Below are 56472 nucleotides of genomic sequence, written 5' to 3' on the forward strand. Positions count from 1 at the left end.
GATGTGCACACCACCGTGGTGCTCGGTGCCGGCCTCGCGCTGGCCAGGCTCGCCGCTGAGGGCGAGCTGGCCACCGGGGTACGCCTGCTGTTCCAGCCGGCCGAGGAGCTCCAGCCCGGCGGGGCGCTGGACCTGCTGAAGGCCGGCGCGCTGGAGGGCGTGGACCGGATCTTCGCCATCCACTGCGATCCCAAGGTGGACGTGGGGCAGGTGGGCACCCGCATCGGCCCCATCACCTCGGCCTCCGACACCGTGACCGTGACGGTCACCTCCTCCGGTGGGCACACCTCCCGCCCGCACCTGACGGCGGACGTCGTCTACGCCCTCGGTCTGGTCGCCACGACGACGCCGGCCGTCCTCGGCCGCCGGCTCGACCCCCGCGCCGGGGTGAACCTCACCTGGGGTTCGGTGCGGGCCGGGACCGCCGCCAACGCCATCCCCACCACGGGCACGATCTCGGGCACCCTGCGCTGCCTGGACGTGCGGGCGTGGGACCGTGCCGAGCACCTGCTGCGCGAGATCGTCGAGCAGGTCGTCGCCCCGACGGGCGTGGAGGTGGACGTGCAGATCGTGCGCGGGGTCCCGCCGGTCGACAACGACGGCGAGAGCGTGCGCCTGATGGAGACGGCGGCGGCGTCGGTGCTCGGCGAGGACTCGGTCCACCTGACCGAGCAGTCCCTGGGCGGGGAGGACTTCGGCTGGTACCTGACCCACACGCGGGGGGCCATGGCGCGGCTCGGCACGAGGACACCGGGCGGGCGCAGCTACGACCTGCACCAGCCCGAACTCGTGGTCGACGAACGGGCGATCGGCGTCGGCGCACGATTCCTCGCCCAGGTCGCCCTCGACGCGGGCCGGCGACTGCAGGAGGACGAGTCCGGCGCCGGCGAAGTACCAGTTCGGTAACAACTCCCCGCCGGTGTCTCACTATGTAACACGGGCGCCGTCGGGCGGGTCTATCGTGCAGGCAGCCGCTCGGACGGACCGAGGCCGGGCCGTCTCTAGGAGTAGCACGTGAAGAAGTCCCTTCCGGCAGCCCTCGTCGCTGCCGTAGCACTGACCCTCGCCGCCTGCGGCGCCGCGCCCGAGGACGAGCCGGAGGCGACCGGCGAGGAGACCACCGCCGACGAAGGCACCGGCGCCGAGAACAGCGACTTCACCGCGTGCCTGATCTCCGACGAGGGCGGCTGGGACGACGCCTCCTTCAACGAGTCGGCCTTCAACGGCCTCACCCAGGCGCAGTCCGAGCTGGGTGTGGAGATCCGTGACGCCGAGTCCACCGACCCGGGTCAGTACGCCGCCAACGCCGACGCGATGGTCCAGGCCGGCTGCTCGCTGACCGTCGGCGTGGGTTTCGCCCTCGAGGACACGATCCAGGAGGTCGCCGAGGCGAACACCGACCTCAACTTCGCCCTCGTGGACTCGGCCTTCTCCGACGCCGAGTTCAACCCGGTCGAGCTGGACAACGCCAAGCCGCTGCTGTTCAACACCCACGAGGCCGCCTACCTGGCCGGCTACCTGGCGGCGGGCATGACCGAGACCGGCACGGTCGCCACCTACGGCGGTCAGCCCTTCCCGTCGGTGACGATCTTCATGGACGGCTTCGTCGACGGTGTGGCCGCCTACAACGAGGCGCACGGCAGCGACGTGCGGACCCTCGGGTGGGACAAGGAGGCCCAGAACGGGTCGATGACCGGTGACTTCACCAACACCGAGAACGGCTACAACACCACCCAGCAGTTCATCGCCGACGGCGCCGACATCATCCTGCCGGTGGCCGGCCCGGTCGGCTCCGGCTCGCTGCGTGCGGCGAGTGAGAGCGAGGGTGTCTCGGTGATCTGGGTCGACTCCGACGGCTACGAGCAGCCGGCGAACGAGGAGTACCAGAGCCTCATCCTGACCTCGGTGCTCAAGCAGATCGAGACCGCCGTCTTCGACACCATCGACACCTCCGTCAACGGTGAGTTCAGCGCCGAGCCCTATGTCGGCACGCTCGAGAACGGCGGCGTGGGCCTGGCCCCGTTCCACGACTTCGCCGACGCCGTCCCGGCCGAGCTGCAGACCGAGATCGAGGACCTGCAGGCGCAGATCATCGCCGGTGAGCTCGAGGTGACCTCGCCCAGCGCGAACTGATCGAACAGCCGTAGCACGGGCCCGGGCCCCGGGGAACTCCCGGAGCCCGGGCCGGTGCCGACGGCAGGCGCGGGACTGGAGTGCGGGCTGGACGCCCGCGCTCGCCGGTGAACACAGGAAGGGGCGAGATGACGCTCGAGCTTCGCGGAATCACGAAGCGGTTCGGGTCTCTCGTGGCGAACGACCGGATCGACCTGACTTTCGAGCCGGGCCGTATCCACGCGCTGCTGGGCGAGAACGGTGCCGGCAAGTCGACGATGATGAACGTCCTCTACGGGCTCTACACCCCGGACGAGGGACAGATCCTCATCGATGGCCAGCCGGTGACCTTCACCGGCCCCGGGGACGCGATGGCGGCCGGCATCGGAATGGTGCACCAGCACTTCATGCTGATCCCGGTCTTCACCGTGGCCGAGAACGTCGTGCTCGGTCACGAGCCCACCGGCCCGCTCGGCATCATCGGCCTGGAGCAGGCCCGCACCCTCGTGCGCGAGATCTCCGCCCGCTTCGGCTTCGACGTCGACCCGGACGCGAGGATCGAGGACCTGCCGGTGGGGGTCCAGCAGCGGGTGGAGATCATCAAGGCGCTCTCGCGCGATGCCAAGGTCCTCATCCTGGATGAGCCGACGGCAGTGCTGACCCCGCAGGAGACCGATGAGCTGATCGAGATCATGCGTCAGCTCCGCGACTCGGGCACGGCGATCGTCTTCATCACCCACAAGCTGCGCGAGGTGCGTGCCGTGGCCGACGAGATCACCGTCATCCGGCGCGGAAAGGTGGTGGGCAGCGCAGCCCCCACCGACACCCAGGCCGCCCTCGCCTCGCTCATGGTGGGACGTGACGTGAGCCTCGGCGTGCAGAAGGATCCGGCGCAGACCAACGAGCGCACGCTGGCCGTGACCGGCCTGAGCGTCATCGACGCCGTCGGGACCCCGGTCGTGCGCGAGGTGTCCTTCACCATCCACGGGGGTGAGGTGCTCGCCGTCGCCGGCGTGCAGGGCAACGGGCAGTCCGAGCTGGCCGAGGTGATCCTCGGGCTACGCCGCGCCACCGCCGGCTCGGTGAGCCTGGACGGGACCGAGCTGCTCGGCAGCAGTGTCGACGAGGTGCTGCGTGCGGGCGTGGGCTTCGTTCCCGAGGATCGCAGCAAGGACGGGCTGATCTCCTCCTTCTCCATCATCGAGAACTTCGTGCTCGACCAGTACGCGCAGGAGCCCTATGCCAAGGGCGCCTCGATGCAGCTGGACGTGGCACGCCGGCGCACGGCTGAAGCCGTCGATGCCTTCGACGTGCGCACCACCTCCATCGACGACCCGGTCAGCACGCTCTCGGGGGGCAATCAGCAGAAGGTCGTCCTCGCCCGCGAGATGTCGCGCCCGTTGCGGCTGCTGGTCGCCTCCCAGCCCACCCGCGGGCTGGACGTGGGCTCGATCGAGTTCGTCCACCAGCGCATCGTGGCCGAGCGAGACTCGGGCACCCCGGTCCTCATCGTCTCCACCGAGCTCGACGAGGTGCTCGCGCTGGCCGACCGGATCGCGGTGATGTACCGCGGTGAGATCGTCGGGATCGTCGACGCCGGCACCGACCGGGACGTGCTCGGTTTGATGATGGCCGGGGTCCCGGTGGACGAGGCGCAGCAGGAGGCGGACACGCATCCGACGGCGATGCACGACGTCGAGGGTGAGGACACCAGGTGAGTGAGAAGGACGGGCGCACCGGGCCCGAGGAGACCGGGCCCGAGGAGACTGCGGTCGCGCGCGAGAACGGCGGACCCGTCGTCCCCGACCCCTCCCCGCGCCCGCACCCGGTCGAGGACGATCCGACGACGAGCCAGGCCCGCTGGGCCACGTTCCGGCACGAGATGCTCACCGGCAGCTGGCTGCTGACCCTGCTGGCGATCGTGGCCGCCCTGGTGATCAGCTCGGTGCTGATCGCCGTCGCCGATGCCGACGTGCGTGCCTCCGCCGGATACTTCTTCGCCCGGCCCGCCGATCTGCTCTCCGCGATCTGGTCGAGCGTCGCGGGCACATATGTCGCACTGTTCCGCGGGTCGGTGCTGGACTACACCGCGCTGGCCGGCGGCGGGATGGGTGACCTGGGCCGCGCGATCGCGCCGCTGACGAAGACCATGGTGGAGGCGACACCGCTGATCCTCGCGGCGCTGGGGATCGGGATCGGCTTCCGCTCGGGCCTGTTCAACATCGGCGCCCAGGGCCAGGTCCTCATGGGGGCCGCAGCCGCCTCGCTGGTGGGCTTCACGTTCGTGCCGCCGGGTACGGGGTTCGGCTCCTCCCTGCTCCACCTCGTGCTCGCGATCGGGGCCGCACTGCTGGTGGGAGGCCTGTGGGCCGGGATCGCAGGCTTCCTCAAGGCACGTACCGGTGCCAACGAGGTGATCGTGACGATCATGCTGAACTGGACCGCGATCTACCTCGTGGCCTACCTCCTCACCACGGCCGTCTACCGGGTGCAGGGCAACCGGCCGATCGCGCCGCACGTGGCGCAGACCGCCGAGCTGCCGTCGCTGCTGGGGGCCTGGTCCCCGCTGCACTGGGGCTTCCCGCTCGCGCTGCTCGCCGCCGTCGGCGTCTGGTGGCTGATGGAACGCTCCACGATCGGCTTCCAGTTCCGGGCCGTGGGAGCCAACATGAACGCGGCGCGCACCGCCGGCATCTCGGTCAACCGGGTCTTCGTCATGGTGATGGTCACCGCCGGCATGCTCGCCGGCGCTGGGGGAGCGATGCAGATCCTCGGCGTCGAGGGCACCTTCCGGGGCTCCAGTGCGGGCACGATCGGCTTCGACGCGATCACCGTCGCGCTGCTGGGGCGTAACCGCCCCGGCGGGATCGTCGCCGCGGCGATGCTCTTCGGTGCGCTGCGTGCCGGGGCCGCGCTCATGCAGACCGAGGCGGACACCCCGGTCGACATCATCCTCGTCATCCAGGCGGTCATCGTGCTGTTCATCGCCGCGCCGCCGCTGGTGCGGACCCTGTTCCGGCTCCCGGACCCGGAACGCCCGGCCGTGGCCCGTGCGAAGGAGGCGACCCGATGAGTCTCACCCAGGCGACCCCCGCCACCCGGGAGCCGGGCACCCTGCTGGCTCCGATCTCCTGGCGCACGCCCATCATCATGGGAGTGCTGGCCATCCTGGCCCTGTTCGCCTTCGCGCTCTTCACCCCCGCGGAGCTGCAGTCCCGGATCCAGCTCACCGGCGGCGCCGCCGCCTGGCAGCTTCCCGACCTGGTGGTCGGATCCCGCGGGGCAGCACTCGCGCTGGTGCTGGTGGCCTTCGCGCTGGCCGGCCTCAGTTTCTGGACGGCGCAGAACCGGCGCCGCTCCCGGGCGGTGCCGGTGGTATTCGGCCTCTGCCTGGTGCTGGCCTTCCTCGTCTGGGCCGTGGCCGGCAATGCCTCCGGTCTGCCGCTGCCGTTCCTGCTGAGCACCGCGATGACGGCGGCCCTGCCCCTGATCTTCGGGGCGTTCGCCGGGCTGTTGTGCGAGCGCTCCGGGGTCATCAACATCGCCATCGAGGGCCAGCTGCTCGCGGGGGCCTTCCTCACCGCGGTGCTGGCCACGGTGGCCGGCAACCCGTACGTGGGCCTGCTCGCCGCCCCGGTCGGTGGCGCCCTGGTGGGATTGATCCTCGCGGTCTTCGCCATCAAGTACCGGGTGGACCAGATCATCGTCGGCGTCGTGGTGAACGTGCTGGTGCTGGGCCTGACCAGCTACCTGTTCTCCACGGTGCTCTCCGAGAACCCGCAGAGCCTCAACAACCCGCCGCAGCTGTCCGCCCTGCGCATCCCTCTGCTGGCCGACATCCCGGTGGTCGGGGAGGCGCTGTTCAGCCAGAACGTCATCGTCTACGCGATGTACGTGGCGGTGGTGCTCCTGCACATCGGTCTCTTCCGGAGCCGCTGGGGCCTGCGCGTGCGAGCCGTGGGCGAGCACCCGAAGGCGGCGGACACCGTCGGTATCGACGTCAACCGCACCCGCTACCGCAACGTGGTGTTCGGCTCGGCGGTCGCCGGATTCGGGGGCGCCTCGATGGTGGCCGCCGGGCTCGCCTTCACCAAGGAGGTCACCGAGGGGCGTGGCTACATCGCCCTCGCCGCGATGATCCTGGGCCGGTGGAGTCCCACCGGTGCGCTGGCGGCGGCGCTGCTCTTCGGTTTCGCCGACTCCCTGAACCGGGTGCTGAACAACATGGGCTCGCCGGTGCCCTACGAGATCCTCGCGATGCTGCCCTATCTGGCCACCATCTTCGCCGTGGCGGGTCTGGTCGGGCGCGTGCGCCCGCCGGCCGGTGCCGGGAAGGCCTACCCCTGATGACGGCGCAGCCACCCTCCGAGGCGACCGCACCCGGCCGTGGCGGGGACGCCGTCGACTGGGACGCGCTGCGGGAGGCGGCACGGCAGGTGATGACCCGCGCCTACGTGCCCTACTCCCGCTACCCGGTGGGTGCCGCGGCCCTGACCGAGGCGGGGGACGTCGTCGTGGGGTGCAATGTGGAGAACGCGGCCTACGGGGTGACCCTGTGCGCGGAGTGCTCCCTGGTCTCGGCGCTGATCACCGGCGGCGGCGGGCGGCTCGTCGCCTTCACGTGCACCGACGCGCGCGGGCAGACGATCATGCCGTGCGGACGCTGCCGGCAGCTGCTGTGGGAGCACGGCGGGCCCGAGCTGCTGGTGGACTCGGTCTCCGGGATCGTGCCGATGACGGCGGTACTGCCCGATGCTTTCGGACCCGAGGATCTCGACCGCGCATCCGACCCACCGCCGCCGCAGTGACACAGGCCCGGCCGTGGTTCCCACGGCCGCCGGTATGTCAGAGGAGCCAGTGGGCGGCACGGGTGCGGCCGTAAGGTGGTGCCATGAGTCATGACGCCGTCGACGTGATCCGGACCAAGCGCGACGGCGGGGAGCTCTCGACCGGTCAGATCGACTGGGTGATCGCCGCCTACACCCGCGGGGACGTGGCCGAGGAGCAGATGTCGGCGCTCGCGATGGCCATCGTGCTGCAGGGGATGACCCGCGCCGAGGTGGCCGCCTGGACCGCCGCGATGATCGCCTCGGGGGAGCGGATGGACTTCTCCTCCCTCTCCCGCCCGACCGTCGACAAGCACTCCACCGGCGGGGTGGGGGACAAGATCACCCTCCCGCTGGCGCCGCTGGTGGCCGTCTTCGGCGTGGCCGTGCCCCAGCTCTCCGGCCGCGGCCTGGGCCACACCGGTGGCACGCTGGACAAGCTCGAGGCGATCCCGGGCTGGCGCGCCGCCCTGACCAACGAGGAGATCCTCGCCCAGCTCTACGACGTCGGGGCCGTGGTCTGCCAGGCCGGCTCGGGGCTGGCGCCGGCCGACCGCAAGCTCTACGCGCTGCGGGACGTCACCGGCACGGTCGAGTCGATCCCGCTCATCGCCTCCTCGATCATGAGCAAGAAGATCGCCGAGGGCACCGGCGCGCTGGTCCTGGACGTCAAGGTCGGGTCCGGGGCGTTCATGAAGGACCTCGAGGACGCGCGCGAACTGGCCCGCACCATGGTCGACCTCGGCACCGACGCGGGCGTGCGCACCACCGCGCTGCTCACCGACATGTCCACCCCGCTGGGTCTGACGGCCGGGAACGCCCTGGAGGTGCGCGAGTCCCTGGAGGTGCTGGCCGGCGGCGGACCGCCCGACGTGGTCGAGCTGACGCTGGCACTGGCGCGGGAGATGCTGGACGCCGCCGGACGCCCCGACGCCGACCCCGCCGCCGCACTGGCCGACGGCCGCGCCATGGACTCCTGGCGGGCCATGATCAGCGCCCAGGGCGGCGACCCGCACGCCCCGCTGCCCACCGCCGCGCACACCGAACACCTGCTCGCGCCGGCCGACGGGGTCGTCGTGGAACTGGACGCCTACGCCGTCGGGGTGGCGGCCTGGCGCCTGGGCGCCGGGCGGGCCCGCAAGGAGGACGCGGTGCAGGCGGCGGCGGGGGTGGAGCTGCACGCCAAGCCCGGAGCGATGGTCCGCGCGGGCGAGCCGCTGCTGACCCTGCACACCGACACCCCCGAACGGATCCCCCGGGCACTGGCGGCCCTCGACAGCGCGGTCCAACTGGTGCCGGAGGGCTCACGTCCGGCGCGTGGCAGTATCGTGCTCGACCGGGTGGTAGCCGAGGAGAGGTAGGCGCTGGGCGTGGAGCCGGCCGAGTACGACGACGAACGAGACGACGCCGACCAGGGGCGGGACGGTGGTGAGGAGCGCATGCGACGCCCGGCCTCCGTGTACGGCGTGGGCACCGAGCCGGATGTGCGCTTCTCGCTCGCCAACGAACGGACTGCGCTGGCGTGGCTGCGCACCGGGCTGACGCTGGTCGCCGGTGGCGTCGCGCTGACCACCCTGGCCTCCTTCGGCGAGGGAAATGCCGTGCTCGACATCATCGCCGCCCTCGCCTGCCTGGCCGGCGGCGTGCTGGCGCTGGCCGCCATCTCGGGCTGGCGGCGCCGGGAGCGGGCGCTGCGCCTGGGCGAACCGTTGCCCGCGCCGCGCATCCTGCCGGCGCTGGTGGCCACGGTCGCGGTGTTCGCGCTCGCGATGGCCGGGTACGCGATCTACCAGACAGTGCTGTGAGACCTCCGGCAACCACGGCCGGGCTCGAGGGCGACTCCGGTGCCCAGCCCCAGCGGACCATGCTCTCCTGGCACCGCACCGTGCTCGCAGTCACGCTCGGCACGCTCGTGATCTCGCTGACCGCGCAGCGTCAGGAACACGCCGTGGTGGCCGCTGTCGCCGCCCTGGCGGCCTTCGTGCTGCTGGTGACGGTGCTGCGCAGCCTGCGCCGCTGGGAGCCCCACGCACCGGCCCGGTGGGACGTGCTCCGGCTGACCTGCGGTGCGGTGGTGGTGCTCGGCGGGATGGGCCTGATGCTGGCGCTGGTGAACCTGCTGGCGTGAGCCGTCACCGGTCCGTGCGCAGACTGTCACGAGCCCGGTGCACCGCATAGCCGAGCACCAGGGCGGCGGCGAGCGCCAGCAGCACCGGGATCGGCGCGAGCCCGTCATCCGCGAGCGTTCTCCAGGCCGAGGCGGCGATCACGACGCCCCACACCAGCCACAGCAGTGCGTGGACGAGGCCACGGCGGCGCTGCGGCCGGCGGGACTGGCGGGCGAGGAGCTGCGCGTACCGTTCCGGATGCCCGAACTGGGCGACGAGGCCACGCCCGCCGGAGTGCTCGGCGACCTCCTCGGCCGCGGCACGGGCCTGGGCGGGGGAGAAGAAGTATCGCCCCATCAGCACACCGCGCAGCCGCCGGAGCCACACCTGCGGATCGGTAGGTGCGGGCGGGAGGTGGGTCCGCCGGCGCACGAGGGCCAGGCCGCCCCCGCAGGCCACCACGCCGATACCCAGCATGAGGCCGGGAGGCATCACCGGCAGATCGTCGCTCCAGCTCGTCACGGCCCAGCCGCCGATGCCGCACACCACGGGGAACGTGAGAGCAGCGAGTGCCGCGAGGACCAGGTGACCGTTCTGGAGCAGCGTCCACGAGCCACACAGTGCTGCTGTCCCGGCGGCGAGGGCCAGCGTGAGCGGGAGCAGCGCAGGCGCCGAGAGGTCGGTGAGCAGCGTGAAGGCTGCGAATGCGGCGATCATGAAGCCGGCGGAGGTGAAGACCCACCCGGCCCAGGAGCGCGCGTCCGGGGCAGTGACATCGGCCTCGGCCAGCTCTGCGTCGTCGCCGTGCTCGAGCAACTGCTCGGCCGCGTACTCCTCGACGGGCCCGAGCGCCTCCTCGGCAGGCGCGCCGGCGAGGTCGACCGCGGCACGGGCTTCGCCGAGGATCCGCTCGACCGTCTCCGCTCGCGCACCCCGCACGGCCAGAGCGAGCTCGAGCGCACCCGCCCAGGTACGGTCGGCCGGTTCCCACTCCTGGGCTGGTGCGCCATGAGGTGAGGTGGTCATCGTCAGTTCTCCTGTCCTGCTCGAGGGATTCGCTCCTGGGGGCCGGCGGGGGGCTCAACGCCTGGCCCGATGGCGCGCGCCACGGCGCTGTCGAAGTCCTGCCATGCCTGCGCCTGCCGGCCCAGCTCTGCCCGGCCCGCCGCGGTCAGGTGCAGCATCTTGCGGCCCGGGCCCTGCTGCCCGGCCTCCCACTCCGCCTCGATGAACCCCTGGTCCACGAGCCGGTTGAGCGCGGGGTAGAGCACGGCGCCGCGCACGGTTCCGAAGCCGAGGTCCTCGAGCAGGCGAGCGATGGCGTAGCCGTGCCGGGGCCCTGCGCGCAGGACGCCGAGCATCACGAGCGGGAGCGCCGCCCGCTGCCATGCGCCATCCATGGTTCCTCCGTACTAGCCACTAGCCTAGATTCTGTACTAGTCGACTTTACGGACTTTCGATCCCTCGCGCCATCGCATCCTCGGGGCGCGGATAGGCTCGACTCATGACGCTCTCCCCGGACACGATCGCCGCCCTGCCGAAGGTGCTGCTGCACGACCACCTCGACGGCGGACTGCGCCCCGAGACGATGATCGAGCTCGCTGCCCAGGTCGGGCACGAGCTGCCCGCCACCGACCCCGACGCGCTCGCGAGGTGGTTCGTGGAGGCCGCCGACTCGGGGACATTGGTGCGTTACCTGGAGACCTTCGATCACACGATCGCCGTGATGCAGACCGAGGAGGCGCTGCACCGGGTGGCCAAGGAGGCGGTGCTGGACCTGGCCGCCGACGGCGTGGTCTACGCCGAGCAGCGCTACGCCCCCGAGCAACACCTGCGCCAGGGCCTGAGCCTGCTGCAGGTGGTCGACGCCGTGCACGCTGGGATCGCCGACGGCGTCGCCCGGGCCGCCGAGGACGGCCTGCGGATCGAGGTGGGCACCCTGCTCTCGGCCATGCGTCAGGCCGACAACGCCGACGAGATCGCCGCCCTGACGCTGGCCAACCGGGACTCGGGCACGGTCGGCTTCGACATCGCCGGACCGGAGGACGGCTTCCCGCCGTCCCGCCAGCTGAGCGCCTTCCGGATGCTGCGGGAGGCGAACATGCCCTACACCGCCCACGCCGGCGAAGCCGCAGGGGTGGACAGCATCTGGGAGGCGCTGCAGGTCTGCGGCGCGCTGCGCCTGGGCCATGGCGTGCGGATCATCGAAGACATCGAGATCGAGGCCGACGCCGAGGGGCTCGACGCCACCTTCGGTCAGGTGGCCGCCTGGGTGCTGGACCGGCAGATCCCGCTGGAGGCGTGCCCCTGCTCGAACCTGCAGACCGGCATCGCGCCCTCGATCGCCGCGCACCCGCTGAGCACGCTGCGGGACCTGGGCTTCGCCGTCACCATCAACACCGACAACCGGCTGATGTCGGCCACCTCGATGAGCCATGAGATGCAGATGCTGGTCGACGAGGCCGGCTGGGACCTGGACGACCTGGAGGAGGCCACGCTGCAGGCGGCGTGGAACGCCTTCGCGCCGTACCACGTGAAGCAGTCGATCGTGACCGATCAGATCATCCCGGGGTTCGAGGCGGCGCGGGGCTGACGCAGCCCGGTGCGCCGGCCGTGAGACGGCCCACCCCGTCGGTGAGCGAGCACCCGTCGATGACATACGCTCATCGCAGTTCTGCCGCGACCCGGCATCACCACACTCCCGAGGAGAATCCCGTGCGTGTCCGCGCCCTCGCCCCCGCCGCAGCCCTGGCCCTGGCCCTGACGGCCTGCTCCGACACCGGCAGTGATACCGGCGCCGACGCCGGTGACGGCGACCCCACGCCCGGCGACGCGCAGGCCTGCGAGACCGGTGCGCTGCCCACCCTCACCGACGGCACCCTGACCGTCGGCACCTCGGTGCCCTACGAGCCCTGGTACGTCGGCGAGGACCCGGCCACCGGCGAGGGCTTCGAGTCGGCGCTGGTCTACGCCCTGGCCGAGGAGCTGGGGTACGGCGTCGACGACGTGGTCTGGGAAGAGGTGACCTTCGAGCAGATCGTCGCCCCGAGCGTCAAGCCGTTCGATCTCGCGGCCTACCAGACCACCATCACCGACGAGCGCGCGGAGGTGGTCGACTTCTCCTCCCCGTACCTGACCACCGCACAGGGCGTGGTCGTGGACGAGACCGGTGAGTACGCGGACGCCGGCGCGCTCGCCGACTTCGACGGCGCCCGGATCGGCGTGACCGCCGGGCAGACCTCGTTGCCCATCGCCGAGGAGGCCTGGGGTGAAGCCGTCGAGCTCGTGCCCTTCGACGACGCCGGCCAGGCGATGCAAGCGATGACCAACACCCAGATCGACGCCGTGGTGATGGACGTCAACCAGGCCGTGGCCGCCTCCACCGTGTACTTCCCGGACTCCGACGTCGTGGGCACCCTGCCCGAGGAGGGCGAGCCCTCCCAGCTCGGCTTCGTCCTCGACCAGGACTCCGAGCTCACCCCGTGCGTCTCGGCTGCGGTGGAGGCGCTGGAGGCCGACGGCACCATCGGCGAGCTCAGCTCGGAGTGGCTGCGCACCGACGGGATCCCCGAGCTGGGGTGACCGCGAGCCCGATGAGCAGCTGGCAGCCCTCGGAGCGGGCGCTGCAGCGCACCGCCTACCGCGCGGGGCGCCGTCGGCGATCGTTCGGCGTCGCGCTGCTCAGCACCGCGGTCGTGGCGGCCCTGGCCTACGCGGTGCTGGTGACCTCCCCGGGCTGGGAGCGCGCCCGCGAGACGTTCTTCGACCCGGGCGAGTTCACCGACGTCCTGCCCGGGATCGCCGAGGGCCTGTGGCTGAACCTGCGGGTGTGGCTGATCGCCGGGGTGGTCTCCCTCGTGCTCGGGCTGCTGCTGGCGATCGCCCGGACCACATCAGCGCCCGCGCTGTTCCCCCTGCGGGCACTGGTCGTGGCCTATGTCGACGTCTTCCGCGGCGTGCCGGTTCTGCTGGTGCTGCTGCTGGTCGGCTTCGGGCTGCCGGCGCTGCGGCTGCCGTGGCTGCCGAACCAGGCCGCCTTCCTGGGGTCGCTGGCCCTCGTGCTGACCTTCTCCGCCTACCTGGCCGAGATCTTCCGCTCCGGGATCGAGTCGGTCCACCCCTCCCAGGTGGCGGCCGCGCGGGCACTGGGCCTCACGCGCGGGCAGACCACCCGGCGCGTGGTGGTGCCGCAGGCGGTGCGCAATGTGGTGCCGGCCCTGCTGAACATGGTGGTGGCGCTGCAGAAGGATTCGGGCCTGATCTCGGTGCTCGGCGCCGTCGACGCGATCCGGGTGGCCGAGATCGCGGTGACCGGCAGCTACAACTTCACCCCGTACGTGGCGGCCGGGTTCCTGTTCCTGCTGGTGTCGGTGCCCCTGACGCGGGCGGTGGACGCCTACAACGCCCGCCGGGGCTGGCAGGGCGCCCGCGGGGCCGCTGGGGGGATCCGATGAGCACGACGGCGTCCCCTCCGCCCGCACCCGGCTCGCCGCTGCTCCGGGTGAGTGGGCTGCGCAAGGCGTTCGGGGAGAACGTGGTGCTCGACGATCTCGATCTGGATGTGGCCGAGCACGGGTGCGTGGTGCTGATCGGCGCCTCCGGCTCGGGCAAGTCCACGCTGCTGCGGGCCATCGACCTGCTCGAGGAGGTCGACGACGGATCGATCGAGCTGCGCGGGGTGGACCTGGCGGACCCGTGGGTGGATGCCGACGCCGCCCGGGCGCGGATGGGCATGGTGTTCCAGGCCTACAACCTTTTCGGGCACATGAGCGTGCTCGACAACGTCACGCTTGCGCCCCGGCTCGTGCACCGCAGGGCCAAGCGGGAGGCCGAGACGGCGGGGATGGAGATGCTCGCCCGGGTGGGCCTGGCGGACAAGGCGCGGGCCTATCCCGACCACCTCTCCGGCGGTCAGCAGCAGCGGGCGGCCATCGCGCGCGCGCTGGTCAACGACCCGGAGCTGCTGCTGCTGGATGAGGTCACCTCCGCGCTCGACCCCGAGCTGGTGGGGGAGGTGCTGGAACTGCTCGCCGACCTGCGCGGGGAGGGGATGACGATGCTCATCGCCACCCACGAGATGGCCTTCGCCCGGGACGTGGCCGATCAGGTGTGCTTCCTGCACCAGGGGCGCGTGCACGAGGCGGGCACACCCGCCCAGGTGCTGGGTGACCCGCAGCAGGCCCGGACGCGGGAGTTCCTGGCGCGACTGCACGCCTGAGCCGGCGGGCCACCTCTGGCGGAGACCGGTCGCTTTTGTCCGAACCTCGCTGAGCGGACATCGCCTCTGGTTCCGTCGTCCATGGACCGGTCGGTGACGACCGGCCCATGGACCACTGACGTTCCGACTCGAGGAGAGACGATGAAGCGGATTCTTGCTGGTGCGCTGGGTGCGGTTGCCCTGGCGTCGACGACGATGCTGACGGCGATGCCGGCCAGTGCGGCGCTGACCACGCGGTGTGTGGGTGAAGGCGGTGCGGTGACCGTGCCGGGTGATCTGGTGGTCCCCTCGGGCCAGACCTGTCTGCTGTCGGGGACCACGGTCGCCGGTGATGTGCGGGTGGCCCAGGGTGCGGATCTGATCGCTTCCGAGGCGACCTTCGAGGGCCGGGTGGTGGGCGCGGCGGATGCCTATGTGGAGCTGACCGACTCCTCGGTGGCCGGTGAGGTGCGGCTGGTGGATGCCTTCGGCGGGTTGATCGAGCGCAGCGAGGTCAGCGAGCGGGTGCTGGTGCGGGAGAACTCCTCCGACTACACCTTCGCGCTGGTGCTCGAGAGTGACCTGGGCGCGGATCTGGTGGCCCGGGGTGGTGAGGTGTTCGTGGATCAGTCGCAGATCACCGGGTCGGTGAACTCGCGCGATTCGCGTTACACCGACGTCTACGCCAGCTTCGTCGATGGTGATGTGCGGGTGCAGACCGCCTCGGCCGGGTCGCTGCTGTGCCAGGCCAGCGTCCAGGGCGCGGCCGTCCTGCGCGACAACGCCGGCACGGTGCAGATCGGCGCCGACGGCCCGGGCTTCCCGTGCGAAGGCGGCTCCTACGTCGGCGGCAACGTCGTCGCCGAGGGCAACACCGGCGGGGTGTATGTGGACAACGTGATCATCAACGGCCGGTTGCGGGTGGCCGAGAACGACCCGGCCGCCGTGATCGGTGACGGGGTGATGGCCCGCGGGGGCATCGTGGGGGAGAGCACCGAGGAGGCGGCGGTGTCGCTGATGGAGCGCTCGGGCCGGTCGGCCGGGCCGGCGCAGTCGCGTGACCAGGCGCTGCAGGAGCGGGTCGCCGAACGCCAGGGCGAGGCGCGCGCCGAGGCTGAGCAGGCCGGCGCAGCCGACCTCGGCTGAGCTCAACCGGCCGGTGGCCCCATCCCCGTGGGGGTGGGGCCACCGTCACGACCGGGCGGCTCACATCCCCTTGGGGTGCCAGACCGTCTTGGTCTCGGTGAACGCGAGGATGGCCTCGAGGGACTGCACGCCGGCCCACGCCGGCTCGCTCTCACCCGCGGGCCGCCGCACGCGCTTGAGGTTCTCGGCGGCATCGGCCTCCAGGTCCCCCCACGAGAGGCCATCCGCCTCGACCGCACCCGCCAGCTCGAGGGCGTTCACGTCCAGGTGGCGGGCCAGGGGAGAGGCGAGCTCCGCCGTCGTGCCGGTGAGCACGTTGACCACACCGGCGGGTACGTCGGAGGTGGCGAGTACCTCGGACAGGGTGATCGCGGGCAGCGGCCGCTGCTGCGAGGCGACCAGCACCGCGGTGTTCCCGGTCACCAGGATCGGCGCGAGCACCGAGACCAGGCCCAGCAGGGAGGACTTCTGCGGCGCAAGGGCGGCCACCACCCCGGTGGGCTCGGGCACCGAGAGGTTGAAGTACGGGCCGGCCACCGGGTTGGCGCTCCCGGCCACCTGGGCGACCTTGTCGGTCCAGCCCGCGTACCAGACCCACCGGTCGATGGCGGCGGAGACGGCGTCCTCGGCCTTGCGGGTGCTCAGCCCCTCCCCGGCGGCGACGTCGGCCACGAACTGCGCCCGGCGGCCCTCCAGCAGCTCGGCCACCCGGTACAGCACCTGCCCGCGGTTGTAGGCCGTCGCACCGGCCCATCCGGGCTGGGCTGCCCGCGCGGCACGCACGGCGTCGCGGGCGTCCTTGCGGGAGGCCCGGGCGGCGTTCGCCGCGAAGTTCCCCTTGGCGTCGCTCACCTCGTAGGTGCGGCCGGACTCCGAGCGTGGGAACTTCCCCCCGAGGAACAGCTTGTAGGTCTTGCGCACATCCACGCGCTCGCTCATCGGGTGCTCCCCTCGATCAGGTACGGCACGAGTCCGTGCCGGCCACCCTCGCGGCCGTAGCCGGACTCCTGGTATCCGCCGAACGGGCTCGTCGGGTCGAACCGGTTGAAGGTGTTCGCCCACACCACCCCGGCGCGCAGCTTGTCGGCGATCGCGAGGATGCGCGAGCCCTTCTCGGTCCAGATCCCGGCGGAGAGCCCGTAGGGGGTGTTGTTCGCCTTGGCCACCGCCTCGGCCGGGGTGCGGAACGTCAGCACGCTCAGCACCGGCCCGAAGATCTCCTCCCGGGCGATGCGGTGCGCGGCGGAGACGTCGGTGAAGACCGTCGGGGCGAAGAACCACCCCTTGTCCGGCAACGGGCAGTCGCTGGTCCAGCGGGTGGCGCCCTCGTCCTCCCCGGCCTGGGTGAGCTCGCGGATCCGGTCGAGCTGGCGGGCGGAGTTGATCGCTCCGACGTCGGTGTTCTTGTCGAGCGGATCGCCCACCCGCAGGGTGCCCAGCCGGTCCTTGAGCCGGGCCACCAGCTCCTCGGCGATCGACTCCTGCACCAGCAGCCGCGATCCGGCGCAGCAGACCTGCCCCTGGTTGAAGAAGATGCCGTTGACGATGCCCTCGATGGCCTGGTCGATCGGGGCGTCGTCGAAGACGATGTTCGCGGCCTTGCCGCCCAGCTCCAGCGTGGCCGGCACCCGCGATCCCGCCAGGGCCCGCGCGATCTGGCGCCCGACGGCTGTACTCCCGGTGAAGGCGACCTTGTCGATGCCGGAGTGGGTCACCAGGGCCCGACCCGTCGGGCCGGCTCCGGTGACGATGTTCACCACCCCCGGGGGCAGGCCGGCCTGGCGCAGGAGGTCGGCGAACAGCAGCGCCGTCAACGGGGTGGTCTCGGCAGGCTTGAGCACGACGGTGTTCCCGGCGGCCAGGGCCGGGGCGATCTTCCACGCCAGCATCAGCAGCGGGAAGTTCCACGGGATCACCTGCGCGGCCACGCCGCGGGGCTGCGGGTCGGGCCCGAGGCCGGCGTGCTCGAGCTTGTCGGCCCAGCCGGCGTAGTAGAAGAAGTGCGCGGCCGCGGTCGGGACGTCGACGTCGCGCGCCTCGCGGATGGGCTTACCGTTGTCGAGGGTCTCGAGCACCGCGAACTCGCGGGAGCGCTCGGCCAGCAACCGGGCGATGCGGAACAGGTACTTCGCCCGCTCCGACCCCGGCATCGGGCCCCAGACCTTCTCCTGTGCCTTCCGGGCGGCCCGGACGGCTCGGTCGATATCGGCCTCATCGGCCACGGCGACCTCGGCGAGGACCTCCTCGGTGGCCGGGTTGACCGTCTTCATCGCCGCGCCGCCGGCGGCGGTGAACTCGCCGTCGATGAACAGCCCGTAGGAGGAGTCGATGTCGACGACGGCGCGTGACTCGGGCGCGGGTGCGTACTCAAAGGCGGGCATGATCGGTGCCAATCACTTCAGTCGATGGTGACGTAGTCGGGGCCGGAGTAGGCGCCGGTGGCGAGCTTCTGACGCTGCAGCAGCACGTCGTTGAGCAGGGAGGAGGCGCCGAACCGGAAGAACTCGGGATCCAGCCAGGCCTCGCCGGCCACCTCGTTCACCGCCACCAGGTACTTGATCGCATCCTTGGAGGTGCGGATCCCGCCGGCAGGCTTGACGCCCACCTGCACCCCGGTGGCGGCGAGGAAGTCGCGGACGGCCTCGAGCATCAGCACCGTGACCGGCAGGGTGGCGGCGGGGGAGACCTTTCCGGTGGAGGTCTTGATGAAGTCGGCACCGGCCAGCATCGACAGCCAGGAGGCGCGGCGGACGTTGTCGTGGGTGGCGAGCTCGCCGGTCTCGAGGATGACCTTCAGGTGCGCGGGGCCTCCGGTCCGCTGCCGGCAGATCTCCCGGACGGCGACGATGTCGTCGACGACCTTGCGGTAGTCACCTGAGAGGAACGCGCCGCGGTCGATCACCATGTCGATCTCCTCGGCACCCGCCTCGACGGCGTCGGTGGTGTCGGCCAGGCGGGCGGTGCGCCCCGCGCGGCCGGCGGGGAAGCCGGTGGCGACGGCGGCCACGTTGATATCACGGCCGGCCGGCGTGGCCGCGAGGGCGTCCTTGGCCACGGTCACCATGTCGCCGTAGACGCAGACGGCGGCCGGTCGCGGACAGCTCGGGTCGCCCGGTTCGGGGGTGAGTGCCTTCGCCACGAGCGAGCGCACCCGGCCCGGGGTGTCGGCGCCCTCCAGGGTGGTCAGGTCGGTCATGGCGATGATCGTGTCCAGCGCCCACGCCTTGGAGGTGGTTTTGATCGAGCGGCTGCCGATGACGGCGGCGCGCCCCTCCAGGCCCACCTGGTCCACGCCCGGCAGGCCGTGCAGGAAGGTGCGCAGAGCGCGGTTGGTCAGATCCGGCGATCCGACGACGGCGGTCGCGTCCGCAGCGACCTGGTCCGCCGTACGCGTGGCCGGGTGGGTGCCGCCGGTCCGGGACCGGCTGGGGAACGTCGCGCTCACCTGCTCGAGTCTACGTGCTGAGCGGGTGCCGTCCATGAGTCTCTGTGCGGTCGATCGCAGTCGCGTGGTGACAGCGGAGCACCGCACAGCCGCTCGGGCCCGGCTCGTCAGCGCCCGGAGGTGTTGGGCCCGAACGCCTGCAGATAGCGGGGGCCGCGGGTGGCGAGCTCGGTCCGGAACTGGCGCGCCCAGGCGGAGTACGGGCGAGCGGCGAGCTGCTCGTTGGCGAACCGGTCGTCGTCGGAGATCTCGGTGGTGCAGAACGCCGGGATGGTCAGGTCCGTCACGGGGCTCTCCCGCTCGCACTCGGCGATCACCAGCGGCGCATTGGTGCCCAGGAACTGGTCGAGCACCCAGCCGTCCTCGCCGAGCCAGACGGCGTGGCGCAGCTTGATCACCTTCGCCCCACCCCGGCGCACCATCTCCTCGGCCACGATCGGGTCCAGCTCGCGCTCGGCCTCGTAGCGGGTGCCGCCCGCCGCCGGGCCCTTGGCCGTGAGGGTGCACAGTTCCCACTGCCCGGTGAGGGTGTTGAGGATGGTCGCAGTGTTGGGGTCCGCCTGATCGGCGAGCAGTCCGGGGGTGGCCGGGGCCTGCAACCGCACCCGCAGGGCATATCCCTCGGAAGCGAGGAAGTAGGACTGCACGATGACATCCGGCGAGGGCTCGTCCCACAGATCGGTGGGCAGGAAGCGCACGAAGAACTTGCGCTCGAACTCGAAATCGCCGTACCCGGCCTCACTCATATGTCACACGCTACCCGCCGGCCCTGGAATCGCCCGTGATCCCGCGCCGGGAACGGATGGCCGCCCCCGGCCGTGCGCGGGATCCTCCTCGTGGGACTACACCCACTGCACCAGCTGGAAGATGACGCCGTTCGGGTCGCGCATCTGGAAGTAGCGCTCGCCCCACGGCTCGGTCTCGATCGCTGTGGCGATCTCGACCTCCTCGCCGCGCAGCCGGGCGTACTCGGCGTCGATGTCGTCGACCACGAACGCCACGTGCAGCCCGTCGGCATGGCCGGCAGCCGAACGCGGCCTGAAGGAGGCGAGGCCGGTGCGCAGGAAGATGAGGTTCAGCTCGCTCTCGGGGTGGGTCAGCGCGATGAAGCCGTCGGCCGACATCGCCTCGGTGAAGCCGAGGTGGCGGATCGCCCATCGCGCCGAGGCGACCTCGTCGGTGACGTTCAGGGACAGGGCGGTGGCGGTGATCGTCATGGGGTCTCCAATAGTTGTACGACGTACGAAGATACTCAACCGACGGGTGCCAGAATGTATTCCCATGACCGTGGCGCCCGAGCCGGACCGACTGCTCGCCCTGCTCTGGCGCGCTCACGCGCCCGCAGCGAGGCGGAGGGGTCCGATCCCGTCGCGGTCGGTGGACGAGCTCGTCCATGCCGGGACCGAGCTCTCCGATCGGGACGGCCTCCAGGCGCTCACGGTGCGTGCACTTGCCCACCGGGTGGGTATGGCGCCGATGTCGGTGTACACCCACGTCCCCGACAAGGACGCACTGGTGGTCCTCATGGTCGACGCCGTCCTGGCGGAGCTCCCGATCGGGCCGTGGGGGCGGCTGGACTGGCGCGCCCGCGTGCGCGCCGTGGCCGATGCGCACCGGCAACTCCTCGCCGTCCATCCGTGGCTGGCCGAGGCGGAGGCGCTGAACCGGCCCTCGCTGGGCCCCGGCGGACTGGCCGCGTACGAGTGGGAGCTGGGTGCGTTCCTGCCGGTCGGCCTCGATGACCTGGAGACCGACCACGCTCGCACGCTGGTGCTCTCGTTCGTCCGCGCGCACGCTCGCTCGGTGCGGGCCGGCGACCGCGCGGCCGCCGAGTCAGGTATGGACGACGCGCAGTGGTGGGCGGCGAACGGCCCGTTCCTGGCGCTGATGGCCGACCCGGAGCACTATCCGCTCGCCACCCGGATCGGCTCGGCAGCCGGGGCGGCCCAGGGCTCGGCCTACGACAGCCACCGAGCCTATGAGTTCGGCCTGACGCGGATCCTGGCCGGGTTGAGCGGCGACGACCGGTCCGGATGAGACCGTGGACCGGTCGTGGCGCTCAGGCCATCGCCCCGAGTGCTTCGGGCAGCACCTCGTGCGAGAGCGTCCCCGAGCGCGCGAACTGATCGATCTCCGCCACCGCACTGGCTCCGAGGCGCCGCAGCTCGTTGCCCAGCGCCCCGGCGACGTGCGGCGTGAGCACGACGCCCGGTGCCTCGAAGAGCGGGTGGTCCGGCGGCAACGGCTCGGGGTCGGTGACGTCGAGGACCGCCCGCAAGCGCCCCGAGCCGACCTCTGCGAGAAGGGCATCGGTATCGACGATCCGGCCTCGTGCGGTGTTGATCAGCGTCGCCCCGTCGGCCATGGCGGCGAGCTCGGCCGGGCCGATCAGGCGTTCGGTGGCAGGCAGCAGTGGCGCGTGGATCGAGACCACCGTCGAGCGCTCCATGAGCTCGGTCAGGCTGACGAGCTCGGCACCGAGCAGGGCCGCCTGGTCGGCGTCGATCGTGGGGTCGGCCAGCAGCGTCGTCATGCTGAACGGACGCAGGAGGCCGAGTACGCGCCGGCCGATCCGCGAGGCGCCCACCACCCCGACCGTCGTTCCCTCGTTGCCGAACGGCTGGCTCGGCGACCAGTCGAGGCGACGCTCCTGGCGGAAGTACGTCTCGGCGTCGAAAACGCGCTTTCCGGCCAGCAGGATCATCGAGAGCGTGTACTCGGCCACGGCCACGGCGTTGGCGTCCGCAGCTGAGGAGATCCGCACGCCCTGTGCCCAGGCGCAGGAGGTGGCGAACCGCTTGACGCTGCCGGCCGCATGGGAGACGAGCTGGAGCCGGGGCACCCTGGCGAGGAACTCGGCGTCGAGGCGGGGAGCGCCCCAGCTGGTCAGCAGGACGTCCACCTCCGCCAGTGCCCTCGCCTGCTCGCCGTCGGTCGGATCGGTCAGCACCGGTCCGACCACCTCCGCCACCGACTCCAGCCGGCGGCGCGTCGAGGGCGCGAGGAGGTCCTCGGCCAGGCCGCTGCTCCGCATCGCCAGCATCACCCGAAGTCGTCTCACCATGTCACCCCTGTCTCTGCCGGCACGACGGCGATGGAACCGTCGGGCCACTCCACCCTGATCGTCGATCGCTCCGGCGTGATCACCGGGACGGGTACGGCGGCTTCCCCGTGGGAGAGCACCACCAGGGCGGCGGCGAGCCGGCCGGCCTCCCGCGGGGTCTGCGTGCGGACCGACGGCGCCGCCGACCAGTGCCCGAAGGGGTCGGCTCCGGTGCCGGCACGCACGTCCGGATGTGAGGCCTCGTGCAGGCCGTACACGGCGGAGACGACTCCGTCCTCGCGTCGTACCCGGGCGATGGTGCCGACGGTGTCGGACTCGCTCGCCGGGAAGCCGGCGTCCAGGTCTGCCGCGGCCGGCGCTGCCAGCGCCCAGCCACCGAACCTGATCCGCCAGGGGCCGTGCTCGCGGGGCCAGGCGGCGTCGGAGTCGATCGCGGCCGGGGACGCTGCCCGGCCACTGGCGACAGGGCCCGGCTGCCACCACGCGAGCCGGAGCTCGACGATCCCGTGCACGACGGAGGCGACGGTGAGCTGCGGACCCCGCCGGAGGCCGGACCATCCCGGGGTGTGCTCGCCGCCGTCCCGATCGAGCCAGTGGACCGACGAGCGGGAGACCGCGACGGTCTCGTCCAGGCACACCTGCTCGATCCGGTCGCGATGCGCGGGGTTGCCGGACTCGTCCAGCACCGTGGTGTGGGACTCGTACGGTCTGGCCACACCCTCGGCGTCGAGCTGGGGCGAGGTGGCATTGGAGTAGCCGATGCGGCCGTAGAACGGATCGTCCGATCGCGGCGCGACCAGTGGCTCGAGCACGCGGTCCGAGCCGTGGTTGAGCACCCGCACCAGGCCGTCCGCCGGGGAGGAGACCACCAACCATCCCGGAGCCGGCATGGCCGTGGTGCGCACCGGCTCCGGATCCGGCGCCGGCTCGGACTCGGTGCGCCACTCGGCGTGGTCGGCGGGCAGCAGCAGCCCCAGGAGGCCCTTGCTCGCCCAGTAGGGGGAGGAGGAGCCGGTGTAGAGCTGTCGCACGCGGGGGTAGGGGTGGTGCCAGCCGATGGAGAGCAGCCCGTCCTCACCGATGGCGCCGTGGCGACCGAAGTGCGCGAGCATCTGCTCGCCGATGATCCGGGTCCGGCCCGCCGGCAGGGGCGTCGATGCGGCCAGCACACCGGCCCAGAACGGCCCCAGCACCGCGAAGCGGTAGGTGACCGAGCGGCCGATCAGTACCGGCGCGCCCTCGGAGCCGATGAGGTGCTGGGCCTGCTCCAGGTAGCGGTGCAGCCGGTCCTGATGCACCGCGCTGAGGGGGGTGCCCCGGATGCGGGACTCCAGCAGTGGGTAGAGGTGCCATGCCCACCCCGCGTACCAGTCGAAGTTCTGCCGCTGGCCCTCGCGTCCCCGGCCGTCGGAGTACCAGCCGTCGCCGACGTAGAGCGCCTCGGCGATCTCGTGGTTGCGGTCCAGGTCGGCGGTGCGGGACTCGGCTCCGACGGAGTCGAGGAAGGCCTCGATCACGTTCTGGAACCAGATCCAGTTGTTCGTGAAGTCCTGGCGGCCGAGGACGTGCGAGAGCCAGGTGATGGTCCGATCCTGGTCGCGCTCGTCCAGTCCGTCCCACAGCCACGGCCGTGTCTCCGAGAGCGCGACCGCGATCGAGGCGGCCTCGACGATGGCGCCGCGCCGCTCATCGAAGGTGGGCCAGCGCTCGGCGTGCCCGGGGTCGACACCTGCGCGCAGGCCGTCGGTGTATCGCTGCAGGAACCCGCGGGGATCCTCGCCGTCCTGGCCGCGCACGCGGAAGGCCGCCGCCAGGAACGTCCTCGCGTAGCCCTCGAGCCCGTCGTTCCAGGCCCCGGAAGCGCTCTGCACGCCCGGGAGCCGCAGGAGCGCACCGGCAGGGGAGGCATGCTCCCATGCGGCGTCAACGAGCCGGTCGGCGAGGCCGATCCATGGCGCCTTGGGGCCTCGCCCGGCCGTTCCGCTCGGGTGCCCCGCGCCGACGCTGGCGGGAAGCAGGGTCTCGCGTACCTCAGATGTCACATCTGCTAAGTTGCCCCACCAGCGGACACATCACGCGTGAACGTGCATTTTCGGACATCTGCCCGCGCGTGCAGATCCTCCGGCGCGATGGCGCGACGTCCGGATGAGAACGGAAGGACTCCGATGGCTTCCCCGGTGCCCCCTCGCCGGCTCCCCAGGGCCCGACACGAATATCTGCTGCGCGAGCTCGAACTGCGCGGAAGTGTCCGCGCCTCGGTGATCGCGGACGACCTCGGTGTGGCGGAGGTGACGATCCGCCGGGACATCATCACGCTGGAACGCTCCGGAGCACTCGCCCGGGTGCACGGTGGAGCGATCTCCGTGGGTACGACGACGAAACCGCGCCCTGCGCGTGCGCTCATCGGGTTGGTCCTGCCGGGATCGGGATCGCACTTCCCCGATGTGGTGCGCGGGGCCGAGATGGCCTCGCAGGGACTGCGTGCACGGGTCATCCTGGCCTCGTCGAACTACCGGGCCACCGTCGAGCAGCGGCAGGTCGAACGGCTGGTGTCGCTGGGGGCGGAGGGTCTCATCCTCACGCCCAGCCTGCGGGACCAGTCGATCGACGACGTGGCCGCCTACCTGGCTGAGCTCTCGGTGCCGCTCGTGCTGGTGGAACGACGCCTGGACGAGTCGAATCAGCTCGCGCCCTATGACTGGATCCGCACCGATCATGTGCGCGGGACGATCCTGGCGCTGGAGCATCTGACCGGCTTGGGGCACCGGCGTATCGGTCTCGCCCTGCTCGATCGCACACCCACGGCGCCGTCGATCCGGGAGGGGTACGCACGCGGCCGGACCGAGCTGGCCCTCGAGGACGCGCCCCAGCATTCGCTGCCCAAGGACGACGGCAGCGAGTCCGATCCGGTGGATCATGCCCTGGAGACGTTCCTGGAGGAGTGCCTCTCGCGCGGCGTGCGGGCTGCGCTCCTGCACACCGACTTCTATGCCGCCCGGCTGGTGGAGATCGCGCTCGACCACGGGGTGCGCGTGCCGGAGGACATCGCGATCGTGGCCTACGACGACGAGTTCGCCGAGCTCGGCATCGTCCCCCTGACTGCGGTCTCGCCTCCCGGGCGCGAGATCGGCCGTCTCGCGATGCAGACGATCTTCGAACGGATCCGTACCCAGGAGGAGGCCTCCGCCCCCCGTCACATCCATCTCGTGCCGCGGCTGACGATCCGCCGCTCGTGCGGCGCCCAGGCGTGAGCGGATGCGTGGTTGTTCGAAAAAGATCGTTTGTCCAGGGCGGGGGAGGGATCGTCCTAGCATCGGGTCCGTTCACCACGAAGGTACGACATCAGGGCAAGGAGGCTCGATATGACAAGCCTGAAGAAGGACCCACGCACCCCGTCACGCCGCAGATTCGGTGTGGCAGCGTTCGCTGCAGCGTCACTGGTCGCTCTCGCGGCATGTAGCGACGACGGCTCGGCGGAACCCGGTGGCGAGGACGCCGGCGGCGAGGAGCCCGGCACGGAGGAGATCACCCTGAACTTCGCGTTCTGGGGTGATACGGTCCGCGCCGAGCGCTACGAGGAGGCGATCGAGCTCTTCCGGGAGGACTACCCCAACGTCTCCATCGAGACGACCTACTCGGGTTTTGGCGACCACTTCACCGCGCGGAACACGGAGGCGGCCAGCCGCTCGCTGCCCGACATCATCCAGATGGACCTCGCCTACATGAACGAGTACGCCGACTTCGGGCACCTCGTCCCGCTCGACGACTACATCGGTGACGTCATCTCGGTGGACGCCATCGACCCCGGCCTCGTGTCGACGGGTGAGGTCGACGGATCGAACTACGGCATCGCCTCCGCGAGCAGTGGGCAGGCTGTCTACATCAACGAGCCGTTGCTGGACGAGCTCGGGGTCGAGGCCCCGGAGGCGCCCTTCACCTGGGACGAGTGGGATGCCTTCCTGGCCGAGGTGAGCGCGGCGGGTGAGTCGATGTCACCGCAGGTCTACGGCGGGATCGACTACGCCTCCTACTTCTGGCTGTTCCAGGTCTGGCTCAGCCAGCAGGGGCTCTCCCTCGTCGACGGCGAACAGTTGGGCTTCACCGAGGCCGATCTCGCCGAGTGGTGGTCACGCAGCGTCGCCCTGCAGGAGTCGGGAGCGACTCTCCCCCCGGACCGGCTCGCCCAGATCGAGGGCTCGGACGCCATCGGCATCGGAGAAGTCGCCACCGACATCAGCTTCGACAACTTCCTGACCCGCTTCAGTGAGGGGAGCGCCTCGCCGGAACTCACCATGATGCAGCCGCCGGTCAGCGAAGGCTCGGACACCACCGGGCTCTTCCTGAAGCCGGGTCTGATGATGTCGATCGCTGCCAACTCCGAGCACCCCGACGAAGCCGCGGCATTCATCGACTTCATCATCAACGACCCCGAGGTGGGCAACATCTTCGGGATGACCCGCGGCGTGCCGGCCTCCGCGACGGCGCAGGAAGGGATCGAGGCCTCCGGCCTCGACCAGGAGATGCTCGAGTACGCGAGCATGGTCTCCGACCAGCTGGACGGGACCCCGCCGCCGGCCATCCAGGGGCTGGGCACCCTCGAGCAGACGTTCAACTCGATCGCCCAGGAGGTCACCTATGGTGACGTCCCCGTCGATGAGGCCGCCGAGCGTTGGTTCGCGGAAGCGGAGAACGTCCTCGGATGAGCTCTGGTCACGAGCGGACGGGCGGCTCCGGCCGCCCGTCCGCGGGCAACGGTGCGGCGACGACCGTGGACGCCACCGTCCCCGGCCCGGCGCGCACGCGCGGGTCGATGGCTCCGGTGCCGGCGCTCAGGAAGAACCGGCGGAACTGGACCAACATCCGGGCCGGCTACGGCTTCCTCGCCCCCTGGCTGCTGGGGTTCACGCTGCTGACGGCAGGCCCGATGCTGGCGTCGCTGTACCTCGCGTTCACCGACTACAACCTCTTCTCGCCGCCGGAGTGGATCGGACTCGACAACTTCACCCGGTTGTTCTCCGATCCCAACTACATCAAGGCCTGGCAGGTGACGGCGGTCTACGTGCTCGTCGGGACGCCGGTCAAGCTGATCGCCGCGCTCGCGGTCGCGATGGTGCTGAACACGGCGTTCCGGGCGACCGGCTTCTACCGCTCGGCCTTCTACCTTCCCTCGTTGGTCGGTGCGTCGGTCTCCATCGCGGTGGTGTGGCGGGCGATGTTCATCGACGAGGGTCCGGTCGACAACGTCCAGGGCTTCTTCGGCCTCGAGGCGGGCGGCTGGGTCGGTGACCCCGATCGCACGATGCCGCTGCTGATCCTGCTCGCCGCGTGGCAGTTCGGCGCCCCGATGGTCATCTTCCTCGCGGGCCTGAAGCAGGTACCGCGGGAGCTGCTCGAGGCGGCGTCGGTGGACGGGGCGAAGCCGATCAGCCGGTTCATCCACATCACGATCCCGATGCTCTCCCCGGTGCTGTTCTTCAATCTGCTGCTCGAGACGATCAACGCCTTCCAGGTCTTCGGTTCGGCGTTCATCATCTCCGGCGGCACCGGCGGGCCGTCACGTTCGGCACTGTTCTACACGCTGTACCTCTACTTCCGCGGATTCCGCGACTTCCAGATGGGCTACGCCTCGGCCATGGCCTGGGTGCTGGTGCTCGTCATCGCGGTGGTCACGATCATCTTCTTCCGGAGCTCGCGGTTCTGGGTGCACTACGCAGGAGACGAGGGACGATGACGACAACCGAGCAGAGCACTCCCACAGCGGTCAGCCGTTCCCGTCCCTTCGCTTGGCGCGAGCTGGTCTTCCACCTCGTGGTCGCGGCGATCCTGATCGTGATCCTGTACCCGGTGGTGTGGATGGTCCTGTCCACGTTCAAGCCCTCGGAGCAGATCGTCGGCAACGCCCAGCTGCTGCCCAGCGAGATCACGCTGAGCAACTATCTCGAGGCGTTCGAGGGCATCGCGGGTGTGCCCTTCTGGAAGTTCTTCCAGAACTCGACCATCCTCGCCGTGCTGTCCGTGGTCGGGACCGTCGCCTCCGCCGCGGTGTCCGCCTACGCATTCGCACGGATCGAGTTCCCCGGGCGCCGGGTGTTCTTCGCGATCATGATCGCGACGTTGCTGCTGCCCTTCCACGTGGTGATCATTCCGCAGTACATCGTCTTCAACACCCTGGGGATGGTGAACACCTTCATCCCGCTGGTGGTCGGAAAGTTCCTGGCCACGGAGGCGTTCTTCGTCTTCCTCATGGTCCAGTTCCTGCGCGGACTTCCCCGCGAGCTGGATGAGGCGGCTCGTATCGACGGGGCCGGGCACATGCGGATCTTCGTCTCGATCATGATGCCGTTGCTCAAGCCGGCCGTCGTGACCAGCGCCATCTTCGCCTTCATCTGGTCGTGGAACGACTTCTTCGGGCCGTTGCTCTACCTCAAGGACCCGCAGCTGTTCACCCTGCCGGTCGCCCTGCGGCTGTTCGTCGATCAGCAGACCGGTCAGAACTACGGTGCGCAGATGGCCATGGCCGTGCTGGCCCTGATTCCGGTGTTCATCTTCTTCCTGATCTTCCAGCGCTACCTCGTCGACGGCGTCGCCACGCAGGGCCTGAAGGGATGAGTCCGCGCTCGTCGCGTCGATCCCGCCGGGCGGCCCAGCTTCTCACCTCCGAGAAGCTGGGCCTGTTCGGTGAGGTGCTCACGACGAGTCTGTGGGTCGCCGTCCTGGCGATCCCGCTGATCACGGCGCTGCCGGCCCTGGCGCTGGGATGCGCCCACCTCGGCCGGTTCATCCGCGGGGAGCGCGACGATCTCGCCACGCTCGCCCGCGACGGCCTGGACGCGCTGCGCCGGGGCCTGCTGTGGTCCGTGCTGCTGGTGATCGTGGCCGTGGGCGGGTACATCGGTGTCGCCAGCCCGGCGGCCGAGCTCGCGCCCGGAAGCGGACCGCTGCGCGGCCTCTCCGTGGTCCTGCTGGTGGGCATCGCGGTCGTCGTGCTGCGCGCATGCGCCATGTGGACCCGGGCCGACTCCTGGAAGCGGCTCCTCGAGCGCAGTGTGCGGCGTTGCCTCACGGACCTGCGGGGCTCGACCCTGCTGCTGCTCGCCGTGGTGCTGGCCGGCGTGGTGGCCTGGATGTTCGCTCCGCTCATCGTGGTGGTGCCGGGCCTGCTCGCCTTCGCCGCCGTGGCCGTCGAACTCGGATATCGCGAGGAAGGGCCGGCCGGACGTCCATGAGCGATCGGCTTTGTCCGTTTGCGGCGCTCGCGTCACCGGGGTCCATAGATTGCTGTTCTGTCAGATGATGCGGTGCTTTCCCTGGGCGAGGTGGCCCACGTGATCGTCTCCCCGGTGGCATCGCATCGCCACGACACGGCCGGCAGCGGGTGCGTTGCCGGACCGCACTCACCCGGGGCACCCCCCTAGCGCCACCGGGTGAGCACACCCCTCCCGCACGATCGAAGATGAAGGAGTCGTTCGATGACGAACGTTGAATCAACGCGTGGCGAGGCGATGAGCCGGCCCAGCAGGCGCGTCGTGCTGCAGTCCTCGCTGGTCGCCGGCGCCGCCGCCACGGCATCGTCGGTGGCCGGCCCGGCCGGTGCTGCGGCGGCCGTCCCGCGCCAGCCCCAGAACGCGCCGGAGGACGTTCCCATCACCTGGCTTGGCGGCGGGACGCCCGCGGTCACCACCGGCTCGCGCTTCGGTGTGCCGTGGGAGCGCGGCGCGCTCTCCTCGGTCGACCGCCTGGCGTTGAACACCGACGGCGGCGACCAGGTCCCTGTCCAGAACTGGCCGCTGGCGTTCTGGCCCGACGGATCGGTGAAGTGGAGCGGTCACGCGGTCCCGGCCAACAGCGGACTGGCCGAGAACCTCACGCTCTCGCGTGGCCGTCCGGCGGCGCCCTCGAGCCGTGCCCGAGCGCGGACCCGCCCGGGTAACCGCCTGCGCAACATCCCGGAGACGGTCGAGGTCAGCACCGGCGTCATCACCCTCTCGATCCCGACCAGCGGCACCACCGTGCTCTCCTCCCTCAAGCGTGGCAGCCGGGAGCAGGCGGCGAGCGGCAAGCTCGTGCTGCTGCTGGAGACCCCGGACGAGGGCGAGTACGCCGGCTCCTCGATCGACAGCTACACCGGCGAGGTGAGCGAGGTGACGATCGAGCAGAACGGTCCGGTGCTCGTCGTCGTCAAGGTGACGGGCAGCTACGTCAACTCCGACGGCCGCAAGACGCTCCCGTTCACCCTCCGGCTGGAACTCACCGCCGGCTCGGATGCCGTGCAGGCGACGCACTACTTCATCTTCGACGGCGACCAGCACACCGACTTCATCCGCGGCCTCGGACTGCGGTGGAACGTGCCGATGTCGGACGAGATGCACAACCGCCACATCCGCTTCGTCGGTGAGGACTCCGGGATCTGGGGCGAGGCCGTACGCCTGCTCTCGCCGCTGCGCCGCGATGTGGGTGGATCCATCAAGCGTCAGCAGTTCGAGGGCGTCGCCACCGCTCCGGTCTCGCAGTGGCCGAGCAACGTGCGCGGCGGCATTGGCGACATCCCGCTGTGGAGCGACTTCAAGCTGGTCCAGCTCTCCGCCGACGCCTTCCACATCGGCAAGCGGACCGACGCCGACAGCGCCTGGCTCGAGCACGCCGGTCATGGCCGTCGCGCCAAGGGCGTGGGCTGGATCGGTGGCGCCACCGGAGGCGGCATCGCCTTCGGGATGAAGGACTTCTGGCAGCGCCACCCCACCCAGCTCGATGTGCGTGGGGCAGCCACCGACACCGCCACGGTCACGGCCTGGTTCTGGTCACCGGAGTCACCGGCGATGGACCTGCGCAACTACTCCGACGAGCGGCACGGTCTGAGCCTGCTCTACGAGGAGCCCGGTCGTGGGTTCGAGGACGAGGTGGCTACGCCCGAGGGTGTGGCCCGCTCGAACGAGATCACTCTGTGGGCCCTGGCCGAGACCCCCAGCCGTGAGGCACTGGTCCGGCTGGGCGACATCGTCAGCGAGCCACCGCGGCTCCTGCCCACCCCGGAGTACCTGGCAGCGGTGCAGCCGTTCGGCCGCTGGTCCCTGCCCAACCGGGACACCCCGGAACGGGCAGCGGTGGAGGATGCGCTGGACGAGTTCATGGAGTTCTTCCACGGTCAGGTGGAGCAGCGACGCTGGTACGGCTTCTGGCACTACGGCGACATCATGCACACCTACGACGACACCCGGCACGAGTGGCGCTACGACGCGGGCGGCTTCGCGTGGGCGCAGGGCGAGCTGGGCCCCGACCAGGGCATGTGGTACCAGTTCATGCGCACCGGCCGCGAGGACTACTTCCGCTTCGCGGAGGCGATGACGCTGTGCGTCGCCGAGGGAGCGGTGCACCATGACGGGCTCTTCGCGGGGCTCGGATCACGCCACGCCGTGGTCAAGTGGGGCGACGGAGCCAAGGAGACGCGGATCAGCGCCTCCCAGATGAAGCGGTTCTACTACTACCTCACCGCCGACGAGCGCGTCGGTGACTACATGCGGTACACCCTGCGGGCCGACGAGACCCAGCTCACCGTCCCGCCGTTGCGCGAGGCGTTCCCGGACCCGTCCGGCGATCGCTACATCGTCCGCTTCGGTCCGGACTGGATCGCGATGGCGAGCAACTGGCTCACCGAGTGGGAGCGCACGGGCAACGAGACCTACCGCGACCGGATCCAGCGTGGTCTGGAGGACATGTCGGCGATGGATCTGGGGATGTTCACCGGCAACGGCGGCTCGGTCGCCTTCGACCCGGCCGACGGCTCCCTCGAGGACGTCGGGATCTCCCAGTCCCCGTCGAACATCTCGCTGCTCTTCGGCGGCCAGCAGATCCTCTACGAGCTCTACGACGTCATCGACAGCCCGGAGTTCAAGCAGGAGCTGCTCAACTTCTCCGTAGCTCGTACGGGGACGAGGGAGGAGCGGATCGAGTTCTACGGCCGCGACTTCAACGCCGGTGCGTTCGAGGGCTCGTACGCCTCGATGATGGCCTTCGCCGGCGCTGAGCTCGACAACGACTCCTACAAGGAGCGTGCCTGGCAGACCTTCGGGCGCGGCTGGGCGCTGCGCGACCCGATCGAGATCACCGGCCCGGACGTGCTGCGGCCGGTGGAGTACCGCTACTGGGCGAGCTCGAACGACTTCGGGCAACGCCTGATGGGGATCATCCAGCTGCTGGCCCTGGCACCCGATCAGGTGCGAGCACCGTAGGACCGCTGGATCGAGCGACGACGCCGGTGGGCAGCTCCGTCATGGAGCCGCCCACCGGCGACGTCGTGTCACGGGACCGGCCGCCCCAGGTGAAGAACCGGCCGCCTCAGGTGAAGAAGCGGAACAGCGGCGAGTCGGGAGCGATCCCCTCGTAGTGGAGCCCGGCGGCGTCCATCCGCTCGCGCAGCGGGTGGTAGCCCTGTGCGGAGCCGAGCGTCAGACCCACGAACGCCGGACCGGTCTCCCGGTTCGAGCGCTTGGTGTACTCGAACAAGGAGATGTCGTCCTCCGGGCCCAGCACATGATCCAGGAAGCGGCGCAGGGCACCCGGCTCCTGCGGGAAGTCGATCACGAAGTAGTGGCGCAACCCGGCGTGCACCAGCGCGCGCTCCTCGACCTCCGCATACCGGGAGATGTCGTTGTTGCCGCCGGAGAGCACGCACACCACGGTCTGGCCCGGCTGGATCTCGACCGGCGCCCCCGAGCCGGCCGGCCCCACCGCGGCCAGGGACAGCGCCCCCGCGGGCTCGGCGACGATCCCCTCGGTCTGGTAGAGCGCGAGCATCTCCGCGCACAGGCGCCCCTCGGGCACGCTGGTCATCGCCGGCGCGAGGGCGGAGACGATCTCGAAGGGGAGGTTCCCCACCTGACGCACGGCAGCGCCGTCGACGAAGGTGTCGATGTCGGCCAGCCGCACGGGCCGGCCGGCCGCGAGTGCGGCCGCCATGCTCGCGGCTCCGCCCGGTTCGACCCCGACCACCCGGGTCCGCGGAGTGGCCTCGGCCAGGTAGGTGCCCATCCCGGCGATCAGGCCGCCCCCGCCGACCGGGACGACCACCACGTCCGGCGAGCGACCCAGCTGATCGTGCAGCTCCTTGGCCACCGTGCCCTGCCCGGCGATCGTGCGGGCGTCGTCGAAGGGGTGCACCTGGACCGCGCCGTCCGCCTCGGCGAAGTCCCGGGCGGCCGCGGAGGCCTCGTCGAAGGTGGACCCCACCGGCACCAGCGTCACCTGCTCACCACCCAGCCCGGCGATGCGGTCCAGCTTCTGCCTCGGCGTGGTGCGAGGGACGAAGATCCGCCCGGTGATGGCCAGCTCGTGACAGGCCTTCGCCACCCCCTGGGCGTGGTTCCCGGCGCTCGCGCACACCACCCCGCGCGCCCGCTCGGCCCCGGTCAGGCGCAGCATCAGGTTGAACGCACCGCGCACCTTGTACGAGCGCACGCTCTGCTGGTCCTCCCGCTTGAGGAGCACGGTCGCGCCGGTGAGCTCGCTCATCCGCTCCCACCGGGGCATCGGCGTGCGCACCACGGCGTGCTGGATCCGCTGTGCCGCCTCCCGTACGGCAGCGGCGGTCACGGTGGCGGCCGGGTCGGACATGCCCCGAAGTCTAGGCGGCTGCCGCTCCCGTCCCGATCGCAGCGCGTCGCAGGTGTGTGTTAGAGAAGAGCCATGGATCCCTGGCTCTCCACTCTGATCGCGATCGTTGCCGCCGTCGCAGGCGTCGTCCTGCTGCTGCTCATCGCCAACGCGGTGCTGCTGCGGATCGGCCGGCGGGTGCGGCTGCTGCGCCTTGCCTGGCTGAAGGTGCGCAGGCCGTTGTCCCTGCTGCTGGTCTCGATCGCGCTCCGGATCGCGGTCGCCCAGAGCCTGCAGGATTCCTCGGTGCGCACCGTGGCCATGCACGTCCTGCTGATCGCCATCCTGCTCTCGGCGGTCTGGCTCGTCGAGCGATTCGTCCTCGCGTGGCTGACCCACCTCAAGGACCACATGATCAAGCGGATGCGCGATGACGACCGCGCCCGCCGCCGCGTCGAGACGCAGATGCTGCTGATCCGCCGCATCGTCGCCGTCGCGTTCACGATCATCGCGATCGCGCTGGTGCTGCTGACCTTCCCCGGGGTCGAGCAGGTGGGCGCCACCGTGCTGGCCTCGGCGGGTCTGCTGTCGGTGGTCATCGGTGTCGCCGCGCAGGCGACACTGGGCAATGTGTTCGCGGGTCTGCAGCTGGCGTTCACCGACGCGATCCGTATCGGGGACGTGGTGGAGGTGGATGGCACCTGGAGCACCATCGAGGACATCACGCTCTCCTACGTGGTGGTGAGCATCTGGGACGAGCGCCACAAGGTGCTGCCCTCGACGTACTTCACCACCACGCCCTTCATCAACTGGAGCCGTACCGGTGACACGGTGACGGGCGTCATCTACTTCACCCTGGACTGGCGGGTGAACCTCGAGGCGTTGCGTCGCGAGTTCGAGCGGGTCCTCGAGGCCTCGCAGCTGTGGGATCGCCGGGCGAGCTCGGTCGTGGTCACCGACTCCACCGGGGATCGCCTCACGGTGCGGGCCCTCGTCACCTCCAAGGACTCCGACTCCGACTGGGCGCTGCGATGCGAGGTGCGCGAGAAGCTCGCGACGTGGCTGCGCGAGCACAACCCGGAGGCTCTGCCCGTCCAGCGCGTGATCCTGCCCGAGCAGCCAGAACCCGGCGCCCCGGAGCCGGTGGCTCCCGGTCGCGACTGAGTCAGAGCCCGGCGGCCGCGGCCACGTCCTGGCGTAGCCGGACGAGTCTGGCCCCCGCACGCTCACGCGCCTGTGCCACGGGCTCGCCGCCGCTGACCGCTTCGATCACCTCGAGGTAGCACTTGAGCTTCGGCTCGGTCCCGCTCGGCCGGACGATCACCCGGTCGCGTGCCTCGGTGAGGTAGAGCAGACCGTCCGTGGCCGGCAGGTCCGGCTCGCCGGGGGCGCCGCCCTGGTTCAGATCCACGGCCGTCACGACGGCGGAGCCCGCGAGTGCCGTCGGAGGGTCCTTCCGTAGCCGCGCCATCGTCTGCCCGATCCGGTCGAGGTCGTCCACCCGGACCGTCAGCGGCGCGGTCGCGTGCACCCCGTGGGTGCGGGCCAGGTCGTCGAGGGCGTCCAGGAGGCTCCGCCCTCCGGCGTGCAGGCGGGCCGCGAGGTCGGCGATGCGCACCGCAGCACTGATCCCGTCCTTGTCCCTCACGAACTCAGGGTCCACGCAGTAGCCGAGCGCCTCCTCGTAGCCGTAGACCAGACCGGGCACGCGGCTGATCCACTTGAAGCCGGTCAGGGTCGAGCGATGCCCGAGCCCGTGCGCGGCCGCGATCGAGGCCAGCATCCGGGAGGAGACGATGGAGCTCGCGAGGACGGGAGCGTCGTCACCGTCGCCGGGCGCGGTCCCCGCGGCGAGGATTGCCGCCTGCTCCCCGAGCAGTGCACCGACCTCGTCACCGGTGAGCTGGCGCCAGCCGCCGTCGGCGGCGGCGTCGGGGACCGCGACCGAGCATCGGTCGGCGTCGGGGTCATTGGCCAGCACGAGCTGCGCCGCGCTGTCGCGGGCGCGGTCCAGCGCGAGATCGAGGGCACCGGGCTCCTCGGGATTGGGGAAGGCCACCGTCGGGAAGTCCGGGTCCGGCTCGGCCTGCTCCGCCACGAGCTCGACCTCGGTGAAGCCGGCCGCGGTCAGCACCTCGCGCGCGAGCCCGCCACCCACGCCATGCAGCGGCGTCAGCACGATCCGTAGCCGCCGGCGTGCCTCCGGCTCCACCGCGGCGTCGGTCAGGCCCGCCGCACGGATGCCGTAGGCCGTCACCACCTCGGCCCCGACGGTCTCGATCGATCCGCCGTGCTCGCCCGCGGCCGCCGCCCCCGTCACCTCGGCCACCGACCCGACGGCGGCGATGCACGCGGCGATCTGCTCGTCGGCGGGCGGGATGATCTGGGCGCCCTGACCGGCTCCCTGCACCACCCGGCCGCCGAGGTAGACCTTGTACCCGTTGTCCTCGGGCGGGTTGTGCGAGGCGGTGACCATCACCCCGGCATCGGCCGCCAGCTCCCGCACGGCGTAGGCGAGGACCGGCGTCGGCAGCGCCTGCGGCAGCAGCATCGCGTGACCGCCCGCGGCGGCCACCACCTCCGCGGTGTCCTCGGCGAATGCCTGCGAGCCGTAGCGGGCGTCGTAACCGATGACCACCCTCGGTGGTGCTCCCGCGAGCGCGTCGTCGAGATAGGCGGCCAGACCTGCGGCCGCCCGAATCACCACGGCACGGTTCATCCGGCGGGGCCCGGCGCCGAGGCGCCCCCGCAGCCCTGCCGTACCGAAGGTGAGCGGTCCCGAGAACCGGTCCGCGAGCGCGGCCATCGCGTGCTCGCGCTCGGACTCGTCCACGCCCCCGCCCTCGGCGTAGGCGAGCAACTCGCGTAGCTCGTCCACGGTGGCCGGGTCGGGATCGTCCTCGATCCAGGCACGGACCTGGGCCAGCAGTGCCTCTCGATCGCCGGCGCTCACGCGGCGGCCCGGCGCACGATCTGGGCGAGCAGCTCGGAGATCCGCGGCGCGGCGGCCTGGCCCGCCTCGATCACCTCGGCGTGCGAGAGCGGCTCGGGGGAGATCCCCGCCGCCAGGTTCGTCACGAGCGAGATCCCGAGCACCTCCAGGCCCGCGTGACGTGCCGCGATCGCCTCCAGCGCCGTCGACATCCCCACCAGATCACCGCCCAGCCGTCCGGCCATGCGCACCTCGGCCGGCGTCTCGTAGTGCGGGCCGCGGAACTGGCAGTAGACGCCCTCGGCCAGGCCGGGATCCACGGCGCGGGCGATCTCGCGCAGCCTCGGCGAGTACAGATCGGTGAGATCGACGAAGGTCGCTCCCTCCAGCGGCGATGCCGCCGTCAGATTGAGGTGGTCGCTGATGAGCACCGGCGTGCCGGGCGCCCACTCCGGGCGCAGGCCGCCGCATCCGTTGGTCAGCACCACCACCTGGGCCCCCGCGGCGGCGGCGGTGCGCACCCCGTGCGCCACCCGTCGCACCCCGCGGCCCTCGTAGAAGTGGGTGCGCGCTCCCAGGACCAGTGCGTGCCGGTCGTGGCCGCCGGCGTCGGTGTACTGGACCGACCGCAGCATCCCGGAGTGACCGGGCACGCCCGAGCGGGTGAACCCGGGCACCTCCTCGGCGGGGACCTCGGCGACCGTCCGCCCGAGCATGTCCGCCGCCGGCCCCCAGCCGGAGCCGAGTACGAGCGCGATGTCGTGCGTGGCGACGCCGGTGCGCTGGGCGATCACCACCGCGGCCTGCCGGGCCGCCTCCATCGGGTCGGTCGCGGGGTCGTCCAGGTCGATCGCTGCGCCGGAGTCGGCTCGTGTCTCGCTCACACGAGCGAAGATACCTGCGAAGACGGCACAATGGCTCGGGTGACGACGACACCTGATGCCCCCGCGACGTCCGAGCAGAGCAGCGGAGTCGGTCGATCCAGCACGCGGGCGGGCTCCCGCGTCGTGATCGTCGGCGGCGGGCCGGGCGGCTACGAGGCCGCGCTCGTCGCCCGCCAGCTCGGCGCCGACGTCACTCTCGTCGAGCGCCAGGGCCTGGGCGGCTCCGCCGTGCTGACCGATGTGGTCCCGTCCAAGACCCTCATCGCCACCGCCGAGTGGATGACCCTCACCGAGAGCGCCGGCGAGCTGGGGATCCGTCCGCGTGCCGACGGCGAGATCTCCTACGCCGCCGACTTCGGCACGGTCAACGCCCGGGTGGTGGCGCTCGCGAACAAGCAGAGCACCGACATCCGCACCCGCCTGGAGCGCGAGGGCGTCCGGGTCGTCGACGGCACCGGGCGCCTGAACGGCCCGCACGAGGTGGTCGCCACCACCCGGCACGGGCAGATGCAGCTGCCGGCCGATGTGGTCCTGCTCGCCTCCGGCGCGCGCCCCCGTGAACTCGCGACGGCGCAGCCCGACGGCGAACGCATCCTCACCTGGACCCAGCTGTACCACCTCACCGAGATTCCCGAGCGCCTCATCGTCGTCGGGTCCGGCGTCACCGGGGCGGAGTTCGCGGGCGCCTACAACGCCCTCGGCGCCGACGTCGTGCTGGTCTCCAGCCGTGACCGGGTGCTGCCCGGTGAGGACGCCGATGCGGCCGAGCTGATCGAGCAGGTCTTCAAGCGCCGCGGCATGGAGGTGCTCTCACGCTCGCGCGCCGCCTCGGCGCGGCGCACCGGGGACGGGGTGGAGGTCGAGCTCTCCGACGGACGAGTGGTCTCCGGCTCGCACTGCCTGATCGCCGTCGGCGGGGTGCCCAACACCGAGGAGCTCGGGCTGGCGGAGTCCGGGGTCGCGGTCAACGAGCGCGGGCACATCCAGGTCGACCGGGTCTCACGCACCACGGTGCGCGGCGTCTACGCCGCTGGGGACTGCACCGGCGTCCTCCCGCTGGCCTCGGTGGCCGCAATGCAGGGGCGGATCGCGATGTGGCACTCGCTCGGGGACGCCGTCGCCCCGCTCGAGCTCGGGCAGGTCTCGGCGAACATCTTCACCGCGCCCGAGATCGCGACCGTCGGCATCCCGCAGCACCGGATCGACTCCGGAGCCATCGACGGCGCCGTGACGACGCTCCCGCTGGCACGCAACCCGAGAGCGAAGATGCTCGGGATCTCCGAAGGATTCGTGAAGCTGTTCTCCCGCCGGTCCTCGGGCACGGTCATCGGCGGCGTGGTGGTGGCGCCCCGGGCCAGCGAGCTCATCTTCCCCATCACGCTGGCGATCTCCAACCGCCTGACGGTGGATCAGGTGGCGGGCGCCTTCACCGTCTACCCGTCCCTGTCGGGCTCGATCGCCGAGGCCGCACGCACCCTGCACGACGCGCGGGAGTGACCGGCCCGGCCCGGCCTCGCGCGCGATGGTTAGGCTCGGACCATGTCTGATGCGCCCGGCGTCCCCGCTGCCCTGCCCGACCCGCGTGAGGTTGACGCCGTCACCCTCACCCGGGCGATCTGCGACATCGCCAGCGTCAGCGGCGGGGAGGCGCCCCTGGCCAACGCCGTCGAGGATCTGCTGCTCTCGGCCGACCACCTCGAGGTGCTGCGCGAGGGTGACACGATCGTGGCCCGCACCCACCTGGGCCGCGACCGGAGGGTGGTGATCGCCGGGCACCTGGACACGGTGCCGATCCAGGACAACCTGCCCACCCGTCTGCTCGAACGGGACGGTGCCCAGGTGCTGTGGGGCCGGGGCGCCGTCGACATGAAGGGCGGGGTCGCCGTCGCCCTGCACCTGGCCGTGACCCTCACCGAGCCGACGGTCGACGTGACCTGGGTCTTCTACGACAACGAGGAGGTCGAGGCGTCCCGCAACGGTCTGGGCCGGGTGGTCCGTACCCACCCGGAGTGGCTCGCCGGCGACTTCGCCGTGCTCGGCGAGCCGACGGCGGGCGGGATCGAGGGTGGCTGCAACGGCACCCTGCGGGTCGAGGTCCGCACCCACGGCACCACCGCCCATTCCGCGCGCGCGTGGAAGGGGCACAACGCCGTCCACGACGCGCACGAGATCCTCGCCCGGCTCGCCGGCTACACCCCCGCCGAGGTGGAGGTGGACGGCCTGGTCTACCGGGAGGGACTGAACGCCGTCGGGATCCGTGGCGGGATCGCGACGAACATGATCCCCGACGAGTGCGTGGTCACGGTGAACTACCGGTTCGCCCCCTCGACCGGCCCGGACCAGGCCTACGCCCACGTGCGCGAGCTCTTCGAGGGCTTCGAGGTGGAGCTCACCGACTCGGCCGCCGGGGCACGCCCGGGCCTCGAGGCCCCGGCCGCAAGCGACTTCGTCACGGCCGTGACGGCGGTGACCGGGGGCCGCGCCGGTCCTAAGTACGGCTGGACCGACGTGGCCCGGTTCACCGAGCTGGGGGTGCCCGCGGTGAACTTCGGACCGGGTGACCCCTCGCTCGCCCACGCCGACGACGAGCACGTCCCCACCGACCAGATCCACACCTGTGCGGCTGCCCTGGCCGCCTGGCTGACGACACCCGCCCGCGAGAGCGCAGCGGTGAAGGAGCACCCATGACGGAATCGAACCGACCCAGGACCGGCCAGTACTGGAAGGGCCCGGTCCAGCTGCGCGGACGGCAGATCCCGGAGAAGACCACGGACGAGCGGTTGCTCGAGCCCAGCGAGGGCGCTGACTGGGTCCACTCCGACCCGTGGCGGGTGCTGCGCATCCAGGCGGAGTTCGTCGAGGGTTTCGGGGCGCTGGCCGAGCTCGGCCCCGCCGTGAGCGTGTTCGGGTCGGCCCGCACGGGTCCCACCGAGCCCGAGTACGAGCTCGCCGAGGGCATCGCCCGCCGCATCGTCGAGGCCGGCTACGCGGTCATCACCGGCGGCGGCCCCGGGGTGATGGAGGCGGCCAACAAGGGCGCCCACGAGGCGGACGGGATCTCCGTCGGACTGGGGATCGAGCTGCCCTTCGAGCAGGGGATGAATCGCTACGTCGACCTCGGCGTCAACTTCCGCTACTTCTTCGCCCGCAAGACGATGTTCGTCAAGTACTCCGAGGGCTTCATCGTGCTGCCCGGCGGCTTCGGCACCATGGACGAGCTCTTCGAGTCCCTCACCCTGGTCCAGACCAAGAAGGTCAAGCGGTTCCCGATCGTGCTGGTCGGCACCGAGTTCTGGGGTGGGCTGATGGACTGGATCCGCGGCACCCTCGCCGAGCGCGGCACCATCTCGGCGCATGATCTCGACCTCATCCACCTCACCGATGATCCCGCCGAGGCGGTGGACGTGGTGGTGCGGGCCAATCGCAGCCGGCGTCGTCAGGAGATGGCCGAGGCCGCCGAGGCGGCGGCACGAGCCGGCGCGTCCGGGCCGGAGTGACATGTGGGTCACCGGTGTGACGTGGCTGCTCGTGGCTGTCTGCGCGGGCGTGGTGGTGGTGGCCGCCGGTGTCTCCAGCGGCCGGTGGCCGACCCACCCGGAGCTGCCGTGCCGGCGGGCCGAGCCCGGGCGCGAGCCGGTCGCCGGCCCGATGATGGAGGGCCACGTCACACCTGACATAGAATGGGTACCGAAGAGCTCCACAGCGGGTCGCACGGGGGTCGATGAGCCCGCGGCCGGCGCGGGCGCATCACGCGAGGAAGATTAGGGAGAATCCCCATGGCTGCCATGAAGCCCAGGACCGGTGACGGACCTCTCGAGGTCACCAAGGAGGGCCGTGGGATCATCATGCGCGTGCCGCTCGAGGGCGGCGGACGGCTCGTCGTCGAGCTGAAGCCGGACGAGGCGGACGAGCTCAGCGCCGCACTGTCGGCCGTCGCCGGCTGAGGATGGTCTCGGCCCCGTCAGTCAACTCCGGACCGGCTGCCCTCACCCGGCAGCACCTGATCGACTGGGGCGACGAGGCCACCGTGGCCCTCGCCGTCGTCCCGGCAGCAGCGGGCGACTCCCCGGCGGAGGTGCGGCTCACCGGCCTGCCCGGCTATCCGTTCGACCTGACGGCCTGGGCGGTCGAGGCCGGCGCCACCGGCGCGGCGGGGGAGGCGCTCGCGCTCACCCTCCCGCCGATGCCTGGCTGGCCCGGGCTGCCGCGCCGGCTGGTGCTCGTCGGGCTCGGTGACGCCTCCCCACGCGCGGCCCGGCGTGCCGGTGCTGCGCTCGCGCGACGCACCCGCGGCCGCGAGCACGTCGTGCTGGCCGCCGAAGACCTGCTGACCGCCGAGGCGCTCACGGCCCTCGTCGAGGGTCTGCGTCTGGGCGCGTACGTGCCGCCCTATGCCGGCAGCCGCGAGCAGCCGCAACCGCTCGAGCGGGCCACGATCTGTGCCGCCGACGAGACCGCCACCGAGCAGGCGATCGACGACGGCCTGCTCGGTAGCGAGACCACGCTCGTCAGCCGCCGGCTGGCGGCGACGCCCGCGAGCGTCAAGACACCGCAATGGCTCGCCGGGCAGGTGGTCGAGCTCGGGCGAGCCCGCGGCCTGCGGGTGCGGGTGCGCGATGAGCGCTGGCTGGCCGAGCACGGATTGCGAGGCATCCTGGCGGTCGGTGGCGGCTCGGTCTCACCACCGCGCCTGGTGACCATCGAGCATGCCGGGACCGATCCCGCCCAGGCGCCGGTGGTGCTCGTGGGCAAGGGCATCACCTTCGACTCCGGGGGCCTGTCGCTGAAGCCGCGCGAGGCCATGATCCCGATGAAAACCGATATGGCGGGCGCCGCGTCGGTGATCGGCGCCGTGCTCGGTGCCGCCCAGGCGAAGGTCGGTGCGCGCGTGATCGGAGTGCTGCCGCTCGCCGAGAACGCGATCGGCGCCTCCTCCTACCGGCCCGGTGACGTGATCACCATGGTGGAGGGCACCACGGTCGAGATCGGCAACACCGATGCCGAGGGCCGGATGGTGCTGGCCGACGCGATGGCCTGGGCCCGGTCCGAGTACGGGCCCGCCACGCTGGTGGACGTGGCCACCCTCACGGGCGCAGCCAGTCTCGGTCTGGGGCGCCGGCACGCCGCCCTCTACGCCACCGACGACGCCCTGCGGGGCGCACTGGAGGTTGCCGCGCAGCGCTCCGGGGAGCAGGTGTGGGCGATGCCGCTCGTGCCGGAGTACCGGTACGCGCTGGAGTCCACGGTGGCCGACCTCTCCCACATCGCCACCGACGCGAAGGTCGGCGGCGGGTCGATCACCGCGGCCCTCTTCCTGCAGCACTTCGCCGGCGATCAGCCCTGGGCACACCTGGACATCGCCGGCCCGGCGCGGTCCGCCGCCGACGAGCACGAGGTCAGTCAGGGGGCCACCGGATTCGGGGCCCGGCTGCTGCTGCGCTGGTTGCAGGGCCTGGAGTAGGAGCCCGACCCGCCCGCCGACCCGCCCGGCGGTCAGTGTGCCGCCGGCGCCGGGGCGTCCGACTCCTCGGGCTTGATGACGAAGAAGGCCAGCACCACGGCCACCACCGCGATGCAGCCGGCGATGAAGAACGCCTGCTGGGCACCGGGTGCCCCGGCCTCGGCGACGGAGAGGCCCTCGGCCTGACCGGCGTGCAGCGAGGAGGAGTAGACCGAGATGAGCAGGGCCGTCCCGGCGGCCCCGGCGACCTGCTGCAACGTGTTGAGCGCGGCCGAGCCGTGGGAGTAGAGCGTGCGCTCGAGCGAGCCGAGCGAGGCGGAGAACAGCGGGGTGAACGAGCCGGCCAGTCCCAGCGACATCATGATCTGCGTGCAGACGAGCACCCACACCGGCGTCTGCAGATCGGCGGTGGAGTACAGGAACATCGCCGCGGCGATCATGATCGTTCCCGGCACCAGCAGGGTGCGGGGCCCGCGCGCGTCATAGACCCGGCCCATGAGCGGACCGAGCACTCCCATCAGGACCGAGCCGGGCAGGAGCACCAGCCCGGACTGGGTGGCATTGAGCCCGACCACGTTCTGCAGGTACTGCGGCAGCAGCGAGAAGGTGCCGAACATCGACAGCGCGACGATCGCCATGATGAGCACCGCGATGACGTAGTTGCGCGAACGGAACACGCGCAGGTCGAGCAGCGCGGCGCTACGGCGCTGCAGCACGAGCTGGCGCCACACGAACACCCCGAGGAACGCGACGCCGGCGACGACTGCCAGCCACGGGGCGGCGTCGGTGCCGGCGCCCGCGGCGCCGTCGGTCGCCTCGGCGCCGTGCCCGCCACCCAGCTGGCTCAGGCCGAAGACGATGCCGCCGAAGGCGAGCGCGGACAGCGCGATGGAGACCACATCGATCGGGGCCCGCGTGGTGACTCCGAGATTCGTCAGCCAGCGCGCGCCCAGCGCCATCGCCACCAGCGCGATCGGCAGCACGATGCCGAACAGCCAGCGCCAGCCGAGGCTGTCGAGCACGACACCCGAGAGGGTGGGGCCGATCGCCGGCGCGAGCGCGATGACCATCCCGACCCGGCCCATCATCCGCCCGCGGGAGCGGGCGGGGACGACGTTCATGATGGTCGTCATCAGCAGCGGCAGCATGATGCCGGTCCCGGCGGCCTGGACCACGCGGCCCGTCAGCAGGGTGAGGAAGCCCGGCGAGACGAGGCAGATCGCCGTCCCGAGCGCGAATAAGGTGATCGCGGCGAGGAAGATCTGGCGGGTCGTGAACCGCTGGATGAGGAAGCCGGTGGTCGGGATGACCACGGCCATGGTGAGCATGAAGGCGCTGGTGAGCCATTGGCCCTGCTCGGGAGGAATCCCGAGGGTCCGGTTCAGCTCCGGGATGGCGATCGCCATCGTGGTCTCGTTCAGGATCGCCACGAACGCCGCGGTCAGCAGCAGCCAGATCACCCTCATGCCCGCGGGGTCGATCTCCGCCGCCCGGTCGGGCTGGGCGGACGCGGTCGTGGTGTCGGCGTTCACAGGGCGGCTCCATCAGCAAGAGGGGGTGGTACTGCCGCTGGCAAGGGAGGGCCCCGCAGGCAGTCCGCTCATCGTATCGACGCCGGCACGCGCTTTTCACGACCGGACGCCCCGGGCTCTCGCGCCCCGCGAACTACCGCAGGATCGCGACCAGCAGCCCGTCCCCGACCGGCAGCAGGCTCGGAAGTACCCGCTCGTCCTCGCGCAGCCGGCGGCCGAGCTCGCGCATGGCCACCGTCTGCTCGTCGCGGCGCGCCGGGTCGGCGACCCGGTCGTGCCACAGGGCGTCGGTGACGGCGAGCACGCCGCCGGGTCGCAGCATCCGGATCGCCTGGTCGGCGTCGTCCCCGGCCTCGGCCGGATCGCCGTCGACGACCACCATGTCGTAGGCGGAGTCGGCCAGCCGGGGGAGGACGTCCAGGGCGCGCCCGGAGATCGTCCGGGTCCGGGTGGACCGCACCTGCGCCGTCGCGAACGCCTCCTTGGCGGCGCGCTGGTGCTCGACCTCGACGTCGATCGTGGTCAGGACGCCGTCGGCCACCATCCCCTCCAGCAGCCACAGGCCCGAGACCCCGGTTCCGGTGCCGACCTCGGCCACGGCGTGTGCCCGGGTGGCGGCGGCGAGCATCCGCAGCGCGGCACCCGTTCCGGCAGACACGGGGGTCACCCCCAGCTCCTCGGCGCGGCCGCGGGCGAGCTGGATGGACTCGGTCTCCACGAGGTAGTCCTCGGTGTAGGCCCAGCTCTGGGCCTTGTCGGCAGCGATGGTAGGCCTCCAGGGGTGGCGCGCGATGATGTCCGGCGGGTGGGTGCTGCGATCGTAGCGCCGTCGGGCCGCCGTGCCGGGGAGGCGCTCAGGTGGCCGAGCCCTCCCAGGAAGTTCTCAGGTTCCCCGCGTAGGATTGCCCTTGCCATGGACACCACCTCGCCGACCGCTTCCGACCGACCGGCCGCCGCTGTGCCCGAGGTGCCTGCTCGCCCGGAGGGGACGTGGCAGCCACCCACCTGGGAGGCGATCGTGCGTGAGAACACCGACCGGGTCTACCGGCTGGCGTACCGGCTGACGGGCAACCGGGCCGACGCCGAGGATCTCACCCAGGAGGTCTTCGTGCGGGTGTTCCGCTCGTTGCACTCCTACGCCCCGGGCACGTTCGAGGGGTGGCTGCACCGCATCACCACGAACCTCTTCCTGGACGGGCAGCGACGCAAGAAGCGGATCCGCTTCGACGTGCTCGGCCCGGCCGCCGAACGGGTGCCTGCCGCCGGCGACTCCGGCTCACCCGAGCGGCGCTATGAGCACGACAACCTCGACGCCGACGTCCAGGCAGCGCTGGACGCGATGAAGCCCCAGTACCGGGCCGCCGTCGTGCTGTGCGACATCGAAGGCCTCTCCTACGAGGAGATCGCTGCGGTGCTCGACGTCTCGATGGGCACGGTGCGCTCGCGCATCCATCGCGGCCGGGCGCAGCTGCGCAAGTCCCTGGCCCACCGGGCGCCGGCCTCCCGGGCTGTGCCGGACCTGCCGGACGTGCCGGCCGCCCCCGTCCTGCGACCGGAGGGCGCGCTGTGAGCCATCTCGGACCGCTCGTCTCGCCGTTCGTGGACGGTCAGCTTCCGCCGGCGCGGGCGGCACGGTTGCAGCAGCACCTGTCCGACTGCGCGCCCTGCCGCGCGCAGGTCGAGGCCGAGCGTGCCTGCCGCGACACTGCGCGGGCTGCGCGGGCGGTCCAGGCGAACCCGGACCTGACCGAACGGCTCCTTGCGTTGGGCGTCGTGGGCGACACGACGGGCGTGCCCGCGAGCGCGGGGGAGGTGGAGCGGGCCGTGCGCGGCACCCGGCTCCGGGTGCTCTCGGGCGCCGTCGCCTCCGTCGGGGTGTTCGTGGTCGCGCTCTTCGTGCTCGGCGGTCAGCAGCGCTCGGTCGACGACCTCACGGCCATGGTGCCCCAGCTGAAGGAGCCGGCATCGCTGGCCGGCGGTCACGCCGTCGGATCGGTGGGTGCCACCGAGCCAGGCCGCGAGGATCTCTCGGGAACCGTGCTCGAGTGGATGTCAGCGGCTGGCTGGTCCACGCCGGACCGCCTGCCCGCGGGGATGCGGGTGGAGCACATCACGGTCATCGACGAGGCCGAGGCGGGTGCGCCGGTGCTGCAGCTCGATCTCGCCGGCGATGCCGGGGTCGTGCATCTGACCGAGCAACACGGGGTGCTCGACCCGGCGATGACGGCCGCGCTCGAACCCGTGCAGATCAGCGGCTACGAGGTCTATCAGGTCGCCGAGAACTGGTGGGTGGCCCAGTGCGGGGGGTCGGTCGTGGCGATCTCCTCCGGCGACGACCCGGCCGCGGCTCACGCGCTGCTCGCCCGGATGGGTGAGGGCACCTCACCCGGGGTCGTGGACCGGCTCACGAACGGTCTCCAGGTCCTGCTGGCCGGATCGTGAGCTGGCACCCGCCCGACCCGCCACGGGGCCACGTCGCATCGACGGGCCCCGCGCTCACGCCTGACCACTCAGGCGGCACGGCCGGTGTCCCGGGCGCGCCCATGACGCCCAGTCTGCCGCTGCGCTCGGAACCGGCGCGCCGCCGCCGGCGCGGGGTCCCGGGCGGACTGGTCGCGCTGCTGATGCTGCTCAGCCTGCTCGTGGGTCTGATCGCCGGCGCCGTCGGCGGCTCCCGGCTACTGGACCCGCCGGACGTCAGCCTGCCCGCGCCCAGCCCGGGAGCGCCTGCCCCACCGGACCAGGACCTCGCCGAGGGATCGGTGGCCGGGATCGCGGCGGACGTGCTGCCCAGCACCGTCTACATCCGTACCCGGACCGGCGGCGCCGGCGGGTCGGGCAGTGGCTTCGTGCTGCGCGAGGACGGGTACATCGTGACCAACCACCACGTGATCGCCGGTGCGGAACAGGTGGCGGTCGTCCTGGCCGACGGCAACCAGGTCGAGGCTGAGATCGTCGGGTCCACGGTCGACTACGACCTGGCCGTGCTGAAGGTCGACCTCGACGGGTTGGAGCCGCTCGTGCTGGGCGACTCCGACGCGCTCCGGGTGGGCGACCCGGTCGTGGCGATCGGTGCTCCCCTCGGCCTCGAGGGCACCGTGACATCCGGGATCGTCAGCGCGATGAATCGTCCGGTGAGCGTGCCGGGGGAGGAGGGTGCCTCCTTCCTCAACGCCATCCAGACCGACGCCGCGATCAACCCGGGGAACTCCGGCGGGCCGCTGGTCAACACCGCCGGTGAGGTGATCGGAGTCAACTCGGCGATCGCCTCCACCGCCAGCACCCCGACATCGGCCGGCAGTGTCGGTCTCGGCTTCGCGATCCCGAGCACCCAGGTGCGCCGGACGGCCGAGCAGCTGATCGAGACCGGGACCGCGACCTACCCGATCATCGGAGCCACCCTGGACGCCCAGTACCAGGGCGAGGGGGTGCAGATCCTCACCGACGAGGCCGACGCCGACCTGCCGCCGCTTGTCCCCGGCGGGCCGGCCGCACAGGCCGGGCTCGAGCCGGGCGACATCATCCTGGCGATCGACGGGGAGCCCGTAACCTCCGCGGACGAGCTCATCGTGAAGATCCGTGCGCACCCACCCGGCGAGGTCATCACCCTGACGGTGCGCGAGGACGGCGACGAGCGCCAGGTGGAGGTCACGCTCGGAGAGCAGGCCAGCGAGTGAGCAGGCACGGATGCGCGAGGCACCGACCCTCGACAGCTAGGCTGCCCCTGTGCAGATGAACATCGAGGAGCTCCTGCTGATCGCGGTGATCGCCGTGGTCCTGATCGGCCCCCAGCATCTGCCCAAGTACGCCGAGCAGCTCGCCCGCCTCGTGCGCACCCTGCGCGACATGGCCCGGGGGGCGACGGAGTCCATCCGGGAGGAGCTCGGACCGGACGCGGACCTGGACTTCAGCAAGCTCGACCCGCGTCAGTACGACCCGCGCCGCATCGTGCGCGAGGCCCTGCTGGACGAGGTCAACCCGAACGGTGCCCGCACCAAGCCCAGTGGCAGCGGTACGCGCAGGCGATCGGCCGCCGCGGGGACTGCGACTGCGACCGCGACCGCGGCGACGTCGGCCCGCTCCCGGGCGGCGGAGGACGAGGACGAGCTCGATGATGAGGCCGACGAGGATCAGCGGGCAGCCGCGCCGCACGACACCGAGGACGCGGCCGTGACCGGGACCGATGCCGTCGAGAACCCGCTGGCGAACGGGGCTCCGTTCGACGACGAGGCGACCTGAGGCCCGGCCGCCGGGGACGTCAGCCGATCGGCGAGATCGCGAGCTTGCGCCCCGCCAGCCCGCGCTGGCGGGTGCCGAGCGTGCGGGCGATGCTGCGCAGCACGTCCGCAGCGTCGGAGGAGTCGTCCGATGTGACCAGCGGGGTCCCGGCGTCGCCGCCCTCGCGCAGGGCGACCTCGAGGGGGACCTGACCGAGCAGCGGCACCTCAGCCTCCAGCGTGCGGGAGAGCTGATCGGCCACGCGCTGGCCGCCACCGGAGCCGAAGACCTCCAGGCGGGAGCCGTCGGGCTGGACCAGCCAGGACATGTTCTCGATGACCCCGGCCACGCGCTGCTTGGTGGCCTCGGCCATCGCCCCGGCCCGCTCGGCCACCTCGGCCGCCGCCAGCTGCGGGGTGGTGACCACCAGCAGCTCGGCGTGCGGGAGCAGCTGGGCGACGGAGATCGCGATGTCGCCGGTGCCCGGGGGCAGGTCCAGCAGCAGCACGTCGAGGTCGCCCCAGAACACGTCGGCGAGGAACTGCTGCAGCGCCCGGTGCAGCATCGGGCCGCGCCAGACCACCGCACGCCCGGGCTCGGTGAACATCCCGATGGAGATCACCTTCACCTCCCCGGCCACGGGCGGCAGGATCATGTCGTCGACCTTCGTCGGCGAGTGCTCCACACCGAGCATGCGCGGGATGGAGAAGCCGTACACGTCGGCGTCGATGACGCCCACCTTCAGGCCCTCGGCCGCCATCGCGGCCGCGAGGTTCGCGGTCACGGTCGACTTGCCGACGCCGCCCTTACCCGAGGCGACGGCGTAGACCTTGGTGAGGTTGTCCGGCTGGGCGAACGGGATCACCGGTTCGGCGGTCCCCCCGCGCAGCTTGGTCCGCAGGGCGGTGCGCTCGTCGTCGGTCATCACGGTCATGCTGACCTCGGTGCGCGCCACCCCGTCGACGGCGTTCGCGGCGTTCGTCACGTCCCGCGTGATCGTGTCGCGCAGCGGGCAGCCCGAGGTGGTCAGGGCGATGGTGACCTGGACTGCGGCGCCGTCGTCGCCGGTCTCGAGGACGGCGACGTCGCGCACCATGTCGAGCTCGGTGATCGGCCGCCGGATCTCGGGGTCGAGCACGGAGGCCATGGCCTCGTGGACGCGGGCGGTGAGCGTGTCAGACATACATCGAGTCTAGGTGCGCCTGCGGCTTCGACCCGTCCCTGCGGTTGTGGTCCGGACTACACCCCGGCCGAGGGCCGCTCACCGGCCTCCTGGTCGCGCCCCTCGTCCTCCCGCTCGGCCTGCAGCTCCTCCAGCAGACTGCGCAGCTCGCTGCGCACGAAGTCGCGGGTGGCCACGTCGTTGAGGGCCAGCCGCAGCGAGGCCATCTCCCGGGCGAGGAACTCGGTGTCGGCCAGGTTGCGCTCGGCGCGCTGGCGGTCCTGCTCGGCGGTGACCCGGTCCCGGTCGGTCTGGCGGTCCTGGGCGAGCAGGATCAGCGGCGCGGCGTAGGAGGCCTGCAGGGAGAGCATCAGGGTGAGGAGGGTGAAGTTCAGCGCCCGCGGGTCGAACTGGAGCGTTTCCGGCGCGAGGGTGTTCCAGGCCAGCCACGTCCCGGCGAACAGGGTCATGTACAGCAGGAAGCGCGGCGTGCCCATGAACGTGGCGATCGCCTCGGCCGCCTTGCCGAAGGCGTCCTTGTTGCGACGCTGGGGGATCAGCCGCCGCCGCTTCGTGCGCGGGGTGTCGAGGCGGTCAGCCACCGGTGCCTCCCATCGCGGCGTCGGTCACCTCGTCGTCCGCCTCCCGCCAGTCCTCGGGCAGGAGGTGGTCGAGCAGGTCGTCCACGCTGACGGCCCCGAGCAGGCGGCGCTGCTCGTCCACCACCGGCAGGGCGGTCAGGTTGTAGGTGGCCAGCAGCCGGGTGATGCGGCCGATGGGGGCGTCGGCGGTGACCGCTTCGATGTCCTTGTCCAGCAGGCCACCGATCGCCTCGTGCGGTGGCTCACGCAGCATCCGCTGCAGGTGGATGACCCCGAGGAGCCGCCCGGTGGGCGTCTCCTGCGGCGGCCGGGTCACGAAGATCATCGCGGCCAGGGCGGGCGTGACGTCCTGACGCCGCGCGTGCGCCAGCGCCGTGGCCACGGAGGTCTCGGGCCCGAGCACGATCGGCTCGGTCGTCATCAGACCACCGGCGGTGTCGTCGTCGTAGGTCAGCAGCCGGCGCACGTCCTCGGCCTCGTCCGGCTCCATCAGATCGAGCAGCTCGCTGGCCTTGTCGGTGGGCAGCTCGGCGATCAGGTCGGCTGCGTCGTCGGGCTGCATCTCGTCGAGCACCTGGGCCGCGCGCTGGGCGGCGAGGGCCGAGAGGATCGCCACCCGGTCGTCGTCGCCGAGCTCCTCGAGCACGTCCGCCAGCCGGCCGTCGGGCAGGGCGGCCGCGACCTCGATCCGGCGCCGTTCGGGCAGGTCGTGGACGACATCGGCGAGATCGGCGGGTTTGAGGTCGTCCATCGTGGCCAGCAGCGCTGCGGCACCCTGCTGCGCCTCCGACGGCGCCAGCCCGGTGACGTCGTCGACGTCGATGACCGAGGTGTGACCTCGGCCGAAGACGCTGCGTGAGCCGTGCCGCACGAACAGCTTGGTCACCAGCCAGTCCCGGTTGCGCTGCTGCTCGAGCCCGACGTCCTGGATCGTCACCTCACCGCCGTCCGCGCGCAGCGCGACCACCCGGTCCAGCAACTGGCCCATCACGAGCGTCTCGGCGGCGCGCCGCTGGAACCGGCGCAGGTTCAGCAGCCCGCTGGTGATCACGGCGCCCGGGTCGATCGCGGTCACCCGGGACAGGGGCAGGAAGACCCGGCGCTTGCCCGGGACCTCCACGACCAGTCCCACCGCCCGCGGCGACTGCCGCACACGCAGCAGCACCACGACGTCGTGCACGCGACCCACCCGGTCCCCGAGCGGGTCGAACACGCCGATGCCGGCGAGCCGGGCGACGAAGATACGGGTGGTGGTGATGCTCACGGGGCTCACCCTATGTCAGCAGCACGGGTGACACCCCGGGTGACGGTGGGGGACAATGGGCCCATGCCAGCCATGAACCCGACCGATCCGCGCGCCGGGATGCAGCCGCGCGGCGAGGAGATCGCCACCTACGCCAGCTACCTCGAGGCCCAGCGTGCGGTCGACTTCCTCGCCGACAGTGAGTTCGAGGTCAACTCCGTCACGATCGTCGGCACCGACCTGACCATGGTCGAGCGCATCACCGGGCGCCGGACCTACCCGAAGGTCGCCCTGCGCGGCGCCGCCACCGGCGCGTACTTCGGGTTCTTCATCGGCATCCTGCTGTACCTCTTCGGCGGTGAGCTGCTCACGGCCCTGCTGCCGGCGCTGCTGCTCGGCGCCGGCGCCGGGATGCTGTTCGCGGTGATCGCCTACGCGATGTCCGGTGGCAAGCGTGACTTCACCTCCACCTCCCAGGTGGTGGCCGGGTCGTTCGCGATCCTCTGCCTGGCGGAGAAGGCGCCCGCCGCACGCCAGCTGCTGGGCACGCTGGAGCACGAGCGCGAGGGCCAGCCGCCGGCAGGCGCCTGAGCATCGCCAGGCCCCTCAGCCCTCGTTTCGCCCGACCCGTTCGGCCACGAGGAAGCCACCGGTGTCCAGCACCTCGGTGAACTCCCCCGGATACCTCTCGGTGGCGTAGGCCACGACATCCTGCGGTGGACTGCCCCCGTACACCCCCGACCCGGTGTCCACGACGACGAAGTCCACCGGCTCGCCGGCGGCGTCGCGCGAGGCGTTGCCCACCCAGAGCACGGTGGTCCGCGGCGCCAGGTAGGCCATCAGCGTGATGTCGGTGGCCACACGGGCGCCGTCGGGAACGGCCGCGAGCACCTCCCGGGCGGCGGGGGCCGACACCGGTTCCCGGTGGAACTCCGGCTCGGTCAGGCGCCAGAGCGGGAACTGGGTGGTGATCGCCACCGCCAGGGTGAGCACCACCGCCCCCACGGCCGTGGCGTGACGGCGCCATCGCAGCAGCAGCAGCGCATCGACGGTGGCCATCACGGCGATCGGCATGAGGATCGCCGAGTAGTGCCAGTCGGTGCCCCAGTGGAAGGGGACGTCGGAGGTCAGCCGCCACGCGAAGGTGGGCAGGGTGAGCAGCGCCAGCGGGCTACGCAGGGCCAGGAACGCCGTCGGCAGGAAGACCATCAGCACCAGGCCCGCCTTCGCGCCGGCGCCGGTGAGAAGGGTCGCCACGGCGGCGCCGGGGTCGGTGAGCACGGTCGCGACGATCGAGTCCTCGGCGTAGTCCCACACGCCGTCGGGGTTGAGCGCCGGGAGGACGAACTGGGTGATCAGGACGAAGGCACCGGCGCCCCCGAGGGCGGTCGCCGCCCCGAGCACCCGGGAGCCCCGCAGCGCGACGACGACCCCCACCATGGCCACCGTCAGGCCGAGGTCCTCCTTGATCCCCAGCAACGGGAGCGCCCAGAGCACCGCGGCCCGGTGGTCGCGCCGCACCAGGGCCGCCAGGCTGGCCGTCAGGAACGGCAGCGCCAGCGCGATCTCGTGGAACTGCGAGGCGACGGCGCTCTGCAGGCCCCAGGACAGTCCGTAGGCCAGGCCGACGAGCGTCCCGGCCCGGGTGCCCAGGTGCCGGACGGCGCACCCGGTCAGCACTGCCGCCGAGAGACCGATCAGTAGGTCCTGCAGGACCAGCAGCGTCAGGCCGGAGGGGGCGAGCGCGTAGGCCGGGGCGAGCAGCGCCAGCAGCGGGTGGAAGTGATCCCCGAGCAGCATGAACCCGTCGCCCTTGATCGGGACGACCGGGCTGCGCAGCTCGGCGTAGGCCCGCAGCAGCTGGGTAAAGATCCCCAGGTCCCACGACGGCGACTCCAGGCGGGCCCACTGCCGCGCGGAGAACAGCACGTACAGGGCGCTGGTGGCGAGCCCGACGGCAGCGGCCGCCAGCACGCGGGGCCGGCCACGCACGGGGCCGCGGGAAGGGTCGGGCACGCGCTCAGTGACGCAGCGAGGCCATCCAGGCCTCCACCTCGTCCGGGTGGCGCGGCAGGGCCGCCGAGAGGTTCTCCACGCCGGAGGCGGTGACCACGACGTCGTCCTCGATCCGCACACCGATGCCCCGCAGCTCCGGGGGCACGCTCAGGTCGTCCGCCTTGAAGTACAGACCGGGCTCGATGGTGAACACCATCCCCGGTTCCAGCTCGGCGTCGAGGTACATCTCCCGGCGGGCCTGGGCACAGTCGTGCACGTCGAGGCCGAGGTGGTGGCTGGTGCCGTGCGGCATCCAGCGGCGGTGCTGCTGACCCTCCGGCGTGAGCGCCTCCTCCGCGCCGACCGGCAGCAGCCCCCACTCGGCCAGGCGGTGGGCCAGGACCGTCACCGCAGCGGTGTGGACGTCCCGGAACCTCACCCCCGGCTTGGCGGCGGCGAAGGCCGCGTCGGCGGCGTCGAGGACGGCCTGGTAGACGCGGCGCTGGACGTCGGTGAAGACCCCGTCCACCGGCAGCGTCCGGGTGACGTCGGCGGTGTAGAGGGAGTCGACCTCCACCCCGGCATCGACCAGCACCAGCTCGCCGGCCCTGACCCGCCCGTCGTTGCGGATCCAGTGCAGGGTGGTGGCATGGTCACCGGCCGCGGCGATGGTGTCGTAGCCGATGCCGTTGCCGTCCTCCCGGGCGCGGGCTCCGAAGGCGCCCTCGATGACACGTTCGCCGCGAGGGTGACCGCTGGCGCGCTCGAGCTGGCGGACGATCTCGGCGAACCCGGCGATCGTGGCGTCCACCGCCCGGCGCAGCTCGGCCACCTCCCAGTCGTCCTTGACCAGGCGCAGCTCGGAGAGCGCCTCGGCCAGGGCGGCGTCCTCGGCCTGGCTGGTCTCGGCGTCGACCTCCTGACCGGAGGAGGAGCGGGCGGCGACCACGAGGGCGGTGATGGCCTCGTCGGCCTCCGGCACCACCCGCAGGTGCACCTGCCCCGCGTCCTTGGCGAGAGCGTCGGGCAGCTCGTCGATGTGGGCGCAGCGGATGCCGGTGCGCGCCTCGAGTTCGGCCAGCGTCGGGCGGGCCCCGACCCAGAACTCCCCGTACCGGGCGTCGGCGTAGAACTCCTCGGTGTCGCGTCCGGCGAGGGGGCGGAAGTAGAGCACGGCCTCATGGCCGCCCTGGGCCTGCGGGTGCAGCACGAGCACCGCGTCGGGCTCCTCGTCGGTGCCCAGGCCCGTCAGGTGCGCGAACGCCGAGTGCGGCCGGAAACGGTAGTCGGTGTCGTTCGAGCGCACTTTGAGCGGCCCGGCGGGCAGCACGAGGCGGTCGCCCTCGAACCGGTCACCGAGCCTTCTCCGGCGGGCCTCGGCGTGGTCGGCCGCGGGCAGACGCGCGGGCAGCGCGGACTCGCGGGGTGCCCAGCCGGAGGCGATGAAGGCCCGGAAGGCGTCGGAGGAGGGCCGCTGGGAGCGATTGGAGCCACGGTCGGCGAGCTGCTGCTGAGTACCGTCGGAGGAGACCATGCGCCCATGATCGCAAACCCCGAGCCGTCTCACCCACCGGACGCGGCGGCTACCCTGGGCCTCGTGCACATCGACCTCCACGCGCACTCACGCGTGTCCGACGGGACCTCCACGCCGACCGAGCTCATGGTCGAGGCCGCCGCCGCCGGCCTCGACGTGGTGGCACTGACCGACCACGACAGCACCGCCGGCTGGGACGAGGCAGCCGAGGCAGTACCGGGCACGAGGGTGGCGTTGCTACGGGGAGCGGAGATCTCCTGCACCGCCGGGGGCATCAGCGTGCACCTGCTCGCCTACCTGCACGACCCCGACCATGCGGGGCTGACCGCCGAGCTGGAACGGTCCCGGATCTCGCGGGACGGGCGGGCGCGGGCGATGGTGGAGCTTCTCGCCGAGGACTACGACCTGTCCTGGGACGACGTGGTCGCGCAGGCCGGCTCGGGCGCCACGCTCGGCCGGCCGCACATCGCCGACGCGCTGGTCGCGGCCGGGGTGGTGCCCGACCGGACGGCGGCGTTCGCGTCCATCCTGGCGCCGTCCAGCCGGTACTACGTGCGCTATCACGCACCGGACGCGGTGGACGCGGTGCGGTTGGTGCGCGAGGCGGGAGGGGTGCCCGTCTTCGCCCACCCGCGCGCGAGCGCGCGCGGCCGGGTCGTGGCCGACACGGTGGTGCAGCAGATGGCCGACGCCGGTCTGGCCGGCCTGGAGGTCGCGCACCGGGACCATACCGACGATCAGCGCGAGCAGCTGCGCCGCCTCGCCGGCGATCTCGGGCTCTTCGTCACCGGATCGAGCGACTACCACGGCGTGGGCAAACCGAACCGACTCGGGGAGGAGACCACCGACCGCGAGGTGCTCGAGACGATCGAGGAGCAGGGGCGGCTCGCCGTGGTTCGTCCGTGAGCGCGAGGACCACCCGGTGAGCGCCGTTCTCGACGGCACTCTCTTCGCCACGACGTTCCTGACCCTGTTCGTCATCATGGACCCGCCGGGCACCGTGCCGGTGTTCCTGGCGCTGACCTCCACCATGACCGCCAAGCAGCGGGCCAGGGCCGCGCTGCAGGCGGTGAGCGTCGCGTTCGGCGTGGTCGTGGCGTTCATGCTGTTCGGCCGGCACCTGCTGGACTTCCTGAACATTTCGGTACCGGCGCTGCAGGCCTCGGGCGGGTTGTTGCTCCTGCTGGTGGCGTTGGACCTGCTCACGGGCAAGACCGAGGAGCCCACGCCGTCGGGCAAGGTGAACGTGGCGCTGGTGCCGCTCGGGACGCCGCTGCTCGCGGGCCCCGGTGCCATCGTGGCGGCGATGCTGGCCGTGCAGGGCTCGGAGGGCAGCGTGCCCGAGTGGGTGGCGATCGTGGCCGCCATCGTGGCGGTGCACCTGTGCCTGTTCCTGGCGATGCGCTTCGCCGGGGTCATCCACCG

At 71.6% G+C, this 56472-nt stretch carries 53 protein-coding genes (2 of these 53 cut by a window edge); 34 read left to right on the forward strand and 19 right to left on the reverse strand.

Going from position 1 to position 56472, the window contains the following annotated elements:
- The 9 genes from LQF12_RS04625 to LQF12_RS04665 form a co-directional block, all read left to right on the forward strand.
- A protein-coding gene (locus LQF12_RS04625; RefSeq protein WP_231054827.1) for an amidohydrolase crosses the window boundary here: on the forward strand, positions 1-906 show its 3' portion. Its footprint begins 345 nt before the window's first position; 906 of the gene's 1251 nt are visible here — the last part of the coding sequence; its start codon lies off the left edge, out of view; the stop codon is at positions 904-906.
- A gap of 108 nt (positions 907-1014) precedes the next feature.
- Positions 1015-2133 carry a BMP family lipoprotein gene (locus LQF12_RS04630; RefSeq protein ID WP_231054828.1) on the forward strand — a complete coding sequence of 373 codons (1119 nt, stop codon included), beginning with the start codon at positions 1015-1017 and terminating at the stop codon, positions 2131-2133.
- Positions 2134-2261: 128 nt separating this feature from the next.
- Positions 2262-3830 carry an ABC transporter ATP-binding protein gene (locus tag LQF12_RS04635; protein WP_231054829.1) on the forward strand — a complete coding sequence of 523 codons (1569 nt, stop codon included), beginning with the start codon at positions 2262-2264 and terminating at the stop codon, positions 3828-3830.
- Entirely contained in the window at positions 3827-5185 is a 1359-nt protein-coding gene (locus LQF12_RS04640) for an ABC transporter permease (RefSeq protein WP_231054830.1), read from the forward strand. Before LQF12_RS04635 ends, LQF12_RS04640 begins: the two co-directional genes overlap by 4 nt.
- Positions 5182-6459 carry an ABC transporter permease gene (locus LQF12_RS04645; RefSeq protein ID WP_231054831.1) on the forward strand — a complete coding sequence of 426 codons (1278 nt, stop codon included), beginning with the start codon at positions 5182-5184 and terminating at the stop codon, positions 6457-6459. The genes LQF12_RS04640 and LQF12_RS04645 overlap by 4 nt, the downstream gene beginning before the upstream one ends.
- Positions 6459-6920, forward strand: coding sequence for a cytidine deaminase (locus tag LQF12_RS04650; RefSeq protein ID WP_231054832.1), 462 nt, complete (start codon positions 6459-6461; stop codon positions 6918-6920). Before LQF12_RS04645 ends, LQF12_RS04650 begins: the two co-directional genes overlap by 1 nt.
- Before the next feature lie 83 nt (positions 6921-7003).
- Positions 7004-8299, forward strand: coding sequence for a thymidine phosphorylase (locus LQF12_RS04655; RefSeq protein ID WP_231054833.1), 1296 nt, complete (start codon positions 7004-7006; stop codon positions 8297-8299).
- Positions 8300-8308: 9 nt separating this feature from the next.
- Positions 8309-8743, forward strand: a complete 435-nt coding sequence (locus LQF12_RS04660; RefSeq protein WP_354004697.1) for a YidH family protein — start codon at positions 8309-8311, stop codon at positions 8741-8743.
- Complete coding sequence (locus tag LQF12_RS04665) at positions 8740-9066, forward strand: DUF202 domain-containing protein (RefSeq protein WP_231054834.1); 327 nt, start codon at positions 8740-8742, stop codon at positions 9064-9066. Before LQF12_RS04660 ends, LQF12_RS04665 begins: the two co-directional genes overlap by 4 nt.
- 4 nt (positions 9067-9070) lie before the next feature.
- Here LQF12_RS04665 and LQF12_RS04670 read toward each other — a convergent pair whose 3' ends face one another.
- On the reverse strand, positions 9071-10072 hold the full coding sequence (locus LQF12_RS04670; protein ID WP_231054835.1) for a hypothetical protein: 1002 nt from the start codon (positions 10070-10072) through the stop codon (positions 9071-9073).
- 2 nt (positions 10073-10074) lie between these two features.
- Positions 10075-10446, reverse strand: coding sequence for a PadR family transcriptional regulator (locus LQF12_RS04675; protein ID WP_231054836.1), 372 nt, complete (start codon positions 10444-10446; stop codon positions 10075-10077).
- A gap of 104 nt (positions 10447-10550) precedes the next feature.
- Between LQF12_RS04675 and LQF12_RS04680 the strand changes: the two genes are divergently transcribed.
- The 5 genes from LQF12_RS04680 (at position 10551) to LQF12_RS04700 (ending at position 15389) form a co-directional block, all read left to right on the forward strand.
- Positions 10551-11639 carry an adenosine deaminase gene (locus tag LQF12_RS04680; protein WP_231054837.1) on the forward strand — a complete coding sequence of 363 codons (1089 nt, stop codon included), beginning with the start codon at positions 10551-10553 and terminating at the stop codon, positions 11637-11639.
- Positions 11640-11761: 122 nt separating this feature from the next.
- A complete protein-coding gene (locus LQF12_RS04685) occupies positions 11762-12628 on the forward strand; it encodes an ABC transporter substrate-binding protein (protein ID WP_231054838.1) in 867 nt (288 codons plus the stop codon).
- 11 nt (positions 12629-12639) lie between these two features.
- A complete protein-coding gene (locus LQF12_RS04690) occupies positions 12640-13500 on the forward strand; it encodes an amino acid ABC transporter permease (protein WP_231054839.1) in 861 nt (286 codons plus the stop codon).
- Positions 13497-14264, forward strand: coding sequence for an amino acid ABC transporter ATP-binding protein (locus LQF12_RS04695; RefSeq protein ID WP_231054840.1), 768 nt, complete (start codon positions 13497-13499; stop codon positions 14262-14264). Before LQF12_RS04690 ends, LQF12_RS04695 begins: the two co-directional genes overlap by 4 nt.
- 141 nt (positions 14265-14405) lie before the next feature.
- Positions 14406-15389, forward strand: a complete 984-nt coding sequence (locus tag LQF12_RS04700) for a hypothetical protein (RefSeq protein WP_231054841.1) — start codon at positions 14406-14408, stop codon at positions 15387-15389.
- A 60-nt stretch (positions 15390-15449) separates the two neighbouring features.
- On the opposite strand, the gene LQF12_RS04705 is transcribed toward LQF12_RS04700, so the two are convergent.
- The 5 genes from LQF12_RS04705 to LQF12_RS04725 form a co-directional block, all read right to left on the reverse strand.
- The gene (locus tag LQF12_RS04705; protein WP_231054842.1) at positions 15450-16328 is read right to left on the reverse strand and encodes an aldehyde dehydrogenase family protein; all 879 of its coding nucleotides are present in this window, start codon (positions 16326-16328) and stop codon (positions 15450-15452) included.
- Positions 16325-17770, reverse strand: coding sequence for an aldehyde dehydrogenase family protein (locus LQF12_RS04710; RefSeq protein WP_231054843.1), 1446 nt, complete (start codon positions 17768-17770; stop codon positions 16325-16327). The genes LQF12_RS04705 and LQF12_RS04710 overlap by 4 nt, the downstream gene beginning before the upstream one ends.
- Positions 17771-17787: 17 nt before the next feature.
- Positions 17788-18834, reverse strand: coding sequence for a deoxyribose-phosphate aldolase (gene deoC / locus LQF12_RS04715; RefSeq protein ID WP_435531211.1), 1047 nt, complete (start codon positions 18832-18834; stop codon positions 17788-17790).
- A gap of 107 nt (positions 18835-18941) precedes the next feature.
- Complete coding sequence (locus LQF12_RS04720; RefSeq protein WP_231054844.1) at positions 18942-19580, reverse strand: CYTH domain-containing protein; 639 nt, start codon at positions 19578-19580, stop codon at positions 18942-18944.
- Positions 19581-19676: 96 nt separating this feature from the next.
- Complete coding sequence (locus LQF12_RS04725) at positions 19677-20051, reverse strand: VOC family protein (RefSeq protein ID WP_231054845.1); 375 nt, start codon at positions 20049-20051, stop codon at positions 19677-19679.
- A gap of 64 nt (positions 20052-20115) precedes the next feature.
- Between LQF12_RS04725 and LQF12_RS04730 the strand changes: the two genes are divergently transcribed.
- Positions 20116-20871 (forward strand): TetR/AcrR family transcriptional regulator C-terminal domain-containing protein, encoded by a 756-nt coding sequence (locus LQF12_RS04730; RefSeq protein WP_231054846.1) that lies wholly within the window; start codon positions 20116-20118, stop codon positions 20869-20871.
- Between the two features lie 22 nt (positions 20872-20893).
- On the opposite strand, the gene LQF12_RS04735 is transcribed toward LQF12_RS04730, so the two are convergent.
- The gene (locus LQF12_RS04735; protein ID WP_231054847.1) at positions 20894-21898 is read right to left on the reverse strand and encodes a hydroxyacid dehydrogenase; all 1005 of its coding nucleotides are present in this window, start codon (positions 21896-21898) and stop codon (positions 20894-20896) included.
- On the reverse strand, positions 21892-23940 hold the full coding sequence (locus LQF12_RS04740; RefSeq protein WP_231054848.1) for a DUF2264 domain-containing protein: 2049 nt from the start codon (positions 23938-23940) through the stop codon (positions 21892-21894). The genes LQF12_RS04735 and LQF12_RS04740 overlap by 7 nt, the downstream gene beginning before the upstream one ends.
- Positions 23941-24063: 123 nt before the next feature.
- Here LQF12_RS04740 and LQF12_RS04745 point away from each other — a divergent pair, with 123 nt between their 5' ends.
- From LQF12_RS04745 to LQF12_RS04770, 6 genes are all read left to right on the forward strand, one after another.
- On the forward strand, positions 24064-25149 hold the full coding sequence (locus tag LQF12_RS04745; protein ID WP_231054849.1) for a substrate-binding domain-containing protein: 1086 nt from the start codon (positions 24064-24066) through the stop codon (positions 25147-25149).
- 111 nt (positions 25150-25260) lie between these two features.
- Positions 25261-26601: an ABC transporter substrate-binding protein gene (locus tag LQF12_RS04750; protein ID WP_231054850.1), complete on the forward strand. Its 1341-nt coding sequence runs from the start codon at positions 25261-25263 to the stop codon at positions 26599-26601.
- A gap of 107 nt (positions 26602-26708) precedes the next feature.
- Positions 26709-27629, forward strand: a complete 921-nt coding sequence (locus tag LQF12_RS04755; RefSeq protein WP_231055509.1) for a carbohydrate ABC transporter permease — start codon at positions 26709-26711, stop codon at positions 27627-27629.
- On the forward strand, positions 27626-28507 hold the full coding sequence (locus LQF12_RS04760; protein ID WP_231054851.1) for a carbohydrate ABC transporter permease: 882 nt from the start codon (positions 27626-27628) through the stop codon (positions 28505-28507). Before LQF12_RS04755 ends, LQF12_RS04760 begins: the two co-directional genes overlap by 4 nt.
- Positions 28504-29124, forward strand: a complete 621-nt coding sequence (locus tag LQF12_RS04765; protein ID WP_231054852.1) for a hypothetical protein — start codon at positions 28504-28506, stop codon at positions 29122-29124. Before LQF12_RS04760 ends, LQF12_RS04765 begins: the two co-directional genes overlap by 4 nt.
- A gap of 243 nt (positions 29125-29367) precedes the next feature.
- The gene (locus tag LQF12_RS04770; protein WP_231054853.1) at positions 29368-32124 is read left to right on the forward strand and encodes an exo-rhamnogalacturonan lyase family protein; all 2757 of its coding nucleotides are present in this window, start codon (positions 29368-29370) and stop codon (positions 32122-32124) included.
- Between the two features lie 106 nt (positions 32125-32230).
- On the opposite strand, the gene ilvA is transcribed toward LQF12_RS04770, so the two are convergent.
- Positions 32231-33505 carry a threonine ammonia-lyase IlvA gene (gene ilvA / locus LQF12_RS04775; RefSeq protein ID WP_231054854.1) on the reverse strand — a complete coding sequence of 425 codons (1275 nt, stop codon included), beginning with the start codon at positions 33503-33505 and terminating at the stop codon, positions 32231-32233.
- 72 nt (positions 33506-33577) lie between these two features.
- Between ilvA and LQF12_RS04780 the strand changes: the two genes are divergently transcribed.
- Entirely contained in the window at positions 33578-34648 is a 1071-nt protein-coding gene (locus LQF12_RS04780; protein ID WP_231054855.1) for a mechanosensitive ion channel family protein, read from the forward strand.
- A gap of 1 nt (position 34649) precedes the next feature.
- Here LQF12_RS04780 and LQF12_RS04785 read toward each other — a convergent pair whose 3' ends face one another.
- A complete protein-coding gene (locus LQF12_RS04785; protein ID WP_231054856.1) occupies positions 34650-36437 on the reverse strand; it encodes a phospho-sugar mutase in 1788 nt (595 codons plus the stop codon).
- Positions 36434-37237 carry a purine-nucleoside phosphorylase gene (locus LQF12_RS04790; RefSeq protein ID WP_231055510.1) on the reverse strand — a complete coding sequence of 268 codons (804 nt, stop codon included), beginning with the start codon at positions 37235-37237 and terminating at the stop codon, positions 36434-36436. The genes LQF12_RS04785 and LQF12_RS04790 overlap by 4 nt, the downstream gene beginning before the upstream one ends.
- A 93-nt stretch (positions 37238-37330) precedes the next feature.
- Here LQF12_RS04790 and LQF12_RS04795 point away from each other — a divergent pair, with 93 nt between their 5' ends.
- The 5 genes from LQF12_RS04795 to LQF12_RS04815 all read left to right on the forward strand — a co-directional run bounded on the left by LQF12_RS04795 (position 37331) and on the right by LQF12_RS04815 (position 42761).
- Complete coding sequence (locus tag LQF12_RS04795; protein ID WP_435531212.1) at positions 37331-38797, forward strand: NAD(P)H-quinone dehydrogenase; 1467 nt, start codon at positions 37331-37333, stop codon at positions 38795-38797.
- Positions 38798-38839: 42 nt separating this feature from the next.
- Positions 38840-39988: a succinyl-diaminopimelate desuccinylase gene (gene dapE / locus LQF12_RS04800; RefSeq protein WP_231054857.1), complete on the forward strand. Its 1149-nt coding sequence runs from the start codon at positions 38840-38842 to the stop codon at positions 39986-39988.
- Positions 39985-40797: an LOG family protein gene (locus LQF12_RS04805; RefSeq protein ID WP_231054858.1), complete on the forward strand. Its 813-nt coding sequence runs from the start codon at positions 39985-39987 to the stop codon at positions 40795-40797. Before dapE ends, LQF12_RS04805 begins: the two co-directional genes overlap by 4 nt.
- Before the next feature lie 279 nt (positions 40798-41076).
- Positions 41077-41244, forward strand: coding sequence for a DUF3117 domain-containing protein (locus LQF12_RS04810; RefSeq protein ID WP_231054859.1), 168 nt, complete (start codon positions 41077-41079; stop codon positions 41242-41244).
- A 2-nt stretch (positions 41245-41246) separates the two neighbouring features.
- Positions 41247-42761, forward strand: coding sequence for a leucyl aminopeptidase family protein (locus LQF12_RS04815; protein ID WP_231054860.1), 1515 nt, complete (start codon positions 41247-41249; stop codon positions 42759-42761).
- 32 nt (positions 42762-42793) lie between these two features.
- Here LQF12_RS04815 and LQF12_RS04820 read toward each other — a convergent pair whose 3' ends face one another.
- Entirely contained in the window at positions 42794-44293 is a 1500-nt protein-coding gene (locus tag LQF12_RS04820; protein ID WP_435531213.1) for an MDR family MFS transporter, read from the reverse strand.
- Positions 44294-44426: 133 nt separating this feature from the next.
- On the reverse strand, positions 44427-45059 hold the full coding sequence (locus LQF12_RS04825; protein ID WP_231055513.1) for an O-methyltransferase: 633 nt from the start codon (positions 45057-45059) through the stop codon (positions 44427-44429).
- 147 nt (positions 45060-45206) lie between these two features.
- Here LQF12_RS04825 and sigE point away from each other — a divergent pair, with 147 nt between their 5' ends.
- From sigE to LQF12_RS04845, 4 genes are all read left to right on the forward strand, one after another.
- Positions 45207-45863 (forward strand): RNA polymerase sigma factor SigE, encoded by a 657-nt coding sequence (gene sigE / locus LQF12_RS04830; RefSeq protein ID WP_231054861.1) that lies wholly within the window; start codon positions 45207-45209, stop codon positions 45861-45863.
- On the forward strand, positions 45860-46735 hold the full coding sequence (locus tag LQF12_RS04835; RefSeq protein ID WP_231054862.1) for an anti-sigma factor family protein: 876 nt from the start codon (positions 45860-45862) through the stop codon (positions 46733-46735). Before sigE ends, LQF12_RS04835 begins: the two co-directional genes overlap by 4 nt.
- A gap of 101 nt (positions 46736-46836) precedes the next feature.
- Positions 46837-47970 carry a S1C family serine protease gene (locus LQF12_RS04840; RefSeq protein ID WP_231054863.1) on the forward strand — a complete coding sequence of 378 codons (1134 nt, stop codon included), beginning with the start codon at positions 46837-46839 and terminating at the stop codon, positions 47968-47970.
- A 55-nt stretch (positions 47971-48025) separates the two neighbouring features.
- Positions 48026-48532: a twin-arginine translocase TatA/TatE family subunit gene (locus LQF12_RS04845; RefSeq protein ID WP_435531234.1), complete on the forward strand. Its 507-nt coding sequence runs from the start codon at positions 48026-48028 to the stop codon at positions 48530-48532.
- Positions 48533-48551: 19 nt separating this feature from the next.
- Here LQF12_RS04845 and LQF12_RS04850 read toward each other — a convergent pair whose 3' ends face one another.
- Genes LQF12_RS04850 through LQF12_RS04860 form a run of 3 tightly spaced genes read right to left on the reverse strand, consistent with a single transcriptional unit; the run spans position 48552 to position 51539 of the window.
- Entirely contained in the window at positions 48552-49694 is a 1143-nt protein-coding gene (locus tag LQF12_RS04850; protein WP_231054865.1) for an Mrp/NBP35 family ATP-binding protein, read from the reverse strand.
- A gap of 56 nt (positions 49695-49750) precedes the next feature.
- Complete coding sequence (locus LQF12_RS04855; RefSeq protein ID WP_231054866.1) at positions 49751-50275, reverse strand: DUF1003 domain-containing protein; 525 nt, start codon at positions 50273-50275, stop codon at positions 49751-49753.
- Positions 50268-51539, reverse strand: a complete 1272-nt coding sequence (locus tag LQF12_RS04860) for a magnesium transporter MgtE N-terminal domain-containing protein (RefSeq protein ID WP_231054867.1) — start codon at positions 51537-51539, stop codon at positions 50268-50270. The genes LQF12_RS04855 and LQF12_RS04860 overlap by 8 nt, the downstream gene beginning before the upstream one ends.
- A gap of 63 nt (positions 51540-51602) precedes the next feature.
- Here LQF12_RS04860 and LQF12_RS04865 point away from each other — a divergent pair, with 63 nt between their 5' ends.
- Positions 51603-52109 carry a YflT domain-containing protein gene (locus LQF12_RS04865; RefSeq protein WP_231054868.1) on the forward strand — a complete coding sequence of 169 codons (507 nt, stop codon included), beginning with the start codon at positions 51603-51605 and terminating at the stop codon, positions 52107-52109.
- Positions 52110-52124: 15 nt separating this feature from the next.
- On the opposite strand, the gene LQF12_RS04870 is transcribed toward LQF12_RS04865, so the two are convergent.
- Together LQF12_RS04870 and LQF12_RS04875 are read right to left on the reverse strand one after the other, a co-directional pair.
- Complete coding sequence (locus LQF12_RS04870; protein WP_231054869.1) at positions 52125-53534, reverse strand: DUF2079 domain-containing protein; 1410 nt, start codon at positions 53532-53534, stop codon at positions 52125-52127.
- Between the two features lie 4 nt (positions 53535-53538).
- A complete protein-coding gene (locus LQF12_RS04875) occupies positions 53539-55047 on the reverse strand; it encodes an aminopeptidase P family protein (protein WP_231054870.1) in 1509 nt (502 codons plus the stop codon).
- Positions 55048-55110: 63 nt separating this feature from the next.
- On the opposite strand from LQF12_RS04875, the gene LQF12_RS04880 reads away from it, so the two are divergent.
- On the forward strand, positions 55111-55953 hold the full coding sequence (locus LQF12_RS04880; RefSeq protein ID WP_231055514.1) for a PHP domain-containing protein: 843 nt from the start codon (positions 55111-55113) through the stop codon (positions 55951-55953).
- Positions 55954-55969: 16 nt separating this feature from the next.
- A protein-coding gene (locus LQF12_RS04885) for a MarC family protein (protein ID WP_231054871.1) crosses the window boundary here: on the forward strand, positions 55970-56472 show its 5' portion. It continues 115 nt past the right edge of the window; 503 of the gene's 618 nt are visible here — the first part of the coding sequence; the start codon lies at positions 55970-55972; its stop codon lies beyond the right edge, outside the window.

The sequence above is a fragment of the Ruania suaedae genome (assembly GCF_021049265.1).
In the GTDB taxonomy this organism is placed as follows: Bacteria; Actinomycetota; Actinomycetes; order Actinomycetales; family Beutenbergiaceae; genus Ruania; species Ruania suaedae.

Coding starts and splice junctions, on each gene's coding strand:
- LQF12_RS04720 (WP_231054844.1), bottom strand. CDS start 19,580: ATGAGTGAGGCCGGGTACGGCGATTTCGAGTTCGAGCGCAAGTTCTTC.
- LQF12_RS04710 (WP_231054843.1), bottom strand. CDS start 17,770: ATGCCCGCCTTTGAGTACGCACCCGCGCCCGAGTCACGCGCCGTCGTC.
- LQF12_RS04730 (WP_231054846.1), top strand. CDS start 20,116: ATGACCGTGGCGCCCGAGCCGGACCGACTGCTCGCCCTGCTCTGGCGC.
- LQF12_RS04865 (WP_231054868.1), top strand. CDS start 51,603: ATGCCAGCCATGAACCCGACCGATCCGCGCGCCGGGATGCAGCCGCGC.
- ilvA (WP_231054854.1), bottom strand. CDS start 33,505: ATGTCCGACCCGGCCGCCACCGTGACCGCCGCTGCCGTACGGGAGGCG.
- dapE (WP_231054857.1), top strand. CDS start 38,840: ATGTCTGATGCGCCCGGCGTCCCCGCTGCCCTGCCCGACCCGCGTGAG.
- LQF12_RS04690 (WP_231054839.1), top strand. CDS start 12,640: ATGAGCAGCTGGCAGCCCTCGGAGCGGGCGCTGCAGCGCACCGCCTAC.
- LQF12_RS04815 (WP_231054860.1), top strand. CDS start 41,247: ATGGTCTCGGCCCCGTCAGTCAACTCCGGACCGGCTGCCCTCACCCGG.
- LQF12_RS04635 (WP_231054829.1), top strand. CDS start 2,262: ATGACGCTCGAGCTTCGCGGAATCACGAAGCGGTTCGGGTCTCTCGTG.
- LQF12_RS04845 (WP_435531234.1), top strand. CDS start 48,026: ATGAACATCGAGGAGCTCCTGCTGATCGCGGTGATCGCCGTGGTCCTG.
- LQF12_RS04695 (WP_231054840.1), top strand. CDS start 13,497: ATGAGCACGACGGCGTCCCCTCCGCCCGCACCCGGCTCGCCGCTGCTC.
- LQF12_RS04850 (WP_231054865.1), bottom strand. CDS start 49,694: ATGTCTGACACGCTCACCGCCCGCGTCCACGAGGCCATGGCCTCCGTG.
- LQF12_RS04645 (WP_231054831.1), top strand. CDS start 5,182: ATGAGTCTCACCCAGGCGACCCCCGCCACCCGGGAGCCGGGCACCCTG.
- LQF12_RS04805 (WP_231054858.1), top strand. CDS start 39,985: ATGACGGAATCGAACCGACCCAGGACCGGCCAGTACTGGAAGGGCCCG.
- LQF12_RS04735 (WP_231054847.1), bottom strand. CDS start 21,898: ATGGTGAGACGACTTCGGGTGATGCTGGCGATGCGGAGCAGCGGCCTG.
- LQF12_RS04680 (WP_231054837.1), top strand. CDS start 10,551: ATGACGCTCTCCCCGGACACGATCGCCGCCCTGCCGAAGGTGCTGCTG.
- LQF12_RS04745 (WP_231054849.1), top strand. CDS start 24,064: ATGGCTTCCCCGGTGCCCCCTCGCCGGCTCCCCAGGGCCCGACACGAA.
- LQF12_RS04840 (WP_231054863.1), top strand. CDS start 46,837: ATGACGCCCAGTCTGCCGCTGCGCTCGGAACCGGCGCGCCGCCGCCGG.
- LQF12_RS04875 (WP_231054870.1), bottom strand. CDS start 55,047: ATGGTCTCCTCCGACGGTACTCAGCAGCAGCTCGCCGACCGTGGCTCC.
- LQF12_RS04790 (WP_231055510.1), bottom strand. CDS start 37,237: ATGGAGGCGGCCCGGCAGGCCGCGGTGGTGATCGCCCAGCGCACCGGC.
- LQF12_RS04725 (WP_231054845.1), bottom strand. CDS start 20,051: ATGACGATCACCGCCACCGCCCTGTCCCTGAACGTCACCGACGAGGTC.
- LQF12_RS04675 (WP_231054836.1), bottom strand. CDS start 10,446: ATGGATGGCGCATGGCAGCGGGCGGCGCTCCCGCTCGTGATGCTCGGC.
- LQF12_RS04750 (WP_231054850.1), top strand. CDS start 25,261: ATGACAAGCCTGAAGAAGGACCCACGCACCCCGTCACGCCGCAGATTC.
- sigE (WP_231054861.1), top strand. CDS start 45,207: ATGGACACCACCTCGCCGACCGCTTCCGACCGACCGGCCGCCGCTGTG.
- LQF12_RS04755 (WP_231055509.1), top strand. CDS start 26,709: ATGGCTCCGGTGCCGGCGCTCAGGAAGAACCGGCGGAACTGGACCAAC.
- LQF12_RS04705 (WP_231054842.1), bottom strand. CDS start 16,328: ATGAGCGAGCGCGTGGATGTGCGCAAGACCTACAAGCTGTTCCTCGGG.
- LQF12_RS04700 (WP_231054841.1), top strand. CDS start 14,406: ATGAAGCGGATTCTTGCTGGTGCGCTGGGTGCGGTTGCCCTGGCGTCG.
- LQF12_RS04810 (WP_231054859.1), top strand. CDS start 41,077: ATGGCTGCCATGAAGCCCAGGACCGGTGACGGACCTCTCGAGGTCACC.
- LQF12_RS04780 (WP_231054855.1), top strand. CDS start 33,578: ATGGATCCCTGGCTCTCCACTCTGATCGCGATCGTTGCCGCCGTCGCA.
- LQF12_RS04765 (WP_231054852.1), top strand. CDS start 28,504: ATGAGTCCGCGCTCGTCGCGTCGATCCCGCCGGGCGGCCCAGCTTCTC.
- LQF12_RS04655 (WP_231054833.1), top strand. CDS start 7,004: ATGAGTCATGACGCCGTCGACGTGATCCGGACCAAGCGCGACGGCGGG.
- LQF12_RS04795 (WP_435531212.1), top strand. CDS start 37,331: ATGGCTCGGGTGACGACGACACCTGATGCCCCCGCGACGTCCGAGCAG.
- LQF12_RS04760 (WP_231054851.1), top strand. CDS start 27,626: ATGACGACAACCGAGCAGAGCACTCCCACAGCGGTCAGCCGTTCCCGT.
- LQF12_RS04770 (WP_231054853.1), top strand. CDS start 29,368: ATGACGAACGTTGAATCAACGCGTGGCGAGGCGATGAGCCGGCCCAGC.
- LQF12_RS04670 (WP_231054835.1), bottom strand. CDS start 10,072: ATGACCACCTCACCTCATGGCGCACCAGCCCAGGAGTGGGAACCGGCC.
- LQF12_RS04650 (WP_231054832.1), top strand. CDS start 6,459: ATGACGGCGCAGCCACCCTCCGAGGCGACCGCACCCGGCCGTGGCGGG.